Source organism: Limnobacter sp. SAORIC-690 (assembly GCF_002954425.1).
Classification (GTDB): Bacteria; Pseudomonadota; Gammaproteobacteria; order Burkholderiales; family Burkholderiaceae_B; genus Limnobacter; species Limnobacter profundi.
Map to the genome: position 1 here is coordinate 1277729 of NZ_MQVZ01000001.1, position 56822 is coordinate 1334550.

At 54.0% G+C, this 56822-nt stretch carries 56 protein-coding genes and 2 pseudogenes (1 of these 58 cut by a window edge); 19 read left to right on the forward strand and 39 right to left on the reverse strand.

Annotation, left to right across the window (positions count from 1 at the left end):
* Window positions 1–1139: hypothetical protein (locus BSZ31_RS16855; RefSeq protein WP_168426870.1), on the reverse strand; the 1139-nt coding region annotated here is incomplete at its 3' end.
* A gap of 108 nt (window positions 1140–1247) precedes the next feature.
* Between BSZ31_RS16855 and BSZ31_RS06020 the strand changes: the two genes are divergently transcribed.
* Entirely contained in the window at window positions 1248–1583 is a 336-nt protein-coding gene (locus BSZ31_RS06020; protein WP_255411419.1) for a sterol desaturase family protein, read from the forward strand.
* Here BSZ31_RS06020 and BSZ31_RS06025 read toward each other — a convergent pair.
* From BSZ31_RS06025 to BSZ31_RS06055, 7 genes are all read right to left on the reverse strand, one after another.
* Window positions 1552–2238 carry an MIP/aquaporin family protein gene (locus BSZ31_RS06025; RefSeq protein ID WP_105027991.1) on the reverse strand — a complete coding sequence of 229 codons (687 nt, stop codon included), beginning with the start codon at window positions 2236–2238 and terminating at the stop codon, window positions 1552–1554. The genes BSZ31_RS06020 and BSZ31_RS06025 overlap by 32 nt on opposite strands.
* A gap of 7 nt (window positions 2239–2245) precedes the next feature.
* Window positions 2246–2734 (reverse strand): arsenate reductase ArsC, encoded by a 489-nt coding sequence (locus BSZ31_RS06030; RefSeq protein WP_105027992.1) that lies wholly within the window; start codon window positions 2732–2734, stop codon window positions 2246–2248.
* Window positions 2731–3231 carry an arsenate reductase ArsC gene (locus BSZ31_RS06035; RefSeq protein WP_105027993.1) on the reverse strand — a complete coding sequence of 167 codons (501 nt, stop codon included), beginning with the start codon at window positions 3229–3231 and terminating at the stop codon, window positions 2731–2733. Before BSZ31_RS06035 ends, BSZ31_RS06030 begins: the two co-directional genes overlap by 4 nt.
* Entirely contained in the window at window positions 3224–3559 is a 336-nt protein-coding gene (locus tag BSZ31_RS06040; RefSeq protein ID WP_105027994.1) for a helix-turn-helix transcriptional regulator, read from the reverse strand. The genes BSZ31_RS06035 and BSZ31_RS06040 overlap by 8 nt, the downstream gene beginning before the upstream one ends.
* Window positions 3560–3664: 105 nt before the next feature.
* A complete protein-coding gene (locus tag BSZ31_RS06045) occupies window positions 3665–4888 on the reverse strand; it encodes an alpha/beta fold hydrolase (protein WP_105027995.1) in 1224 nt (407 codons plus the stop codon).
* Between the two features lie 456 nt (window positions 4889–5344).
* Window positions 5345–5854 (reverse strand): PaaX family transcriptional regulator C-terminal domain-containing protein, encoded by a 510-nt coding sequence (locus BSZ31_RS06050; RefSeq protein WP_168426872.1) that lies wholly within the window; start codon window positions 5852–5854, stop codon window positions 5345–5347.
* Window positions 5788–6135, reverse strand: coding sequence for a hypothetical protein (locus BSZ31_RS06055; protein WP_105027997.1), 348 nt, complete (start codon window positions 6133–6135; stop codon window positions 5788–5790). The genes BSZ31_RS06050 and BSZ31_RS06055 overlap by 67 nt, the downstream gene beginning before the upstream one ends.
* Window positions 6136–6246: 111 nt before the next feature.
* On the opposite strand from BSZ31_RS06055, the gene BSZ31_RS06060 reads away from it, so the two are divergent.
* From BSZ31_RS06060 to BSZ31_RS06070, 3 genes are read left to right on the forward strand one after another with little or no spacing between them, the layout of a single operon-like run.
* On the forward strand, window positions 6247–7257 hold the full coding sequence (locus BSZ31_RS06060) for an MDR family oxidoreductase (RefSeq protein ID WP_105027998.1): 1011 nt from the start codon (window positions 6247–6249) through the stop codon (window positions 7255–7257).
* Complete coding sequence (locus BSZ31_RS06065; RefSeq protein ID WP_105027999.1) at window positions 7250–8149, forward strand: DMT family transporter; 900 nt, start codon at window positions 7250–7252, stop codon at window positions 8147–8149. Before BSZ31_RS06060 ends, BSZ31_RS06065 begins: the two co-directional genes overlap by 8 nt.
* Window positions 8150–8163: 14 nt before the next feature.
* Window positions 8164–8925 carry a glutathione S-transferase N-terminal domain-containing protein gene (locus tag BSZ31_RS06070; protein WP_105028000.1) on the forward strand — a complete coding sequence of 254 codons (762 nt, stop codon included), beginning with the start codon at window positions 8164–8166 and terminating at the stop codon, window positions 8923–8925.
* A gap of 3 nt (window positions 8926–8928) precedes the next feature.
* Here BSZ31_RS06070 and BSZ31_RS06075 read toward each other — a convergent pair whose 3' ends face one another.
* Complete coding sequence (locus tag BSZ31_RS06075; RefSeq protein WP_105028001.1) at window positions 8929–9996, reverse strand: FkbM family methyltransferase; 1068 nt, start codon at window positions 9994–9996, stop codon at window positions 8929–8931.
* 240 nt (window positions 9997–10236) lie between these two features.
* Here BSZ31_RS06075 and BSZ31_RS06080 point away from each other — a divergent pair, with 240 nt between their 5' ends.
* Window positions 10237–11727, forward strand: coding sequence for a heme peroxidase family protein (locus BSZ31_RS06080; protein WP_105028002.1), 1491 nt, complete (start codon window positions 10237–10239; stop codon window positions 11725–11727).
* Between the two features lie 65 nt (window positions 11728–11792).
* Here the strand turns inward: BSZ31_RS06080 and BSZ31_RS06085 are convergent, their stop codons facing one another.
* Window positions 11793–12485, reverse strand: a complete 693-nt coding sequence (locus BSZ31_RS06085) for a sterol desaturase family protein (RefSeq protein WP_168426873.1) — start codon at window positions 12483–12485, stop codon at window positions 11793–11795.
* Between the two features lie 150 nt (window positions 12486–12635).
* On the opposite strand from BSZ31_RS06085, the gene BSZ31_RS06090 reads away from it, so the two are divergent.
* On the forward strand, window positions 12636–13403 hold the full coding sequence (locus BSZ31_RS06090) for a class II aldolase/adducin family protein (RefSeq protein WP_105028004.1): 768 nt from the start codon (window positions 12636–12638) through the stop codon (window positions 13401–13403).
* A 3-nt stretch (window positions 13404–13406) separates the two neighbouring features.
* Here BSZ31_RS06090 and BSZ31_RS06095 read toward each other — a convergent pair whose 3' ends face one another.
* Together BSZ31_RS06095 and BSZ31_RS06100 are read right to left on the reverse strand one after the other, a co-directional pair.
* Complete coding sequence (locus BSZ31_RS06095; protein ID WP_105028005.1) at window positions 13407–13736, reverse strand: cytochrome c; 330 nt, start codon at window positions 13734–13736, stop codon at window positions 13407–13409.
* Window positions 13737–13757: 21 nt separating this feature from the next.
* Entirely contained in the window at window positions 13758–14999 is a 1242-nt protein-coding gene (locus BSZ31_RS06100) for an NADH:flavin oxidoreductase/NADH oxidase family protein (RefSeq protein ID WP_105028006.1), read from the reverse strand.
* A 61-nt stretch (window positions 15000–15060) separates the two neighbouring features.
* Here BSZ31_RS06100 and BSZ31_RS06105 point away from each other — a divergent pair, with 61 nt between their 5' ends.
* The gene (locus tag BSZ31_RS06105) at window positions 15061–15972 is read left to right on the forward strand and encodes a DMT family transporter (RefSeq protein WP_168426874.1); all 912 of its coding nucleotides are present in this window, start codon (window positions 15061–15063) and stop codon (window positions 15970–15972) included.
* A 44-nt stretch (window positions 15973–16016) separates the two neighbouring features.
* Window positions 16017–17162 (forward strand): AI-2E family transporter, encoded by a 1146-nt coding sequence (locus BSZ31_RS06110; protein WP_168426875.1) that lies wholly within the window; start codon window positions 16017–16019, stop codon window positions 17160–17162.
* A 69-nt stretch (window positions 17163–17231) separates the two neighbouring features.
* On the opposite strand, the pseudogene BSZ31_RS17785 reads toward BSZ31_RS06110, so the two are convergent.
* From BSZ31_RS17785 to BSZ31_RS06125, 3 genes and pseudogenes are all read right to left on the reverse strand, one after another.
* Window positions 17232–18151: pseudogene (locus tag BSZ31_RS17785) on the reverse strand (metal-dependent hydrolase).
* Window positions 18152–18277: 126 nt separating this feature from the next.
* On the reverse strand, window positions 18278–18679 hold the full coding sequence (locus BSZ31_RS06120) for a thioesterase family protein (RefSeq protein WP_105028008.1): 402 nt from the start codon (window positions 18677–18679) through the stop codon (window positions 18278–18280).
* 3 nt (window positions 18680–18682) lie between these two features.
* The gene (locus BSZ31_RS06125; RefSeq protein WP_105028009.1) at window positions 18683–19306 is read right to left on the reverse strand and encodes a thermonuclease family protein; all 624 of its coding nucleotides are present in this window, start codon (window positions 19304–19306) and stop codon (window positions 18683–18685) included.
* A 54-nt stretch (window positions 19307–19360) separates the two neighbouring features.
* On the opposite strand from BSZ31_RS06125, the gene BSZ31_RS06130 reads away from it, so the two are divergent.
* Complete coding sequence (locus BSZ31_RS06130) at window positions 19361–20164, forward strand: crotonase/enoyl-CoA hydratase family protein (RefSeq protein WP_105028010.1); 804 nt, start codon at window positions 19361–19363, stop codon at window positions 20162–20164.
* Between the two features lie 86 nt (window positions 20165–20250).
* A complete protein-coding gene (locus BSZ31_RS06135; protein WP_105029774.1) occupies window positions 20251–21663 on the forward strand; it encodes a wax ester/triacylglycerol synthase family O-acyltransferase in 1413 nt (470 codons plus the stop codon).
* A 3-nt stretch (window positions 21664–21666) separates the two neighbouring features.
* Here BSZ31_RS06135 and bcsR read toward each other — a convergent pair whose 3' ends face one another.
* The 11 genes from bcsR to BSZ31_RS17540 form a co-directional block, all read right to left on the reverse strand.
* Window positions 21667–21876 carry a BcsR/BcsP family cellulose biosynthesis protein gene (gene bcsR, locus BSZ31_RS06140; protein ID WP_105028011.1) on the reverse strand — a complete coding sequence of 70 codons (210 nt, stop codon included), beginning with the start codon at window positions 21874–21876 and terminating at the stop codon, window positions 21667–21669.
* 18 nt (window positions 21877–21894) lie between these two features.
* Window positions 21895–23598 (reverse strand): cellulose biosynthesis protein BcsG, encoded by a 1704-nt coding sequence (bcsG, locus tag BSZ31_RS06145; protein ID WP_105028012.1) that lies wholly within the window; start codon window positions 23596–23598, stop codon window positions 21895–21897.
* A 4-nt stretch (window positions 23599–23602) separates the two neighbouring features.
* A complete protein-coding gene (gene bcsA / locus BSZ31_RS06150; RefSeq protein WP_105028013.1) occupies window positions 23603–26089 on the reverse strand; it encodes a UDP-forming cellulose synthase catalytic subunit in 2487 nt (828 codons plus the stop codon).
* The gene (bcsQ, locus tag BSZ31_RS06155; RefSeq protein ID WP_105028014.1) at window positions 26086–26826 is read right to left on the reverse strand and encodes a cellulose biosynthesis protein BcsQ; all 741 of its coding nucleotides are present in this window, start codon (window positions 26824–26826) and stop codon (window positions 26086–26088) included. The genes bcsA and bcsQ overlap by 4 nt, the downstream gene beginning before the upstream one ends.
* Window positions 26823–27032 (reverse strand): hypothetical protein, encoded by a 210-nt coding sequence (locus BSZ31_RS06160; RefSeq protein ID WP_105028015.1) that lies wholly within the window; start codon window positions 27030–27032, stop codon window positions 26823–26825. The genes bcsQ and BSZ31_RS06160 overlap by 4 nt, the downstream gene beginning before the upstream one ends.
* On the reverse strand, window positions 27029–28435 hold the full coding sequence (locus BSZ31_RS06165; protein WP_105028016.1) for a hypothetical protein: 1407 nt from the start codon (window positions 28433–28435) through the stop codon (window positions 27029–27031). The genes BSZ31_RS06160 and BSZ31_RS06165 overlap by 4 nt, the downstream gene beginning before the upstream one ends.
* The gene (locus tag BSZ31_RS17295; RefSeq protein ID WP_369907286.1) at window positions 28436–29866 is read right to left on the reverse strand and encodes a cellulose synthase subunit BcsC-related outer membrane protein; all 1431 of its coding nucleotides are present in this window, start codon (window positions 29864–29866) and stop codon (window positions 28436–28438) included. It lies immediately after the preceding gene.
* Between the two features lie 217 nt (window positions 29867–30083).
* Window positions 30084–30860, reverse strand: coding sequence for a hypothetical protein (locus BSZ31_RS17300; protein WP_146106622.1), 777 nt, complete (start codon window positions 30858–30860; stop codon window positions 30084–30086).
* The gene (gene bcsZ / locus BSZ31_RS06175) at window positions 30853–32004 is read right to left on the reverse strand and encodes a cellulose synthase complex periplasmic endoglucanase BcsZ (protein ID WP_168426877.1); all 1152 of its coding nucleotides are present in this window, start codon (window positions 32002–32004) and stop codon (window positions 30853–30855) included. Before bcsZ ends, BSZ31_RS17300 begins: the two co-directional genes overlap by 8 nt.
* Window positions 32005–32101: 97 nt before the next feature.
* On the reverse strand, window positions 32102–33388 hold the full coding sequence (locus BSZ31_RS17535; RefSeq protein WP_105028019.1) for a cellulose biosynthesis cyclic di-GMP-binding regulatory protein BcsB: 1287 nt from the start codon (window positions 33386–33388) through the stop codon (window positions 32102–32104).
* On the reverse strand, window positions 33388–34236 hold the full coding sequence (locus tag BSZ31_RS17540) for a cellulose biosynthesis cyclic di-GMP-binding regulatory protein BcsB (protein ID WP_105028020.1): 849 nt from the start codon (window positions 34234–34236) through the stop codon (window positions 33388–33390). Before BSZ31_RS17540 ends, BSZ31_RS17535 begins: the two co-directional genes overlap by 1 nt.
* 248 nt (window positions 34237–34484) lie before the next feature.
* Between BSZ31_RS17540 and BSZ31_RS06190 the strand changes: the two genes are divergently transcribed.
* Genes BSZ31_RS06190 through BSZ31_RS06200 form a run of 3 tightly spaced genes read left to right on the forward strand, consistent with a single transcriptional unit; the run spans window position 34485 to window position 37906 of the window.
* Window positions 34485–34823, forward strand: coding sequence for an STAS domain-containing protein (locus BSZ31_RS06190; RefSeq protein ID WP_105028021.1), 339 nt, complete (start codon window positions 34485–34487; stop codon window positions 34821–34823).
* Between the two features lie 6 nt (window positions 34824–34829).
* Entirely contained in the window at window positions 34830–37136 is a 2307-nt protein-coding gene (locus tag BSZ31_RS06195) for a response regulator (protein ID WP_105028022.1), read from the forward strand.
* Entirely contained in the window at window positions 37133–37906 is a 774-nt protein-coding gene (locus tag BSZ31_RS06200) for an ATP-binding protein (protein ID WP_168426879.1), read from the forward strand. Before BSZ31_RS06195 ends, BSZ31_RS06200 begins: the two co-directional genes overlap by 4 nt.
* Window positions 37907–37916: 10 nt before the next feature.
* Here BSZ31_RS06200 and BSZ31_RS06205 read toward each other — a convergent pair whose 3' ends face one another.
* Entirely contained in the window at window positions 37917–38789 is an 873-nt protein-coding gene (locus BSZ31_RS06205) for a MerR family transcriptional regulator (protein ID WP_105028024.1), read from the reverse strand.
* Window positions 38790–38850: 61 nt separating this feature from the next.
* Here BSZ31_RS06205 and BSZ31_RS06210 point away from each other — a divergent pair, with 61 nt between their 5' ends.
* Together BSZ31_RS06210 and BSZ31_RS06215 are read left to right on the forward strand one after the other, a co-directional pair.
* Window positions 38851–39939, forward strand: a complete 1089-nt coding sequence (locus BSZ31_RS06210; protein WP_105028025.1) for a phospholipase A — start codon at window positions 38851–38853, stop codon at window positions 39937–39939.
* A 2-nt stretch (window positions 39940–39941) separates the two neighbouring features.
* Window positions 39942–40814: a hypothetical protein gene (locus BSZ31_RS06215; RefSeq protein ID WP_105028026.1), complete on the forward strand. Its 873-nt coding sequence runs from the start codon at window positions 39942–39944 to the stop codon at window positions 40812–40814.
* Window positions 40815–40832: 18 nt separating this feature from the next.
* On the opposite strand, the gene BSZ31_RS06220 is transcribed toward BSZ31_RS06215, so the two are convergent.
* The 7 genes from BSZ31_RS06220 to BSZ31_RS06250 all read right to left on the reverse strand — a co-directional run bounded on the left by BSZ31_RS06220 (window position 40833) and on the right by BSZ31_RS06250 (window position 49290).
* Complete coding sequence (locus BSZ31_RS06220; protein WP_105029775.1) at window positions 40833–42755, reverse strand: ATP-binding cassette domain-containing protein; 1923 nt, start codon at window positions 42753–42755, stop codon at window positions 40833–40835.
* Between the two features lie 17 nt (window positions 42756–42772).
* Entirely contained in the window at window positions 42773–43618 is an 846-nt protein-coding gene (locus BSZ31_RS06225; RefSeq protein ID WP_105028027.1) for an NUDIX domain-containing protein, read from the reverse strand.
* 9 nt (window positions 43619–43627) lie between these two features.
* A complete protein-coding gene (gene rodA / locus BSZ31_RS06230; RefSeq protein ID WP_105028028.1) occupies window positions 43628–44752 on the reverse strand; it encodes a rod shape-determining protein RodA in 1125 nt (374 codons plus the stop codon).
* The gene (mrdA, locus tag BSZ31_RS06235; protein WP_105028029.1) at window positions 44749–46683 is read right to left on the reverse strand and encodes a penicillin-binding protein 2; all 1935 of its coding nucleotides are present in this window, start codon (window positions 46681–46683) and stop codon (window positions 44749–44751) included. Before mrdA ends, rodA begins: the two co-directional genes overlap by 4 nt.
* Window positions 46680–47204, reverse strand: coding sequence for a rod shape-determining protein MreD (gene mreD, locus BSZ31_RS06240; protein WP_105028030.1), 525 nt, complete (start codon window positions 47202–47204; stop codon window positions 46680–46682). The genes mrdA and mreD overlap by 4 nt, the downstream gene beginning before the upstream one ends.
* On the reverse strand, window positions 47194–48183 hold the full coding sequence (gene mreC / locus BSZ31_RS06245; protein WP_105028031.1) for a rod shape-determining protein MreC: 990 nt from the start codon (window positions 48181–48183) through the stop codon (window positions 47194–47196). Before mreC ends, mreD begins: the two co-directional genes overlap by 11 nt.
* A 63-nt stretch (window positions 48184–48246) precedes the next feature.
* Window positions 48247–49290 (reverse strand): rod shape-determining protein, encoded by a 1044-nt coding sequence (locus BSZ31_RS06250; protein WP_008248080.1) that lies wholly within the window; start codon window positions 49288–49290, stop codon window positions 48247–48249.
* Between the two features lie 233 nt (window positions 49291–49523).
* Between BSZ31_RS06250 and gatC the strand changes: the two genes are divergently transcribed.
* From gatC to gatB, 3 genes are all read left to right on the forward strand, one after another.
* A complete protein-coding gene (gene gatC / locus BSZ31_RS06255) occupies window positions 49524–49823 on the forward strand; it encodes an Asp-tRNA(Asn)/Glu-tRNA(Gln) amidotransferase subunit GatC (protein WP_105028032.1) in 300 nt (99 codons plus the stop codon).
* 64 nt (window positions 49824–49887) lie between these two features.
* Window positions 49888–51372, forward strand: a complete 1485-nt coding sequence (gene gatA / locus BSZ31_RS06260) for an Asp-tRNA(Asn)/Glu-tRNA(Gln) amidotransferase subunit GatA (protein ID WP_105028033.1) — start codon at window positions 49888–49890, stop codon at window positions 51370–51372.
* A 14-nt stretch (window positions 51373–51386) separates the two neighbouring features.
* Entirely contained in the window at window positions 51387–52826 is a 1440-nt protein-coding gene (gene gatB / locus BSZ31_RS06265; RefSeq protein ID WP_105028034.1) for an Asp-tRNA(Asn)/Glu-tRNA(Gln) amidotransferase subunit GatB, read from the forward strand.
* Between the two features lie 71 nt (window positions 52827–52897).
* Here the strand turns inward: gatB and BSZ31_RS06270 are convergent, their stop codons facing one another.
* Window positions 52898–53680: an exodeoxyribonuclease III gene (locus BSZ31_RS06270; protein ID WP_105029776.1), complete on the reverse strand. Its 783-nt coding sequence runs from the start codon at window positions 53678–53680 to the stop codon at window positions 52898–52900.
* A gap of 24 nt (window positions 53681–53704) precedes the next feature.
* Here BSZ31_RS06270 and pyrE point away from each other — a divergent pair, with 24 nt between their 5' ends.
* Window positions 53705–54409: an orotate phosphoribosyltransferase gene (pyrE, locus tag BSZ31_RS06275; RefSeq protein WP_105028035.1), complete on the forward strand. Its 705-nt coding sequence runs from the start codon at window positions 53705–53707 to the stop codon at window positions 54407–54409.
* Window positions 54410–54476: 67 nt separating this feature from the next.
* Here the strand turns inward: pyrE and BSZ31_RS06280 are convergent, their stop codons facing one another.
* The 4 genes and pseudogenes from BSZ31_RS06280 to BSZ31_RS06295 form a co-directional block, all read right to left on the reverse strand.
* Complete coding sequence (locus BSZ31_RS06280) at window positions 54477–54761, reverse strand: YbeD family protein (RefSeq protein ID WP_105028036.1); 285 nt, start codon at window positions 54759–54761, stop codon at window positions 54477–54479.
* A gap of 3 nt (window positions 54762–54764) precedes the next feature.
* On the reverse strand, window positions 54765–55958 hold the full coding sequence (locus BSZ31_RS06285) for a D-alanyl-D-alanine carboxypeptidase family protein (protein ID WP_206018555.1): 1194 nt from the start codon (window positions 55956–55958) through the stop codon (window positions 54765–54767).
* A 47-nt stretch (window positions 55959–56005) separates the two neighbouring features.
* Window positions 56006–56644, reverse strand: a complete 639-nt coding sequence (locus BSZ31_RS06290; RefSeq protein WP_105028038.1) for an alpha/beta hydrolase — start codon at window positions 56642–56644, stop codon at window positions 56006–56008.
* Window positions 56641–56822 (reverse strand): annotated as a pseudogene (locus BSZ31_RS06295) (ferredoxin) (it continues 129 nt past the right edge of the window). The gene BSZ31_RS06290 and the pseudogene BSZ31_RS06295 overlap by 4 nt, the downstream one beginning before the upstream one ends.

Here is a 56822-nt window from a genome sequence, read left to right on the forward strand (position 1 = left end):
ACCCCCGTATCTGTAATGAAGGGGTCCGAATCGTCAATTTTTAGAAGTCCTTTTGCAGATAAGCCCTCCTTCAAAAGTCTAAAAGTCTCGGTGACGTGTTCGCGATTTATATATGGTAGCCCTGAGCTAGGTTGGATAAATAAGAAGCCGTGTGTTCTGTCAGAGCCGTATTTATCAACAATTTTTTTCCTCTGAGTCAAATATTGCTTGAAAAAGAAATTAGTTAAAGGATTAATCATGAAATGGAAAACTGATTCTCGAGGGTCGGCAAATCTTTGTTTTAGACTTGCGGTGCCACGTTTTCTTTTGCCACCGTTGACTTGATACCAGTACTCCTCATTTCCGCGGACAAGCAACATCCCGTCATCCTTGTGATCTTGAATTCTCAAATTAGCCACAGCGCCACGGCGTAATCCCTCGCTACATAGCAATACGACTAATTGATGCTTTATAAGGTTAGCGGAGGGTTTACCGCCTCTTGTTAGAAAGGCTTCTTCAGGCTTTAGTGCGATCAGTTCGATTATTTGGTACCAACGACTTTGAGGGTACGAGCTGATTTGTGATTCATGGGGCTTCCCAGTTGGTACGGCGTCTTTAAGGATCTTTAAGATCTCATCCAGCTCGTTACGAAGAGAGCCGGATCTGTCGAAGTTAACCATCTCTTTACCAAAGAATCGGTAATGATGTTTTAGGTATGAAGACACTACTTGCACACGCTGAGAGTATGTACTCAAAGCAACATAAGATTCGTCTACCGATGGTCTACCATTTTTCGTAATTAAACGAATTTTTCTGAGCTGTGCTTCTCTTGCATAAGCGTTCATCAGTCTGCCTGGGATTTGCCTGCAAGACTTCATGAAGTTGTATGTAAAACCAAGCCAATACTTCAATCTTAGGGCTTGGTGAGAATCTAGATATATTCCTTTTTCAAGAATATTTTTTTCAATCGTTATTCCTTCTAGTGAAAGAAAAAGTTCAAACGATTTAAGTGCATCGTGATATTTAATTTGAGAGTCCACTTTGGGAGGAGAAGTGGAGCTACCTAAGAAATTCAGAAAGTGTGATTGTGGGAAAAGTACTATCCCATCATGCGTCTGCACAATGGTTCGTAAGTTTCCAATCAGAATTTGTGTCTCCAATGTTTTTACCTCTTTTTTCTATGGCCAGTATAACTCATTGAAAAAAGGATTTGACCTTTTTTCATCTATCAAAAAATCACTCTACAAGCTGTAAGACCCGTAAATGCTGTGTTCTGGAGGTTAAGTTACTTAAATACCCCGTTTCCTAGTGTAATCAACTGCCCGCAGCACCATCGCTTGCACCATGCCAAGAATGAGGAGTACCACGACTGCAATTACGGCGGAATTTTGATTGTGTGGGATCGCTGGTTCGGTACCTACCGTGAATTCGTACCGGGCGTGAAGCCAGTTTACGGCACACTGACCCCGGTGTTAACCACCAACCCGCTTAAGCAGGCGGTGGCCGGTTGGGGGCATTTGATTGGGAAAATGAAGGCAGCACCCGATTTCAAGAACCGGGTGCTTTGCTTGATCAAGCCGCCGGGTTGGGTGCCTGAGAAGTAACAGTCGAATTGTTTGAGCCGAAGGCCTTGTACAGAACCAGGGCCAGCAGGCCGCCGACTACCTCGAACACCACGTAAGCGGGCACATCGGCAGGTGCAATACCGGCAAAGCTGTTGGAAAACTGACGGCCAAAAGCGGCGGCGGGGTTGGCAAAAGAGGTACTGGAGGTGAACCAGTAAGCCGCGCCAATGTAACAGGCCACCATGCCAGAAACCCGTTCTGCCTTGGCCATCAGAATGACCAGCAACAGCCCTGCGGTGGCTACAATTTCACCAGTCCAGATTCCCCAGCCAGTGCGGGCCTTTTCAGAGAACTGAAGGAGCTGCATATCGAACATTTGGTGAACCAGAATGGCACCGAAAAAGGCGCCAGCCAGTTGCACGACGATGTAGGGCAACAGTTCAGAACCCGGTTGGCGTTTCAGTAAAACCATGGTGAGTGTGACGACGGGGTTGAAGTGCGCACCACTGATGGGGCCAAATACTTCAATCAAAATGTAAAGGCCGAAGACGGTGGCCAAGGTGTTGGCGATCAATGCCACGCCGTTGTTGCCCTCAGACAGGTTCTCGGCCATGACGCCCGAGCCAATCACGATGGCCAGCAGCAGAAGGGTGCCCAAAAATTCGGCACCCAAACGTTTAGGTAAAGAGTACATAATTTGATTAGCTCCGTGCGATCGCCGCGAGTGCTGCATTCAATTCAGCCGTGTTCATGCGGTCAAGAGGCAGCTGAATCAGTTGCATCATCTTGAAGGCAATGGCTTGGCGTGTCAGCTCGAATGCGCGAGGCTTGTTTTCCTCAAGCTCATTGGATGGGTCGGGGTAGCCCCAGTGTGTTTTCACCGGGCTACCGGGCCAATAAGGGCATTGCTCAGAAGCTGCGCTGTCACACACAGTGATCACAATGTCAATTTTTGGTGCACCAGGCTCGGTGAACACATCCCAGCTTTTGCTGGTGTATTGGCTGGTGTCGATGCCGACATTGGCCAAGGCCTGCAGGGCGTATGGGTTCACGCGACCACTGGGGGCGCTGCCAGCGCTGAAGGCCTTGATGTCCTTGCCGTACCGCTGGGCGAGGTGATTCAGCATGCCCTCGGACAGCACACTGCGTGCAGAATTGTGGGTGCAAAGAATGAGTACATTGGTGCTCATGAAGATACTTTTCCTATTTGTTCGACTTCGTGTTGAATAGCCAGTTTTTCAAGTTTTGCAATGGGCAGGGCCAGCATCAGTTCGATGCGCTTGCGCAGCAGCAGGCCTACATTGCGGAATTCATGCAGGATGTGTTCATGATCGCCCTGAGCTTTGGCTGGGTCGGGCGCACCCCAATGCGCCAAGATTGGCTGACCCGGCCACACGGGACACACTTCGCCAGCCGCTTGATCACACACTGTGAAGACGAAATCCATTTGGGGGGCGCCAGGTGCAGCAAACTCATCCCAGCTTTTGCTGCGCAAATTGCTGGTGTCCATATCCCAGCGTTGCAGCACTTCAAGGGTGTAGGGGTTGACCCGGCCAGCCGGAAAACTTCCAGCAGAATAGGCCTTGAACTGACCACGGCCCAGCTGGTTCAGAATGGCTTCTGCAAAAATGGAGCGGGCTGAATTGCCCGTACAAATGAACAGCACGTTGAATGTTTTGTCACTCATGGTGAGCCTCGTTGTGGTGTGGTGCAGTAACAGGTGTGCAGCTTTGACCTTGGCAACAGTTCTCGGTGAGGTAGGCGATGACGCCATTCATATGGGCAAACTGAGCGCTGTAGATCAGATTGCGTCCGTCACGAATGGGTTGAACCAAACCGGCGTTGCTCAGTTCTTTCAGGTGAAATGACAGGGTGGCTGCCGGTATGTCCAGCCGCTCGCAAAGTTGCCCCGGTGTAAGGCCCGAAGGGCCGGTGACCACCAAGGCTCGGAATACCCGCAAACGCGAGCTGTGTGAGAGGGCGGCCAATGCTTTGATGATGTCGTTTTCTTTCATAGTTCGATAATAATGGAAATATCGAATTGTTTTATGAAAGTTGTGTGACAAATGCACAAAAGAAAAGGTGATTTAAAGCGCCTGGTCCATGCCAGCTGGGTTGGTTCAGGCCGCTTTCCGGACAGTTGAGCCTTTGAAGGTCGTGTTTCGCGGTCGACGGGTTTTGGGAAGAGGCGCTTCCACTTGTGAGTGACCACGTAGCCAATCTGCTGCTTTGGCCCACACATGTTCGCGAGCCTGACTGCCTAAAATAACGCCCATATGCCCGCCGGGTGCAAGCAAGAATGATTTGTCTTTTGATGAGACGAGCTTCAGGCTTTTCTTGGCCATGCTGCCTGGCACCAAATGGTCGGTTTCGCCTGCAAACACCAGCATATTGGCGGTGATGTTCCCCAGGTCCGAGAATTTGTCACCAATCTTGACCTTGCCCTGCGCTAGTTTGTTGTCCACCGCAAAACGGACCATGAAGTCGCGCAACACGCCGCCTGGGTACAACATCATGTTGTTCAGGTAGTCGGCCGTGGTGGTGTGTTGTTCAACGAAATCGCGGTCGTTCAGGCGGGTCAGCAGGTCCCAGTAGGTGGTGATGCTGGCCACTGGCGCAGTGAGTTTGAACCCCAGGCTGACCATCCAGCCGGGTGGGCTGAACAGGGCTGGGTTAATGCGATCCAGCCTGAATTCGCTGTACTTGCGAATAAAACGGGCAGTGACATTCAGGGTGTTGGAGGCCACAGCCATGATGTTTTTGCCGTCGCGCAGATCGATCGGGCTGGCCACCGTGACCAGGTTGCGAATGTGCTTGTCGTGCCCGTAGCCGGCGTACAGCAGGCACAGCAAACCGCCCATGCACCAGCCGAACATGGACAGTTCTTTGGAGCCACTGTGCTCGCGCACTGCTTGCAAAGCCTGACCCATCATGATGTTGCTGTAGTCGAACAGGCCCAGGTGGCCGTCTTTGCGCTCCGGTTTGCCCCAATCGACCAGGTACACGCGAAACCCCGCCTCTACCATGGCTTTCACCAGGCTGCGGTCGGGCATCAGGTCGAATGTTTCCGTGGTTACGCCCAGCGGGGGTACCAAGACCAATGGCACCGCGTGCTGGCGATTCGTAGGTGCCTCGATTTCGCCTTCGGCAAGGCTGGCTGAGGGGGTACTTGCTGTGGGGGCGTAGTAGCGTACGCGCATGGGCAAGTGTTCGGCAATCACTTCATATTCAGTTTTTCCTGACTGGATCAGGATCTCTTTGCGAAAAAACCAGTCCGCCGCATTGGTCGCGGTGTTGACGGCCAACTCGTTGATTTTCAGGGCGGTTTTGAATAGTTTTTTCACGGTTGCTGCGGTGCAAGGTTGGGATGGTCGAAGTTTATACGCACAGTGGGGCGTTTCGGATGAGGGTTTACTCTAAATACAGATTTCTGATCCCAACTTGAAGGTATGCCGCTGCTGTTTGTAGCCTACTCGGCATGTGTTACTTGTGCCGCACTGAACTGGTGATTTAAGAGCTGAACTTGAAGGGTCACCTCTGCCCGAAAACTTGGCATTTCGGCTTGTCGGCTTGATCCTGCACTAAGCCAAGCCCTCCAAAAGTAACGGTCGGGTCTTGGCTTTCGCGCCAGGGCGCGATCGTTAGTCTCGGCGCGCCAAGCCGGCAAGTTTTCTGACTGGTCATCGTGCGACCCATTGCAAGTTCAGCTCTCCGCACTCCCGTGCAGCGCTTCGCCATCACCACGCAACGAGAGATCGGAACCCAAGCCGATTGGGCCAAGCAAACCAGCAAGAGAGCAATCAGCCTTCCATGCTCGCCCAAAGCCCGCTCCAGATCCGCATGCCAGCCTGGTCCACTTCATCCACTGCACTTAAAAAACGCTCACGGGCCTGAACATTGACCCATTCTGCGGGTAAAAACGGGTCGTACACCACGTGCTTGATTGCGGTGCCGCCCAGCAAAAATGATTCACGGGCGGCCACTTCTGGCTCAAGGCTACCCGAGCGTTCGAGCCAGGTCCGCATTTTCTTTTCCAGCTGCGCGTAGTTGCCCTCCAGTTCGCGTGGGTTCCACAGGGTGGTAATTCGACGCTGAAGGTCGGTGTCGAAATCACGGGCTTCAAACACCGGCGCGTCTTTCTCCAGGCCCAGTTTGTACAGGCGATCGCGCACGCTTTGCAATGTGTCTTCAATGTTGTTGGGGCGTATGAACAGGTGTTCGTTCAACGGTTGAAAACCCAGCATCAGCAAGGCACGTGCACGCGCGCGTTGTTGTTTGGCCTCGCTGCGCGACAGTTTTTCGGCTTGCACCACAATGTAGCTGCCATCCAGGGGCGAACCCGGGTACTGCGGGTGCGCCAGGCAGCCACATCGTCGGCCAGGGTGTGCGCATCGTCTGTGAGCTGGTAAAGGGCACGGCCCGCCGATTCAATCAGGCCCTCGGCAGAAAGCCGCACCAGGGCTACGCGGGTGTTGTTCACACTGATGTCGAAAATACCGCAGGCGGCAATGGCCTGTTTGGCGGAAAGGGGCCGACCCTTGGAGGCAAGCAACAGGTCGAGAATGAGGCTTTTGGCGGTGGGTTTGCGCACGGCGTACTTGTTCTTCTAAGGCAAACCTGAAGTGTATGCAAGGCAGGCCCGGCACGCAAATTTGGTGGCTTGTTTGTGCGATGATTGCCTCACCCAGAATAAGGAGACGAAATGATCAGGGCATGGATTTCCCGGACGGCTGAGCAAGCGCAGGCCGAGATGGAAACTCTCGATGAGTCTGAGTTTGCCGGGCAGGATGTTGTGCTGAAGCTGCATTACAGTTGCCTGAACTACAAAGATGCGTTGGCGCTTACCCACACCGCGCCGATTGCGCGCAAGTACCCCATGGTGCATGGCATTGATGCGGTGGGCGAGGTGATTGAATCGAATTCAGACCAGTGGCCGGTGGGCACAGTGTGCCAGGTGAATGATTGGGGCTTGGGTGAAACGCATTGGGGCGGGCTGGCCGAGCGTGCTAGTGTGCCGGCACAGTGGATTTCACCGATTCCGGAAGGGCGAAGCGCCAGGTGGGCGGCTGCACTGGGTACGGCTGGCTACACTGCCGCCTTGTGTGTCATGGCTTTGCAAGATCACCCGGTGAAACCGGAAGACGGCCCTGTGCTGGTGACCGGGGTAAGCGGCGGCGTGGGTACTGTGGCGTGTTTGCTGTTGCAGCATTTGGGTTACGAGGTGGTGGGTTTGACCGGTTCAATCGATGCCATGGGTGAGCCTGTGTCCGAATCTGCGGCCAAACACTTTGAGCGATTGCAGTTGGGGTCCACCCACCTGATTCACCGTGAGTCGATGTCGCGCCCGGGCAAACCTTTGCAAAAAGAACAATTCGCGGCGGTCGTAGACAGTGTGGGCAGCCACACCTTGGTGAATGCGTGCGCTCAAACAAAGTACGGTGGTGTGGTTGCAGCGTGTGGCCTGGCACAGGGCATGGATTTTCAGGGCAGCGTGGCACCTTTCATTTTGAGGGGTATTACCTTGCGCGGCATTAACTGTGTGTACCGTACGCATGCTGAGCGGGACCGCGCCTGGGGCATGTTGGCCCAAGCCTTGAATGAATATGATCTGGATTTCATGATCAAGGAAGTACGCCTTGCACAGGCTTTGGAAAGTGCGCGCCTGGTGTTGGCCAATCAATTGCAGGGGCGTGTGGTGGTGAACTGTGCCTGAAAACCGGGCTTTGCCTTACCTGGCCCTGGTGTTGAATGCATTGGTGTGGGGTGTGTCGTGGTGGCCGCTGCGCGAACTGCAGGGTGAGGGTTTGCACCCGCTGTGGTCCTCTGCATTCACTTACTTGCTGGGTGCATTGGCCATGTTGTGCTTCATGCCCAAGGTGTGGGGCGAGTTTGTTCGTCACAAAGCGTTGTGGCTACTGGCATTGGCGGCTGGAACCACCATGGTGGGCTTTAATTGGGGGGTGTCCATTGGCGAAGTGATTCGCGTGGTGCTGTTGTTCTACCTGATGCCAATTTGGGCAGTATTGATTGCACGTGTTGCCCTGAATGAACGAATTACCTTGAAGGCCTTGCTGCGTGTGGGTTTGGCATTCGCCGGTGCGGTGCTGGTGTTAAGTCCCAATGGTAGCCTGGGTTTTCCGCTGCCTTCAAACTTGGCGGAATGGCTGGGCTTGATGGGCGGCGCGGCGTTTGCGCTGAACAACATCATGTTGCGGCATCAAGCCGAACGCACCGCGCAGGCGCGTTTGTTCGCCATGTTCGTGGGCGGTATTGTTGCGCCAAGCGCGGTGGCTGCTTTATTGGCCCTGTTGTTGGGCGAGGGCAATGCCTTTGTGCAGTGGCCCGTGTTGCCCGGGTTTTACGGTGGTTTGGTGCTGTTGGCTTTTGCGGTTACCTTGCTGGTGGCCAACTACGGATTGCAGTACGGGGCATCGCGTTTGCCGGCCAATGTAACCTCGGTGGTGATGTTGTCAGAAGTGGTGTTTGCAACTTTGTCAGCCATTGTGCTGACCCAAGAAGTATTGACACTGCAAGTGGGAATTGGTGGTGCCATGATTGTGCTGGCGGCTGCTTTAAGCGCGCTTGAAAACAAGGACGCGCATTGATCGGGAGGAAAAACATGAATCATTTATTCAAGGTGGCCATGGCCACGGCGGCGTCTACATTGCGTGGCTGGCAAGGCATGGTAGTGACTGAACCAGCAGCCCTTCAGCCTGAAAAACCTTTGAAACTGTACGAGTTCGAAAGCTGCCCCTACTGCCGCTTGGTGCGTGAAACGCTGACCGAGTTGGCGCTGGACGCTGACATTTACCCCTGCCCCAAGGGTGGAACCCGGTTTCGCGCGGATGTGCTGGAGTTGGGTGGCAAGGCCCAGTTTCCATTTTTGGTGGATGACAACACTGGCGTGAAGTTGTATGAGTCAGCCGACATAATCGAGTACCTGTACACCACCTATGCCAAGCGGGCAGTGCCGTTGCGCGTGAAGGCTGCGTTGCCGCAGGCGGTGTCCAGCCTGGCCAATTCAGCTTTGGGCTTGGGTGCGGGTACCAAGGTTCGTGCTTCGAAAAAGCCTGAGCAAATGTTGACGTTGTACAGTTTTGAAGCATCGCCATTTTGCAGGCCAGTGCGCGAAGTGTTGTGTGAGCTGGAGATTCCTTACCACTTGGTGAATTTGGGCAAGGAGCAGTTTGCGGACATGGGGGTGAATGGCGTGCATGCTGCCGTTGGCGAATACAACCCGGTGAAGGGTGGTAAACGCGAGCAGTTCATGGCCAAAACCAACAAGATGATGGTGCCGTATCTTGAAGACCCGAACACGGGCAAAGCCATGTTCGAATCCAAAGCGATTGTGGAGTACCTGCTGGAAACCTATGGCGGGTGAGGTTTATTTCGGGATGAAGAACATCACGGTCTCTGTCCAGCCTTCGGTGTAGTGGCGCAAATACACGTTGTAGTCGTTGCGTACACCGAGAATGAATTCAGGCACTTGCCAGAAATGGGCAGGGTCGTGGTACACCGCCACGGCCAGCTTGGGGTGGTCTTCCTGGATGTGCCACTTCATACCCTCCAGTGCTTTGGGTTCTGCACCTTCCAGGTCGAGTTTGATGAAGCTCACCGATTCTGTGACCCGATTGTCGAGTGCATCCACTTCGATTTTTACACGGCCTGTTTCCGAAATTTTGCTGGCCGAGCCTGCATCTGCATCAAATGACAGAGTTTGCTTTGCATCAAACAAGCCCACTGGATGGTAGTGAATGTCGCGGTGCTGGGCCAGTTTGCTTTTGGCCTTCCCAAGAGTGGTTTCAGTGGGCTCGAAAAAGTGCACACCACCATACTGCGGGCATCGCTTGATGAATTCTTCAGTGGTGTAGCCGTCAAAGCCGCCACCATCCACAAAAACCTCGCCCGGTGAAAATTTTACAAAGGGTTCGAAATATTGCTGGTCGGCTGTGTAGTCGAAAAACCGCATGGCACGCAGGTTGGCGTTCAGGCGAAACTCCATAACCCGGTTAAAGACTTCCCGCGATTCCTGATCGGTGAACAGGTCGCGCACCCATTCAAATTTTTCGGGGTGGGCTGCGTATTCTTTTTGGGTGTCTGCCAGGGCTTGCACTTGCGGCAGCAGAAAATGACTGGCGTCAGCCACTGCAAAGTAATCCATCGACACCACACCATTGAGGCGCAGCAGTTTGTTCATGGCGGTTTTGGGGCGCGCCTGTGTCACGGTTGAAATCACCATGCTGCCAGCGGGCACCTGGCTTAATTTCAAGACAGGTTTGCCGCGATACTCGGTGGCGGTGGTGTATTCGTCAATAAAGCCGTCGAGGTTTGTACGGCTGGCCACTGCATCAGCAAACTCGTTAATGCCCAGCACATAGCGTTTCTGGGTGGTGTTGCCAAAAAATTCCGCATGAAAGGCGGCGGCGTGGGCTTTTTGACTGAGTTGTTTCATGGCGAGGCACGTAAAAGGTGACGATGAAACCAGTCTAAAGACATCGTTGACGGCGGTAGCTTCGGAAAAGCGAGGGAAAACAGGTGCTTATTGCCGTGGCGGATTACTTTCTCCCCCCTCGTATGTGGGGTGATCCGTTGTGCACAGGCAGGGTGCAACAGGCCAAAAGGACGGGGAACTGCTAATTTTTTTCGGCTGTTCTGTTGATTCAATGACCTTAAAAAAACAGGAGAAGACCCCATGTCCCATCACGGTAATGTGTATCGCTCAGGCGATGCGCCCCCCAAATCTACATTTTACGAACAAGGCAAATTTGGTCGCTTGTTTCCCAACCTGCCTGCTTTTTCAACTGACTCGCCCGCTTTGCGTTCAGCATTGCTGAAGATTGGCGAGCGTGATGGTTTGATGGATGCCAAAGATGATCTAACACAGGCTCCGCAAAACCTGATTTTGCAGCAGCCACTGCTGGTGAATAACCCGGATAACCCGGACTTGACAGCTGGCATGACATTTCTGGGCCAGTTTCTGGACCACGACATGACGCTGGACATTACGTCCAGCCTTGAGCAGCAGGTGGATCCGGAAATGATCGAGAACTTCCGGATTCCCACCTTCGGGCTTGATAGCGTGTATGGTTTGGGGCCCGCTGGTTCACCGCACTTGTTTGATCAAACCGTAGACCATGGCTTGACTACTTTGCTGGTGGAAAAAATTCCCGGCGCGGAAAATGTGTCGCGCGATGGATCCGTGAAATTTGATTTGCCTAGAAACAGCCAAGGCACTCCACTGATTGGCGACCCACGCAATGATGAAAACCTGGTGTTGTCGCAATTGCAACTGGCGTTTCTGAAGTTTCACAACGCGATTGTGACGCATCTGAAAACCCAAGTGGGTTTGACCAATCCCACCGAAGTTTTTCTGGAGGCGCAACGCCTGACACGCTGGCACTACCAATGGATTATCCTGAACGAGTTTTTGCCGAAAACCATTGGCAAGAATTTGGTGAAAGAGATTTTGACCAAAGGCAGAAAGTTCTACAAATGGCGCAACGCACCTTACATTCCGGTGGAGTTTTCAGTTGCAGCGTACCGCTTTGGTCATTCGCAAGTACGCCCCAGCTACCGTGTGAATTTTGGCAAGGGTTCCAACCCCGATTTGTTCGCACTGTTCTTCAATGACAACCTGGCTGTGAACCCAGTCAGCATTGATATGCGGGGTGGCACGCGCGAAGCCAACCGGTTTATTGACTGGCAAACCTTTTTTGATTTTGGTGACAACAAGGCACGCCAGAACAAGCGTATCGACACCCGCATTTCGTCGGTGATGTTCGACTTGCCGGGTTTGCCACCCGGTGGGCCGCAGTCGCTGGCGCAGTTGAATTTGTTGCGCCACCTCACTTTCAAAGTGCCTTCAGGCCAACGGGTTGCCGCGGCCATGGGTATTGAGGCACTGCCGGAAGAAGACCTTGCCGAGTTGAAGCCTTATAACCTGCACAACCGCACACCGCTTTGGTACTACTGCTTGAAGGAAGCAGACGTGACTGCGGATGGCAAACGTTTGGGCCCTGTGGGTGGCCGCATTGTGGGCGAGGTGATGATTGGTTTGTTGCAAGGTGACAAAACCTCATACCTGTCGCAAGACCCGGACTGGACACCCACGCTTGGGAAGAAGCAAGGCCAATTCACGATGGTGGATTTGCTCACTGTGGCAGGCGTTGTAACAGAAATTTAGGAGTAGGGTTGGGGACCGGTTCTCGACACGGATAGTTTGTCTTGAAACCGGACACTTTGGACAGGCTACCGCCTGTCCCAAGTCCCCATCAACCAATCCATGATGGGGTAGGTGATGTTGAAGTTTTTGTGCGCCATGATCCGCTGGTCGTGGTGCGTGGTGTGCAGGCGCGCAAAGCGTGTGAATCCGGGAATGCGATGCACCCAGTGATCTTCTTTCAAGTGGTACGACAGGTGCAGCAGTTCATAGTTGAGGTAATAGGCCATGCCGGTGGCTACCAGCAACAGGGCCACATTGGGGCTGAACAGCCAGGCCAGTAAAAAGCCCATGGGCACGAAAAACGCCACCACAAAAAACCCGACAATTGCGATTGGAAACAGCACGGCTTTGAAATCCTGGTTGCTGTCAATTTCCATGTGGGTGTCGGTGAAAAACTTGTGGTGTTGCAGCGAGTGCCGTTTGTACACAAAGCCAAGGCCCTTGACCGGGCGGTGCATGGCGTATTTGTGGCCCGCCCATTCCGCAAAATTGGCATACAAAAAGGTGGCGGGTATGGTCAACCATTCCAGTGCGCTGGGGGACTCTAGCCAGTAAATACACAGCGCGATCACGCCCAAGCCCAAGGTCATTGTCATGGCCAAATGCAGGTAGCCTTGGTAACCCGCTGAAATGAATTCTGCCCTGTAGTTGGCCCGAACTGAGCGGACTGCCTCGTCCTGGGACTCCTTGGGCACAAGCTGTTTGACTTTGGCATGCATGGTATTACTGTCTCCCACATTTTGAATTTTATTTTGTAATGTTAGATTGCCCCTGATTGCCTTGAATTTCAAGTGCTTTTGCAAGCGCATGCGCGTGCGCTGGTACACTTTGGGAAAAGACAATTCCAAAAGCAGCAAAGGAGACTCACCATGAACGCACCGCTTTCAAGTACCCCACCCGCCCATATTGGCCAACAGGAATGGCAGGCCCGCGTTGATTTGGCTGCAGCTTACCGTTTGGTGGCCATGCACAAATGGGACGATTTGGTGTTCACGCATATTTCGGCACGGGTGCCCGGCGAAGACGGCCACTTCTTGATCAACCCCTATGGTTTCATGTTCGAAGAAATCACCGCCAGCAGCCTGGTGAAGGTGAACATGAATTGCGAGAAAGTGGACAACAGCCCCTACGACGTGAACCCGGCCGGTTTCACTATTCACAGCGCTGTGCATGCCATTCGGCATGATGCGCACTGCGTGATGCACACCCACACCGTGGCGGGCGTTGCGGTGTCTATTCAGGAACAGGGTTTGTTACCAATTTCACAGCAGTCCTTGTTTCCCTTGGCTGGGCTGGCGTATCACGACTACGAAGGTTTGGCCTTGCGCGAAGATGAGAAGGTCCGCTTACAGGCCGACCTGGGCGAGGCCAACAACCTGATTTTGCGCAACCATGGTTTGTTGACCTGTGGTGCCACGGTGGCAGATGCGTTTTTGAACATGTTCATTTTGCAGCGCGCCTGTGAGGTTCAAATTGCGGCGCAATCGGGTGGCGCGCAATTGATTCCGATTGCCCAGCCGATTGTGGACGGTATCAAGGCAGCGGCCGCGCAGGTAACCCGCGGTTTGGGTGGCAATATCGCCTGGCCTGCGCTGCTGCGCAAGCTGGACCGCGAACAGCCGGATTACAAAAACTGACGATTAGGGATTGTTTCCACCAGTCACGGTGGAAACATACTTCGCCAGAATTTTCATTTGATCCACGGTCAAATGATCAACAAAAGGGGGCATGCCCCCTTTGCCGTTTTTAAGTGCATTCAACACGCGTTCTTCGCTGGGTTTGAGCACATCGAGCACCGGACCAATTTTGCCCTTGGTGCCAGCATCGGCCAGGGTGTGGCAAATGGCGCAGGCCGGGTCGGCGTCGGTTTGGAACAGTTTGCGACCTTGTTCAAGAATGGCGGCGTCGTCCATGGCGAAAGCATTGAACGCGCTAAGGCTTAACACCACCATGCAGCTGAATTTCACCATTGTTGAACTCCCTGTGTTTGATTACGCCCGTAATTTGCGGGCTTTGAACAAGCCCCAACTGCTATCCAGAATATAGAAAAACAGGGCTTTCAGGGCGCTCTCGTTCGGGACAGGGTTTTTGCCTTTGCCCATGCGATGAATTTGGCGGGTGTACCACTGAATTTCCAGCAAACCAGTGCGGTCCACGGCTTTGACACCGGTAATCAAGGGCTTCACCGGGTGCAGGGCTTCCTTGTTGTCCAGCAGGCGTTTGGGCAAATCGGGTTCAATGGCAATCGAGCGAGCAAGGCCAATCAAATCCACGGCACCGCTGTTCAAGGCCTCTTTCATGCCGCCCACGGTGCGAAAACCCCCAGTGAGCATCAGTGGCACTTTGCACACGGCACGAACTTTCTCGGTGAAGTCGATGAAGTAGGCCTCGCGCTTCACGGTACTTTCCTTCTTGGGTTTTGCACTTGCGCCCGTCATGGCGGGGGCTTCGTAGGTGCCGCCCGACACTTCAATCATGTCGATGCCACGGGCAGTCAATTCCTGGATCACCGCCAGTGATTCTTCCTCTGAAAAGCCACCCTTTTGGAAGTCGGCTGAATTCAGCTTGATGCCCACCGGGAATTTGGGCCCGACTTGTTTGCGTACTTCGTCGTACACCGCCAGAACAAAGCGACGGCGGTTTTCGGCGTTGCCACCCCACTGGTCGGTGCGCTGATTGCTCAGTGGGCTCAAAAACTGGCTGATCAAGTAGCCATGCGCGCCGTGAATTTGCACTCCATCAAACCCCGCGTCTTTGCACACTTTTGCAGTGCGGCCCCAGCGGGCAATCAGATCAAGGATTTCAGTCTCGGTCAGTTCGCGTGGCGTGGCAAACATCATTTGCAGACTTTTGTGGAAAGGCACCGCCGAAGGCGATACGGTTTCCTTGTTCATGCCCTTGGGGCACTGTTTGCCAGGGTGGTTGATTTGCACCCAGATTTTGCTGCCATTTGCTTGGCCTGCCTTGGCCCACTGCTGCAGAAGGGGCATGTCGCGGTCGTCTTCAATTACGACGTTGCCCGGCTCTGCACGTGCCCGGCGGTCAATCATCACATTCCCGGTTATATTCAAACCAATGCCACCGGCTGTCCAGCGCTGGTAGACCCGCACAATTTGTGGTGTAACCCGGTTGTCGCGGGTGCCCAAGGCTTCGCTCATGGCGGCTTTCACCAAGCGGTTGGGAACAGTGGCGCCACAGGGCAAGGTCAATGGGTCGCGAAGTTCAATGCGCATCGTGGGGGTCTCCGGTGGTTCTAAATTGAAAATTATTGTTGTCACATGGTAGCTTGGGTGCATGAAAAAAATTGAAGTCAACACACTAATTTTTACGGCTTTCGCCATGTGTGCGTTTGCGGCCAATTCCTTTTTTTGCCGTGCGGCCTTGGGCGCCGGGCAAATAGACCCTGCCAGCTTTACAGCAATTCGCCTGATTAGCGGGGCCGTCACGCTGTGGCTGTGTTTACGCATTCAAAACAAGGGCGGACAGCAGGGCAGCTGGGCGGGCGCTTGGGCACTGTTTGGTTATGCCGTGCTGTTTTCCATGGCCTATTTGTACATGAGCACAGGCACCGGTGCGCTGATTTTGTTTGCCAGTGTTCAACTCAGCATGATTGCCTATGCCGCCACACAAGGTGATCGATTGAGAGGTTTGCGTGCTTTGGGTGCAGTGGTAGCGGCTGCGGGCCTGGTGTTGTTGTTGTGGCCGCACTTGCAAACACCAGCCTCAGTGCTGGCTGCGGTCAGTATGGCTTTGGCGGGTGCCTGTTGGGGTGTGTATTCCGTGGTGGGCAAGGGTTCCAAATCGCCTTTGGCTGACACCGCAGGTAATTTTTCCAGGGCAGCCATCCTGATGGTGTTGGTGTGGATGGCCGTGTACTTTTCCGCCAAGGCAGGTGTGCACATTCCGGGTGTGACGATGGAGCGCGGCTTGGCCCTGTACACCGTGTATCTGCCAACACCCACCGTGGCCGGCGTGTTGTTCGCCTTGGCTTCGGGCTGCCTGGCCAGTGGCATTGGTTATGCCGTGTGGTACAAGGTATTGCCGGCGTTGCCCACCACCTCGGCGGCCAGTGTGCAACTGAGCGTGCCGGTGATTGCGGCGCTGGCGGGCGTGGTTTTCCTGAACGAGGCTGTGACTGTTACCTTATTGGTGGCCATGGTCATGACCCTGGGCGGTGTGTATCTGGTTTTGCGCGCCAAGCGTTAAGGCTTTCAATCAAACTGGCTGTACATTGAATCAAGGATGAAGTCGTGAAACCCGAAGACGAGAATAACAAGCCTGCCGGGCCGAGCCCGCAGAACGCGTCAAGCCTGTCCAATCTGGCCAAGCAGTTTTACCTGCAACATTGGGGCTTGCTGCTCAGTGCTGCCTTGGTGTTGGCGGTGGTGATCAATTTGTGGCCTGTATTGGCGCCCTTCGTGGCTGCATTTGTTCTGGCTTATTTGTTGGCAGCACCCAGCCGTTGGGTGCATGGCAAGTTGCGCGGGCGCATTCCCCTGCCGGTGTGTGCTGTACTCACTTTTTTTGCGCTGTTGCTGATTTTCTCCAGTGTGGGCCTGCTGTTTATTCCGGTGGTGTTGACCCAGCTTGAACTGATTCAAAACAATTTGCCGCAACTGATTGTGAATGTGAAGCGCACGGTGCTGCCATGGCTCAATGAGGTGTTTGGCCTCGCTGTGGTGGTGGACAGCACTGAGATGCGAGACCGGATCGCGGCCTATATCAGCGAAAACCGAGGCACGCTGGCTGAGATCAGTACAAAAATTTTGCGCTCGGGTTCGCAGTCGGTGTTGGGCATTACCGGCTTTGTCTCGCTGACTGTCATTGCCACATTGTTCATTCTTCCCGGCTGGACTCAAATTACCAAGCAGTTTCAGCAGGTCTTTCCGCCGCATCTGTGGAGGCGTGCACAACCCTTGTTCAGCGAAATCGACTCCGTCATGACCGAATACATCAAAGGCATGATGATCGTCATGCTGTTTCTCAGCACTTTTTATTCAATCGGCTTGAGTGTGGTGGGGCTTCAAAGTGGCTGGGCGTTGGGCATGTTGGCGGGCGTGCTGTGTGTGGTGCCTTACCTTGGTTTTGCTGTAGCTTTGCTGGTGGGCTTGTTGACAGCAGCGCTTGAGTTGCAGGGTTTCTTGCCGATTTTCCTGGTGCTGCTTGTTTTTGTGGTGGGGCAGTTTCTGGAAGGTTTTGTGCTGACCCCCTTGGTGGTGGGCGACAAGATTGGCTTGTCGGCACTCGCGGTAATTTTTGCACTGGCGTTTTTCGGCGCCATATTTGGCCTGGTGGGGGTATTCCTTGCGTTGCCGCTGGCAGCAATTTTCAAAGTGGCCTACATGCACGCGTTTGCTCACTACGAGAAAAGCGACTATTACACGCAGGGCACTTGAATAAAAAAACCGGTGGGCTGCTCACTTCTCCCACCGGCTGATCAGCCCAAAGTTTCTGTCACGAAATTTTTAAGCTGCGTTTGCTTTCAACTGGCTGTTCATGCGTGCGCGGATGGCATTTGCAATCTCAGTGTTGGGCTTGCGGCCAGAACCTTCAACAGACGCCACAAAATTGTCGATCTCTGTCAGGAAGCGGCTGTTGTCGTGCATCCAGGGGTGGAAGTCGGCTTTGAAATAGTCCAAAAACTCGCCATTGGCGACCGGGTTGCGCAACACGCCTACCTTCTTACCCCACAGCATTTTGGTCACGGTCCAGAAGCCCTTCAGGTGCCCACCTTGAATGGTTTTGTCGGCAAACACCAGGCGCATGTGGAAGTAAGCCACCAGTGGCCAGAAAATGGCCGTGGCCAGCACCATGGCCAAGCGCCGTGTGAAGCGATTGTGCATGTTGTCGGGCAAGACATGGTTCCACACGTCATAGGCCACAGCTTTGTGTTCGGTTTCTTCGTAGGCGTGCCAAGTCCACATCTGCTTGTAGCGGGGTCGGATTTCTCGCCAAGCACTTCTGGGTTGCGCAGCAGTTGGTCAGCCATCAGCGCAGTGTAGTGTTCCAGCGCAATGGTGCCTGCCAGTGTGAGGCGTTTGCCCAGTGTCTTTTTGATGAAAGCCAAAAAGCCCCACAGGAAGTTGTCCAGCTGGGATGCAGGCAGGCCAGCCCGGTCCAGCATCTCGTTGTATTCAACGTGCTCGCGGCTGTGCATGGCTTCCTGACCGATAAAGGCCACCACTGCTTTTTTCAACTCAGGGTCGGTGATGTCGTCGCGGTAGTTGCGCACGGCGTCCATGAACATGCGCTCGCCAGCCGGAAAGAACAACGACAGGGCGTTCATGAAATGGGTCACATGGGGACCTTGTTCATGCCAATTGGATACCTTTTCTTCAGGCAGATTCAATTTGACATCGCGGCGTACAGGCATGATGTTCTTCATGGTTTGACTCCTACACTTGTTTTATTGTTGTTGCCACGTTTAACCGTGACATTGAGCAATGTAACAATAAAGTTTCGTGTCCACAATAGCAAAACCTGAGTACCCCTTCTAGAAAATACTGCGGGTTTACCCTTGGTTCAGCGTACGAAGGAAACGGTCTGGAATGGGCGTAGAGCGACCCGTTTCCGGGCTGACCCACACCATTTTCGCGCTGCCGGTTGCCACCAGAACTTCGGGAGCATCGGTGCGACGCATCTCGTATTTTTGCACCAAGCTACTGCGGCCCACTTCACCCGCCAGCACCTTGATTTCAACCACACCGGGTGCTTTCAGTTCTTTCAGGAAGCTGCATTCGGTGTGAACGATCACCACGTAAGCTGGGTTGTTGTCGATTTCAGCGGGGAAAAGGTCTATCCATTCCACGCGGGCCTGCTCAAAACAACGGAAGTACACGGTGTTGTTCACATGGCCAATCTGGTCCATGTCGCCCCAGCGCAGGGGCACGGTGGTGGAGTAAATTTCGTTCATGGTTTATCGCTGGTTGCGTTGTTCGGTGCGCCATTGCCAAGGGGCTTGTGGCGCTGTTTGTTGCCACAAGCCTCTGCGTGCCTTGCGGGCCTGGTCCTCCGCAGCTTCGTAAAGCACACGGTCTTCACTGCTTTGGCTGCGCGCAAATTCCCGGTACCACCAGGCATGCCCGTTTTCGATGGCTTTCAGGTTGATGTCGGTTTCACCATCGCACAAACGCTGCTGGCAACCTTCCAGGGGCAACACTACTTTGGCCACTTGTCGTTTGTAGCGGTCGGTGTTGTTTACGATGATTTTTACGTTTTTGTTCAGCACCTTTTCGGTCAACCAGCGCCTGGACTGCTCTCCGCCCGCCTGATTTAATTCAGGTGCGTCCACTGCATGCATGCGAATTTTGTGGGTGGCACCGTCAAGGTTGCGCACCGTAATGGTGTCGCCGTCAGCAACACGGGTCACCGTGGCCAGGTAAAAACTGCCCGAGGTGGCCGAGCCGGGCTGGTTTTGACTTTCTGAGGCAACGGGGCCACCAATGCCAATGTCTGGGCCGTAGGGGCTGACGTAATAACCCAGCAGGGCCAAAACCAGAGCCAACACTTTAAAGATCATATTGGGTTTAAGAATGTTCAAGGTTAAGATGGCTAGCGAGCCAAACCACGATTTTAAAAAACAGCCGAGAGTACCATGGACAGAGTAAACCTGCAGTTCAACAGCGACAACACCGTAGCCACCGTGGCTTTAAACCGCCCGGAAAAACACAATGGCGTGGACTGGCCCATGCTGAAGGAAGTGCGCAAGGTGCAGCAACAATTGGCCAGGCACAAAACCCTGCGTGCGGTGGTTTTGAAAGGCGAGGGCCCGTCTTTTTGTGCAGGGCTCGATGTAAAGTCGGTGATGAGCAACCCGAAAACTGCTGTGGTGATGTACGCCAACCTGTGGTTGCCCATGCGCAATATTTTCCAGACCTGGAGCATGGGCTGGCGCGATCTGGGCGTGCCGGTGATTGCACAGATTCACGGCAACTGTTTTGGGGCAGGCATTCAATACGCCATGGGCGCAGACATTCGTGTGTGCACACCCGATTCGCAATTGTCCATTCTGGAGGCCAAATGGGGTCTGGTACCCGACATGGGCGGTGCTGCGCTAGTACGTGAATTGTTGCCGGTTGATGTGGCCAAGGAGTTGACCATGACGGGCCGCGTGCTTAGTGGCCTGCAAGCCAAGGAACTGGGCTTGGTGACCCATGTGGTAGAGAATCCGGAAGAAAAAGTGCAGGCCTTGGTGGAGGAAATGTTGACTCGCTCCCCCGATTCTGTGGCGGCAAGCAAGTTCATGTTGCAACGGATTTTTGGTATTGACGAAGCGGCGCATTTGACCCAGGAACGACGCTGGCAGCGCCGCGTGCTTGGTTTTAAAAACCAGCGTATTTCGGTTGTGAAAAACAGCAAACAGCCCACCATGCCGTTTGCCAAACGACAAATTCGTTGAAATCTCGGGGCGTGCCGCATCCAGCGGCGCACTTCATGCAGTAACAACAGATTCAGGAATAAAAAACACAACACGGAGACATGCCCATGAAGGCCCTGACCCCCAACGACCAATTGTTCTTGTGGCTGGAGCGCCGCAATCAGCCCATGCATGTGGGCGGGCTGGTGTTGCTGAAACCACCCAAGGGCCAAAGCACAATCGATTACGTGCACAAGGTGGTGGCCGACATGCGCACCTACACCCAGCCGGTGGCACCGTTCAGTTTGCGTTTGAAGTCGCGATTGGGTATGTGGTTTTGGGTGGAGGACGATGAGTTTGACCTGGAGGCACACTTCATTCATTTGTCGCTGCCCAAGCCAGGCCGCATTCGCGAATTACTGGAGTTGACTTCCAAGCTGCATGCCGCGCCACTGGACCGCGCAAAGCCCCTGTGGGAAGCGTATGTCATCGATGGTCTGGAAGACGGTCGCGTGGCTTTGTACACCAAGGTGCATCATGCGTTGGTGGATGGTGTGGCCTGCATGAAAATGTTGCAGCGTTCCATGGCCGATAACCCGGAGATCATGGACATTCCGCCCTTGTGGGCCAACCCGAATTTGCGTGGGTCGGTTCAACGTTCTGAAGCCTCGGAAGGTTTGGTGACCATGCTGGGCCAAGTGCTGGATACCGCCAAAACCCAACTGTTCAGTCTGCCCAAGGTGGTGAAAGAAGTGGGGCGATCCTTGTGGCAAACCAGTGTGGCTGATCCTGACTTCGTGTCGGTCATTCAAGCGCCACGCAGTGTGTTGAACCGGCGTATCACGGCCTCACGCAGGGTAGCCGCCCAGTCGTGGTCCATGGAGCGCATCAAGGCTTGCGCAACCGGCCTGAACATGACTTTGAACGATGTGGTACTGGCCATGTGTGGCTCGGCCTTGCGTTCTTATCTGAGCGAATTGAATGCATTGCCTGCCCGCCCGCTGGTGGCGATGGTGCCTGTGTCGCTTCGAAAAGACGACACTGCCACGGGTAATCACGTGGCGCTGTTGTTGGCCAATTTGGCCACTGACACCGAAGACCCCGTGGAACGGATTGAGACCATTGCGCGTTCAGTGAACCATTCCAAAGAACGGTTTGCCAGCATGAATCAAACTGAAATCATGAACTACGTGACCACCATGATGGGCATTAGCGGGTTCAACATGCTGACCGGTTTGGCACCCAAGTTACAGGCTTTCAACATTGTGATTTCCAATGTACCCGGCCCCAAACACACCCTGTATTTCAACGGTGCAGAAGTGGACGGGGTGTACCCGGTGTCGCTGTTGCTCGACGGTCAGGCTTTGAACATCACCTTGAACAGCTATGCCGGCAAGCTTGAATTCGGCTTGGTGGCGTGTCGCAGAACCATGCCCTCGATGCAGAGACTGTTGCAGTTTCTCGAAGACGGCCTGGTCGAGCTGGAGGAGGCAGCAGCCAAGGAAGCCAAAGCCAACTTGAAAAAGCGCAACGCGGCTTGAGGTTCAGTCCTCGCTAAAACGGGAAGCCATTGCAATGCCAAACAAGAAGGGCCAGCGCTGGAATGAGTCGTATACCGCCTGGTCCTGTTGGATGTCTTGGTACATGTTGTGGTCAAAACCTTCCAGTTGGGCGCTGAGTGCGTAAATATCATGTGCCATGTCTGCGGGTGGCATGAACAACGCGGGCGGTGAATTGGGGTCAAATTGTGCCATGGTTGATCAAGCCCCCCCTCAGTTCGATGCTGCAATGGTTTGAACCGGACCCAGTATTTTCCATGCGGCACCTGGGGCTTTGATCCAATACGATCCCTGACTTTCCATCACAGTGATGTTGCCTTGTTGGGATACAAATCGGGTGTCGGGCAGGTCGCTGAGCAGCACTGGCCATGCTGGTTTTTGCTGTTGCTCGGCTGGTAGTGCCAGCCAACGTGCCAACAATTCACTGAGCGCGGTGTAGCTCACTGATTGCTTCACTGTCACTGGCCCGGTGCTTGCAGGTGTATAACCAGGTGCTATCCAGTAACCAAATACAGGCACTTTGGTGATGGCGGGGGTTGGCAATTCACGCAGGCCCACCAGTTGTCCAAATTCACCAGTTAATCCAGCGCCGTGTTCGGGTACTACCACCACCAACGCTTTGCGTTCGCTGCGTCGAATTTCCCCAAGTACGGATTGAATGTCATTCAACATCCGCTCAAGGCGCAAGGGGTAACTGTTCAAGCTGTTCAGGTTGCTGTTGGGTAAACGGTTGCCGTCATGCAAGGTGATGCTGTTGTAGTAATAAGCCACTGCGGGCCCGCTTTGCTGAACGCGTTTGTTCCACCATGCACGCAGGTAATCACCATCGCGACCCACGCGTGAGCCATCAAAGGCCTGCACCCCGGCGGGCACTTCATCATGGGCCACCAGTTCAGTGGCTCTGCCACCCAGGTTTGTTTTTACAAGTTTTGAGAAGTCTTGAAAACGACCATCGTGATTCAGCCCCATTTCCACTTCAAAGCCCACGTTTCTCAGTTGCTCGAACAGCATGCAACTGTTGTTCGCCGGGCTGTAAAGTGCATCGTGCGGTGTTTGCCCACATTTTCCGCGCAACAAGCGAATGGCGGCTGGCCCCGAGTAACTGGTCGCTGAGTTGAAGTTCTCGAATACGAAATCGGCTTGCCGAATGGCCGGGTGTTGGCTCTGTTTTGCGTACTGCAGGTCAGCCCAGGACAGCGAACAGATTTGCAGCACAATCACATCGAAATCCGGACTGGCCTGGGGTGCAAAGGGTGCCAGTGCAATGGTGCGTTGCCTTTCAAAAAAGCCGGCGAGAACGGCGCCCGGCCCCGCACCTTCATAGGCGTTGTCTCGAAGTTTGGTTTGACTTTCCTGGTCGCGCGCTACCCGCAGTTTTTGAAAATCGACTTGGCCGAGCGCCAGTAGTTCAGCGGGCGACAAGTTTTCACGCGCCTGTATTTGGGGTTCAAGCACGGTAGCAGTGTTGTTGGTTTGGGTCTGCTCTTGAATAAACGGCAGTGCCTGAATACCCAGGATGCAGACAAGCCCGAAGCCGACCCAACTACTGATGCGTATGTAACGATCCAGCACCCGCACTACCATGAAGCCCAGAAGTGCGCCCCACAGCATCCAGGGTTGAATGGTACGCTTGAGCAGTTCCCACAAATAGTCTGGGGAAAAACCGAACAGTGCCTTGATTTGATCAACCAGCGCCAGCGACACCACCAGTCCTAACTCATGCAAGAGCAAAGCGATCGCCGGCCCGGTGAACACCAGGTAGCGCAGTACCTTCATCAGTTGCTTGTTCTGATAGGCCGCCGGGTTGGTGGCAATCAACAGGGCAAACAGACCCAAATTCCACAAGGGGCTAATGGTCAGTTGCCCGGCGAAGTGCAAGCCAAATTTGATCAGGAAGTACAGGTTCCACAACAGCATGGCCCTAGTTCTCCCACTTCTCGGTTTGGTTCTTGTTGCCCATCAGGCGATTGCCCAAATCAACAGCACCGTCTTTAAGCCAGGCAAACAGGCGAACGTAACCGATCATGCCTTTGGCAAATACGTCTTTCAGACCACCCAGTGCACGGTCACGCGTTTGGTCTTCTTGCCAGTTGAGCCATGCGTCGGCCCGGCCAAAGGTGCATTGAATCAACTGTGTTTCCTGCTCTGGGGTGAGGTTGGTGAACAAGGCCTCGACATGCCCTGTTTCAGTGAAGTGAATTTTGGCCGGGAACAGGAATTCCCGGTCGCCCCGGTGCAAGCCAACCTGCACCTGGCTGAATTCGCTGATGCCAGTGGTATCGGCCACAGCCAATGTCAGCCCCGCTGCTGAATATTCTTCGGTGTAGCAACTGACTGTGTAGCCGCCGGGCAGTTTCAAAAAGGCAGGCATTACCATGCGCACACGGTGGTGCACATGTTTTTGAACCGACTCGGTTGCAACACCCACGGCCGCACCCAGAATGGCCAGGTTGAAACCGCACCACAACAAGTTCATCAACACGGTGCCTGTTTCATGGGTATTGAACACAAACAGTCGAAGCAAGCCCACGGAGAAGCCAAGCACATTGATCAAGAGCAAGATCAGGTAGGGCTTTGCAATGTTGGCATCGAAATAGCTTTTCTCGATCAAGCCGCCTTTCGAGGTGACGTTGAACTTGCCCAGTTTCGGATTAATAAAGGCCAGCGTAGTCGGCAGAATGATGTACCAGGACAACACGGTTTCATACACTTCAGACCAGAACGATCGACGGTATTTGCCCTGAATCACCGAGTTGGTGTAGCTGGAAATCATCAACTGTGGCAAGGCATAACTGAGAATGGTTACTGCCGCAGCATTGATCAGGTGTTGTTCAAAAAACAGGTATGCCATGGGCATGACCAGGAAGATCATGCGGGGGATGCCATAGAAAAAATGCAGCATGGCGTTGGAATAACAAACGCGCTGAAAAAGGTTTAACCCCTTTTTAAACATCGGGTTGTCAGTGCGGAAAATTTGCGCCATGCCGCGTGCCCAGCGAATGCGCTGACCAATGTGGCCCGCCAGGGTTTCAGTGGCCAGGCCCGCTGCCTGAATATTGTTCAAGTACACACTGTTGTAGCCCAGGCTGTGCAGTTTAAGGGCGGTGTGCGCGTCTTCAGTCACGGTTTCTACCGCAATGCCACCCACTTCCAGCAATGCTTTGCGTTCAATCACCGCGCAGCTGCCGCAGAAAAATGAGGCGTTCCAGTAGTCGTTTCCGTCTTGGATCAGGCCGTAGAACAAAGAGCCCTCGTTGGGCATTTGCCGAAATGAGTTGAAGTTGCGTTCGAACGGGTCAGCCGAGAAAAAGTGGTGGGGTGTTTGCACCAACACGCATTTGGGGTCGCGGCTGAACCAACCCATGCTGGTTTGTAAAAACGAGCGTGTGGGTATGTGGTCGCAATCAAAAATGGCGATGTACTGGCCATGCGTGTGTTTCAAGGCATAGTTGATGTTGCCCGCTTTGGCATGGGAGTTGTCCGGGCGTGAAATGTATTCAACACCAGCTTGTTTTGCAAATTCTTCAAAGGCGGGGCGGTGCCCGTCGTCCAGAATGTAAACCGTGATCTTTTCAAGTGGCCAGTCCAAGCCCTTGGCGGCATAAACCGTGGGGCGAACTACCGACAAAGGTTCGTTGTAACTGGGAATGAACACGTCCACGGTGGGCCAATCATTCAGGTTCAACTCCAGCGGCATGGGTTTGCGTTTCAAAGGCCATGCAGTCTGGATAAAACCGAAAATCAGAATAATCCAGGTGTAGGCCTCGGCTGCAACCAGGGTATAACCCAAAAAAATTTCAGTGCCAGTTTCAAGATCAAGCGAACTGGTGAAGCGCCAAAACACATAACGTGCCAGTAGCAACATGGTCAGTGCCATCAGGCACAAGTTGGCAAAACGTTCAGGCAAGCGCTTGAACAACATGGCAAACAGATAACACACCACAATGAAAACCCACTGCCCGGCCAAAGGCAGGGAGGCTTGCGCAGTGAACAGAAACAAGGTCAGGGCAGAAAGGCCCAACGCCCAGCGTAACCATTTGAAGCGCACCACAAAGTGGCTGGCGTTTTCAATACGCTGTTCAAGCCGGGCGGCGCGCACGGCATAGTCGGTGAACCTGCTAAACAGGGCACGCACTGCCCGGTAGGGGCGTTGAATCATTAGTTTGAACAGATACGCTACGGGGCTTAGCAAGTCGTGCAAAGCCACGACAACAATTTGAAACACGAAGCCTGGCAGACTTCGGCCTTGTTGGCCGTTCGATGTTTCAAGCGCACTGTTCAAACTGTTGGGACGTAACCAAAGTGCCTGAAAAAGGCGCAGCAAACGAACCCGGGTTTTCAGGTTCGGAAATTCGCGCAGGTCCAGCAGGCGCTCCAGTCGGTTGATCCAGCTTGATGAGGTACTCATCCGATCTCCGCGTCGATCCAGTTGCACAGCTTTTGCTGGTCTTCCACCAGCTGTGAGCGTGGTGCGTAGTCGGCCAGCGCCAGGCCGGCGGCCAGGCTTTCTGCCAAGGCCTGGTCTTCATGCAAATAAAATGGCAACAGGCGGTGGCTTAGTTTCATTTTGCACAAGGTCCACAAATCCAGGTGCAGTACTTTGGCCGAGTCGAAGCGATTCATGAGAAAGTACGACGCGCCCCGGCTTTCCAGCAAATGTGGCAACAGTGTATCGATGCCCAATATGGAGGCAGAGTCTGGAATCAGGGTAATCAGGTTCAGGTCAGACAGGGCCATCACTTTCTGGCACCAAGGGGCGGGCCAGCGCGGCAAGTCGATGATCACCACAGCATCGTCAGCAAATTCGTCTTGTTGAAACAGATCTGTCAGGCGTTGGGGCTGCTCCATCAACACGCGGTCTATAGCCAATTGCTGTGCCACGGACACTTCACCGAAAGGCAACAACTTGAAACTGGCATTGGTGGTGTTTAACGCCTGCCCAATCGGTTCGCCCTGCAAGATGACATGCGCAAGGCCGCGAGCGCTGCGACTGGAGTAGCCCAATTGAAATTCAATGTTGTTGGCCGGGTCAGCCTGCACCAGCGTGACATTGCGGCCCAACATGTTGAGCTGGGTGGCAGCGGCAATTGCAAGGCTGGTTCGTCCTGCCCCCCCAGTGGGAGACACCAAAGCAATAATGATCATGCGTCCTCTTTGTCATCGGGGCTGGCAATCCACTTGCCATGCCGCACCAACTGATCACAGTCGTCGGGCAGCTGGTTGTTGCTCCAGTTTGCCCAGTCACTTAGCCAGATTCGGGTTGTCGGGTTTTTCATCATTTTTCCCACCAACAAAATGGTGAGCAAGACACCCAGCAACAAACCACTCACGATCAGCGCAAACACTATCATTTTGCATCCTCGCTCAGCAGTGCATTCAGGCGTTGTGTCCATGGGCGATTCTGGTTCAGGGCTTCCGGGGCTTCATCCCACAGCTCCGCCAATTTCACTGGCTTGTTTTCGTCGGCGCCCATCAGGTCTTGTACCGACAAAGGTTCCAGTTCTTCGTGCAAATCGGCAAGCAACTCACTTTGGGTTTCTTCACCCAAAAACTGAATATCGCCACTGAACAGCACGGGCAGGTTTTCCCGGAAACACGATTCAAGCCAGCCGCGGTAGCTGGCCTCATCGGGCTCACTGGTCCAAACTTTCAGCAGGTAAATTGCTTCCCTGGTGGCCGTGAACACACAGGTGGCCTGCGACCAATTGGCAAGGCGCAATGCGGTTTGTGCGGTCATGTGACGCATCAGGGAAAGGCGTGTCAGCGTGCAGTGCATTGACCATCGTTTGGCCAGTTGCATCATCATCAAACCCTGCGCTGCGAATGTGGGGTTGGCCACTACAGTCAACAGGCCAGGCATGAACACTTCGTGCAAGTCTCGGGCAAACGTGTTCTGGTGATTGTCCGTGGCGGTCAGGTTCATTTCTGGTTTGTTCACCTGCCCGGTGCTCAGGCCTAGCCAGGTTTCAATGCTTTCGTCTTGTAACCACACAGTGTCCGCACCCATACGCAGCAGCACTGATGCATCTTGTGCTGTCATTTCGCCGTGCGCCTGTATGTGAATTCCGTGTTGTTGGTCCGTGCCAAAACGAAGGTTGTGGCAGGTTTGCGCCAGTTGTTTCAGGCTACCCAATACCCCACTGTCCAGCACATGGTGCATGGGCAGTTTTGACAGCGCCGTTGTGTCGTTCCACAAGTTGGTTTGCAAGCCCCACTGGCTTGGCCACCAAGGGCGAAACTCGAATTCGCCAAGATCGCTGACATCGGCCAGTCCGTCGGCAAATGTACTCCATTCGGGCAGGTCACCTTGCACCGTGGTGACTACATGGGCCTGTGCATGGTGAGCCCATTGGTGCAGCAGGCGCATTTGCGCCAGCGGGTTTTGCCGGTTCAAGGGTTCGTCGCTGTCGTCAAACCAAAGTTCTGCATGTTCAATCACGACCAAGGCCGGCTTGAGTACACACAGTGTGTTCAGGGAACGGCAAAGTTGGCGAATGCCGTTTTTGGCATGCCCTTTGGCCCACAAGTTTCGAACTGAGACCACATCCAGACCTTTTGGGGCGCCAGCGCGTTTGAGCAAATAAGGTTCAAGCAGGTTGCGCACCTCGTTTTTAGGGCTTGCTGTGAGCCACAGGCAGGACTTGAATGGTGTTTCTTCTTGCGAGTCCAGCCAGTGTTGCACCAGGCCCTGCGAAAAATGATTCGCATGGGGCGCGCGTACAACGTAGGCTCCGGGCTTGGGCAAGTCAATCATTCAAAACCTCGAGTAAGGTGCAACACCTTCTGGTGGCACGCTTAATTCGAAAAAATCACCAAACGAATATTTCAAATAAAGTTGCAATCGGTCAGGGTTGTAACCTTCAGATCGGTCGATCTCAAAATAACCGCCCACCACAAAGTTTTTTAACACCTGGCGTTCAAGTGCAAGGCGCAAACCGGTGCTGGTGCCGCCACCCGGGCCACCAATTTGCAAGGTAGGGTTGCCTTGTGCTGCAGCGGCAGCGGCAAGTTCCGGGTTCAGCGGATAAAGCGCAGTGTCGTCTTCTCGTGATTCACTGGCACCCACGCGGGCCTGGGCCTGCCAGGACCAGCCATTCATATTGCCAGTCCAGGTAATGGGAAATGTGAGCGAACCAAATGCCTGGGGGCTGTAGTAACCGCCTTGTCCAAAGGTGTAAAAGCGCAGGTTTTTTTCGAACGACCACAAAAATAACGACGCACCAATTTCTACCTCATGCCCCGGGCGCTGAAACACGGTTTTACCCACAATGCCTTGCAGGTTGTACTCGGTGTTGTCGGGTATGTTTTTGCCGGTAATCAGGTTGGCCCGAGCAATGCCAACAAAGTCAAGAGTGGGGTTGAATGCCTGGTAATACACCGCGCTGACACCGTTGCGCCGTGCGCCCCCCCAGCGCTCACCAGTTAAGGGATCGATGGCCCCCGTGGTCGACAGCACGCTGCCGTTGACCATGCGCCGCGCCACTTCAAGCCGCAATGAACCTTCACCCAGGCTGGTGCGCCATTGCACACCACCCACCCAGTCATTGACCGGGTAGTCGCCCACCGTGGTGCCCAAATCAACCCGGTATTGTTCGGTTTGTACACCCACACCCACCACATGGCCTTTGTAGTTTTGATCCAGTCGGTCGCTGGCGATGGCTGGGTCGGTGGGCAGGGTGGTGCCCAGCTTTGCAAAGTTACTGGCGGTGGCGGGGTTCACTCGGCCCGAATTCGCATTCAATGTGTCTGCGCGCAAAAACAGGGTACGTTCAAAATCGAGTGGCAAATCCAGTTGCAGAGGGATTTCGTCACTGTCGATACGAGACACACCTTCATCACCATCGATAATTGCGTTTTCATAGGACATCCGCAAGCGCACCTGTCGTTTGCGCTGAAGATTTTGTTCCAGTGCCTGCACCTCCGGTTCGGCTCGCCACTTGGGTGTTGTGCCAATTGAATTGGCCAGCGCATTGAAATCGCCATTCCTCTCTTGCGCACGCAAGCCATCGAGGTACTGGCCATATTGCACCCGCTTTGCCAGTGCAGTCATGCCTTCTGTCCAGTTTTCACGGGGTACGGCATCAATTAATTCAATGGCGTCATTGCCACGGTCCTGGCGAGCGGCCAGCAGCGCAGCTGCAAATCGCATTTCCTGTCCTTTGTCCTGCGCCAGGCCTTCATCCATGACTCGCCGGGCAGCCTGTTTGCTGCCTGCATCGCCTTGGTCATCCAGAAGGGTGGCCAGGTCGTAGCGAAACCAGGGGTAGCTCGGGTTCAGGTCTACTGCGTTTTGTAGCAGCCTGGCTGCCTCAGTTTTGTTGCCCTGATCAATCTGCTTTTGTGCATTGTCAGCCAGTTGTTGTCCCTGTTCGAAGTCAGAAAGTACCGGGGCTGTGGGTACTTCAGGCTCTGCAGGCGGGGGGGGCGCAACTTCGGGTGTTGTTGGCTGGGCTAGAGCTGCCGGTGCGGGTTTTGTACGGTTGGTATTGGCTGGGCGGCGGGGGGGGTTGCGCGGCACCGGGTGTTGGCGTTTGTGCAAGTGTGCTGGCACCAGCACCGCCCAGTTCAGCAAGCAGGGTTCTGTAACGGCGGTCGTCCGGGTATTGCCTGGCCAGCTCGGCCACTTGCTCGCGGGCGTAGCTGCGGCCTTCCGGGGTGCGGTTCATCAAGCGATATATTTGTACTGCAGCTTCACCCAAGGGTGGCTGTGGAAGCAATTGCCGAAGACGCTGTGGCAGGTTGGCAGGAACTTGTTCGCTGTCTGCGATATAACGCAACTCTGCGAATTGCTGCCGCTTGTCGGATGCCAAGGCAATGGCTTGTTGTAACTCGATGGAAAACGGATTGTTTCCGTGTACCAGTTGCAGTTTGCCCAGCCACACATTGGCTGCCTGCACATCGCCACGCGCAAGATCAATCAAGCCTTGCCAGCGCAAGGCCGACGCGTTGGTGGGTTCTATCAACAATATTTTGTTGAAAGACTGCACCGCCAAATCGAAGCGAAAACGTTCGTACCAGTACACCCCTTTTTCACTCAGCGCACGAATATTGGTTTGCTGCGTATTCACATTGGCATGCACTGGCGTTGGCAATATCATGGGCATTGCCACAAAGCTGGCTTGTATTGCCCATGCAAGCGTGCGGGCCCGCAGGCCATAAGTTGATTTGCACTTAGCCACAGCTTTTAACCTCTTTGCCTCGGGGCAATAATTCGCCCAAGGAATTGAATCGATAAAACTTGTCCATGTACCCTTGAGCAAACAGGCTCAAGGCGCCGTTGTAATAACCGTATTTCAGCCACGCTTCCTTGTTCGAAGTTTTCAGGCTTTGGGTGTGAAATTTTTTAGCAAGCCCGGGCATGCCGACGGCTTGAAGAAAAGGTGCCATGCTGGCTTGAAAACCGGAAGGCCCACGCTCTGTGGAAAATTTTCCAGTCATTGGTTCAAACCACTCAGGCATGTTCTGGCGTTTCAACAGCAAGGCCGCCAAGGGCGACAGTTGTTTCAGCAAGGGCGCTGTGGTGGGGTCGTTTTCGCTGCTCATGGCGATCCACAGATAGGTGCGTATGGCGTCATAATCGCCACGTTGCTCATCGTCGGGCAAGCTCATTTCGCCGTTGTTGTACAGCACCCAGTCGGGATACTGGCCTGTGCGGCCAGTGTCCAGCAGCAGTTTCTGGCTGGCCAGGTAAACTTGGGCCCAGCGCGAGTCGTCTGCCCAGGCATTGGCAAAGCGGGCCATCATGAAAGGCGGCAGATAGCTGGGGTTCAGTTTCACCGCGCCATTGTCCAGCACAAAGCCGGTGTGGCCTGGCAATATGCTTAAGCCCAAGCCGCTGACTTCCATACTTTCTTTGTTCAGAATCAAATCACCCAACGTGCGCGCTTTGTCGGCGTAGGTTTGGTTACACCACACGCGGCTGGCTTCAAGCAGGGCGTAGGCAATCCACAGGTCGGCATCTGATGCACTGTTGGCATCAATCACGCCCCAGCTTTCCCCTTTCTTGCCCCAAATCCATGCGGGCAATTGTTTGCCCATGTCGCCGGCACTCAGGTTGTTCTCAGTCCAATTCAATATGGCGTCAAACGCCTTTTGGTCTTGTGCCACCAAGGCAAAGAACAGAGCGTAGGACTGCCCCTCTGACACGGTGCGCAGGTCTTCCTGACTTCGGTCAATCACGCGCCCGTCCTCGCTGACAAACGCGCTTTTGAAACCGTCCCATGCGGGCCAGGCCTGCGCGGGCGTGGCGTTGCATGCTGCGGTAGCAGCAAGCAGTACTGCGCCCTGCCCCAGGCGTTGCAACAAATTACGCCACAAGGCCATTGTCAATTGCCTTTTGTGCGGCGCGATGCCCGGCCAGACAACCAGCCAAATGCAAGAATCGCCAAGATCACCCCAGCCAGGGCACCACCCACCGCAATCAATGCGGGGTATTCTGAAAACGCAATACGCAAACGCAACCACCAAGCAGAGCGCCGCTGATGTATGTTTCTCCCAGGCTGTAGCTTTGAATGTCATCGCCACGAATCAGGCTCACGCTGCCTTTGATTTTGGCAACGTCGCCATAATCCGACAGGGCAGCCACTGCGCGCTCAAAACTGTCTTGGTCGGTGCCCGTTACCACCAGCCCGGCTTTTTTGGGTGCAAGGTGCGACTCAAATCCCACAATCGCACCCAGCGAGCCTGCGGTTTGAATCAAGGCACGCGCGCTGTCGCTGGGTTGTAATTCCGTATCGTTTTGCCACAAACCCTTCAGCCACTGAATGGCTGGTGGCAGGCCCATGCTGCGTTCGGTGGCGTTCAATACCATGGGCAAATTCATGTTGGCATTATTCAGCCAATCCAGGCGATCGCTGGTGCCCATGGCCAACCAGTTCTTGGTTCCAATGCCTTCGGGTTTGTCAGAAACAATCAGGGTGGTGCGAGTGGCAGGCAGACCTGTCCACTGTCCAAACAGGCCCATCACATTCAGGTAGGAACGAATTTCAAGCGGCGTGGGATTGGCGGGCAGCACAATGGCTGTGTCCGAAAGGTCTGCCATGATGCTGAAGGGATAACCACCGTTGGCAAAGGCGGTCAAATTCGGCATGCGGGTGTAGTGGGGCAGGTTGGAGAAATCCAGGGTTGATTCCGGATCGATGGATCCCCTGGCTACTTGCGATACCCGCGTGCAAGAACCACCACCTTCGGCCATAAAGCCAAATGCAAAGGCCAGTTCGTTGTTGCCACCCACGCGGAAAGCGGGAATTTGTAGCGCCTCTTCACTGGTCAGTTCAGCTTGGCCCAACAAATCAATATTGATTTTGTTTTGTACTTGTTCCGAGCGTGGGGCAAGACGGAAGGATTGAATCAGCGAGTTATTGATTTCAATGTTCAGCAGAGAATCGTTCCAGCGGGAAGGGGCTGTGTAGCGGTATTTCAAATCCATGGGGATATTGCGGCCTGCCCAGCTGAACAAGTCGGGTGGAAGGCGCAAATTGATGCTGGCGCGTGGCTTGTCAGAACTCACCTCCAGTTGCCCAGGAAAATCAATCAGCTCGCCAAAGCGCACAGGCCGGTTGGTGGGCACATAGCGCGGCGCGTCGTAAGGCTTGCGCGGGGCGCCCAAGTCCACTTTTTTCACAAGGGCTTTTTGTCCGCTCAGCACCTGGCCTTCAATCACCAAGCCATACACAGCCTGTAAAAGCTCCTCATCGGTTCGCCCCATCACATACAAATGTTTGACCCAAGGGTTTTCCTTGCGCTCACGATCATCAGGGAAGGCCCTTCAATATCGGCCTCGCTCATGCCTTCAGGCATTTTTTTGCCTTTGGTCAAAATAATGGTGTGGCGCGTTGGTGATGCAGTTTCAAGCAATTCAAATTCAGCCTGGCGGTAAAAGGCTTGCGCACCCATCCAGGAGGCCAGAATACCCGCGGCTTTCATGCTGGCTTCGGTTTGCTCCACGGGCAGTACAAGTGGTAGCCGGAGTTTGCGGTTGTCTCGAGGATCGAAAAAAGGCGCTGGCAGCAGCGCCAGGTCGTTGACCAGATTCAGCGGTGTTGAGCCAATGGTCAATGCGCTTTCCGGGCGAATGTCAAACCGCAGGGTGGGGTTGCCCGGGTCCACGCACTCGCTGTCGTAGGTGCCGTCGTATTCCACGCGAATGGTTGCAAAATCGGAAAACAGCAACGGGTCCAATTCAATTTCAACAGTGTGCGGTACACCGGCGCGCGCTACACTCAGCTGGGACAAACCGGAGAGCTGGTTGTTCACATACACACGCACAAAGGATTGATCGTGGCGCATACCTTGTGGGTAAAGCACCCTCAGGCTAAGGCTTGCACGGGTTACCAATTCGTCCAGGCGAATTCCTGAATTCAAGTCCACAAAGCGGTTGATCCCACTCAACCGAACCCCGTTGGGCTGTCCCATTTGGGTAAATGTCAGTGTGCGGGTTCGCTCAACGGCAGGTGCAGTTTCCTGGCTGGTTGATACCGTAGTGGGTTCTCCTCTTTCTTGTGAGTACCCCGTCAGGCAAAATAGAACAAACGCTAAAAATAGTAGGTGTCGCATAAGTGGGTTCGCTGGTCGACTGGAATATAAGAACAGATTTTTAATAAATGCCTGCTTAAGTCACTGCATTCGAGAATATTTGATCAACATTTGTCAATATTTTGAAAAGTATGCAGCATAGTTCGATACGTTATCCTATTGTTTTTGTATATGCTGAATTTCTAGAGCTTGTTTTAACTAATTATTGCGCGAAGTGTCTAAAAGAGCACACTTTAAGAAAAGAGAATTAACAGTTTAGGGCGAATAAAATGGTTTCGACAGAAGAGGTGGGAGATATTTTCGTGTTGCGCGTGGACGCAGTGCGGTTGGACAGCGCGGTGGGAACAATCATCCGCAATGCGGTGGTTTCCAAACTGGACTCCACGCGAAAATTCGCCTTGGACATTGGGGCCGTTAAATTGGTGGATTCCGGTGGTTTGGGGTCTTTGGTTGCCCTGCTGAAAAACATCACCAATCACCAAGGCAGGCTGGCCTTGGTGGGCATGAACAAATCCGTGCGAATGATGTTTGAGCTTTCGCGCATGGACCGACAATTTTCCCTGCTGGAAGACATGCCCAAGGCAGTTGCCTTTCTACAGCAGGCCTGATTCCCAGTGACGGACGACGCCAACAAATTGTTGCCCCGAATTCTGGTTGTTGATGACTCGGTGGTGGAGCGAAATCTGTTCGTTCACATGGTGGCCAAGTGGGGTTATCCGGTTGAGTTTGCAGCCAGCGGTCAGGAAGCGATACAACTTGTTGAGCGGCATCGCTTCCAGTTGGTGCTGGCCGATTGGCAAATGCCCGGCATGCAGGGCACTGAGCTTTGCGTTGCCTTGCGCCAGCTAGACCTGGGGCAGTACACCTACATTATTTTGATGTCAGCCCAAAATGATGAGGAGTTTCTCATCAAGGCGCTAGACGCAGGCGCTGACGACGTACTCACCAAACCCGTCGATGGCAATGAACTGGAAGCGCGGTTGCAGTCGGCAGTCCGCCGTATTGAACTTCAAGCCCGGCTGGCCCGAAAAACCAATGAACTCGCGCATGCCCACGATGTGATTGCGCATGACCTCCGTGCCGTATCCGGCCTTCAGCGCAGTTTTCTGCCCGAGGCGCAAAGTCCGTTTCAGGGCCTGAACTACCAATGGTTGTCGGTGCCTTCCAAGTATGTGTCCGGCGATCACTTGCAGGTGTTCGAGCTGCAACGCGACGTGTATGGCTTTTACCTGCTTGATGTGTCCGGTCATGGCATACCTGCTGCTGTCAAGTCCATGCAGCTGGTTCAAATGTTTGCAGACCGCTCTGCCACCAGCATTGTGTTTGAAGGACGTTTGGGGTCGGACGGCCAGCGTTTGGTCTCGCGCCCTCGCGACGTTGTGGCGCGCCTGAACCGGCTGTTTCAGCAAACTGAATCTGACCTTTCTTATTTCACCATGATTTACGGCGTGTTCAACACTGCCAATCGACAGGTGTCCCTGTGCCAGGCTGGCCACCCTTCGCCTTTGTTGTTGTCAGCTGGAAAACCAGCCAATGTGCTGGGCAGAGGTGGGTACCCAGTGGGTTTGTTCGATTTCGATGACTTTGAGGACATTGAGCTGACACTGGGCAATGAAGACGCCCTCATTTTGTATTCCGACGGTGTTACTGAAGTTTTGTCGGCCAGCTCCGAAGCGTTTGGAGAAAAACGCCTGCTCGATTTTGTCAATCAGCAAAGCAGTCAGGGGCGTTGGTCTGATTTGCCCGAGCGCATTCAAATGCGGGTTCAGCATTGGGGCGGCTCGGTCATTGAGCAAAAGGGTTTTGAGGACGACGTGTCTATTCTGATGCTTGCCCCGCGCCCTGGTGTATTGGACCAGCGTGATGTGGTGGACGCGGACCGGCAGGTGCCCGAACTGGTGTTTCGCTTGCAGGAAATTCAGGCCAATGTACCCAGCTCTTTGCCTGCGAAAGCGGGCAAGTCGATTGTTATTGTTGATGATTCCCGCAGCTTTTTAAGAATTTTCGAGGCCATGTTGCACAGTTGGGGTTACACCGTGCATTCCGCCAAGAATGGCCATGAAGCGCTGGCCCTGATTGAAAAACATCAACCCGACTTTGTGCTCACCGATTGGGACATGCCGGGCATGAGCGGTATTGAGTTGTGTGAGCAAGTGCGTGCGCAAAAACAAAATGCTTACACTTACATCATCATGATCACAGGTTACGCAAGTCGGGACGACCTTTTGAACAGCTTGCGCGTCGGTGCCGATGACTTTATGACCAAGCCGGTCAACCCCAGTGAGTTGAAAGTACGCCTGAAAACCGCCGAGCGAATCGCAGATTTGCACACGGGCTTAGAGCGCAGACACACTGAGCTTAGCCAGCTGTATGAAGCCTTGCAACGTGACATGCGTGAAGTGTCACGAATTCAACGGGCCCTGTTGCCCAAAAGCAAGCAGTACCCCTGGCCATTTGCAATTCAAACCATTTACCAGCCACAGGGTTATGTGTGTGGCAAACAAATGGGTTTGCTTGAAACCCAGGCCAATGAGCATGGTTTTTTCATGCTGAACATGGCTGGCCAGGACACGGCAACAGCGTTGCAAACCATGGCGTTGGCAAGGTGGTTTTCAATGGCCCGTGCCACGCGCGTGTTGTTTCCCGTGGAGGAAACCAGTTCAAAAATTCGGCGTTACCTGGCCAGCCCCGAGCAGGTACTGGCCCAACTTTCAAGCATTTCGCCATCCCTGAAAGACGAGCCACCACAATTTGACTTGCTCTATGGCTTGATCAATCTTGACCAAGGTACCTTGTTGGTCGCCGGTATTGGCGATTGGGCCATGGTCATGGCGCAACCTGGCTTCGCACCCGCATTTTTGGGCACGAACGGCGAGCCGGGGCAGGCCCTTGGTGTTGGGCAGGTCATTTATCAAGCGTGATCGCCCCGGGCAGCCGACTTTATTTTTACCCGCGGGAATGCGCAAACACTTTGGGCGTGCCCGATATTCAGGTTTGGCAACAGTCCGTGTTGCTCGACGACACACAAGGGGATGTGCTGAGCCGGGAGTTTTCCCGTCTGCTGGATTCGGGTCGCAATGAAGTAGATATCGTGGGTGACCTGTCATTGCTTGGGATTCAGTGGCGTGAAAGTTTTGAAGTGCAGCGCCTTGCCTTGCCTTCTGCGCGGGTATCTGAATTGGCCGATGAATTTGTGCAAACTGGCTTGACCCTGCAAGACGAGTTTTCATCGCACGAGCATGCCTTCAAATTGGGCGAGTTCCTGAATTACACTGCATTCACTGCTGTTGCAGATACCGTGAACATCGGTGTATTGAGCCGTGCAGTGCGGGCATTTGTAGAAGAGTTGGCCTACACCGAGGAGGTTTGTTACAACACCGATCTCGTGGTGTCTGAGGCATTGACCAACGTCATGTTGCACGGCTTCAAAGACAAACGCCCCGAGCCTGCGCAGCTTACTGTGCTGGCCTTTCACCACGGAGTTGGGGTGTTGATCGAAGACTGGGGCAGCAGTATTCCAGCCCATGTGCTCAGCAAAATGCACCACGAGCATTCATTTCAAGACGATTTGAGTTTGGGCGACTTGCCTGAAGGAGGCATGGGTCTGGCATTCATGCGCATGGTGTCGCGGCGTTTCGTGTACCAGGCCAAGCAGAATCAGCGCGGCAATCGCTTGTTGTTGCTGCTGTAAACCCGCCGGTTCAGTTTTTGTTGTCGCCCGTGGCCGGTGCCTCTGGTGGTACCCAGCCAGTGGGTTGAAATGCAGGATTGTTCGGTATTTCCTCTGCCATTTTGTCGATCAAGCCCACAATTCGTTCATCCACAAATTTGCTGGCCGATTTTTGCAGGGCCCGTGACACTTCCGATTCAATCGCCGTCATGGCCAAGGGGCGAATTTTCCAGATCAATTGCGCCAGCCTGGGCAATTCTTCCTTGGGTGGCAGGTTGTCGCCGTATTGGTCCAGTTCTTTCACAAACAGCGAAACGGCTTGGTCGCAAAAGCTTTCAAGATGGCCACGCAGCGACGCAATCAAATCCAGCAAGTCGAGTAAGGGCAAACCGGCACTGGCCATTTCCGCACCAGCATGCAAAATTTTCGGGCTGGGTGCACGGTAACGCAAACCATCGGGTTCCAGCAGGCCAAGCTCAATTGTTTTGGCCAGGGCACCACGGCTTAAGCTGGTGCCAAACAGGGTGGCCAAATGCACCGGGTTGTAATTCTTCGGTATTTCATCTGTCCACGGGCTGGTAATTGCATGCGTTAAACCCAACAGCTGGCGAAGGTCGTAACCCTTGTCAATGGCGTCCAGCATTTCCTGAATATTGCTCAGGGTGTAACCGCGCCCCAACATTTGCCCAATCAGCTTGAGTCGCGACAAATGGTCTTCACTGTAAAAACCCACGCGCCCACGTTTTTCAGGCGGGGCCAACAGCCCCCGATCCTGATAGGCACGTACATTGCGCACTGTGGTGTTGGCGGTGCGCGCAAGTTCATCAATGGTGAACTCGCGACCCTGCCCACTGGTGGAAGTGTCTTTGTTTGCCGACGATTTTTTGAAGCGGAATGAAACCATTTAAGAATTGTAACCAAATGTGAGAGTATCTAGCCAACCAAGCTTGACGCAGTACGCGATTATGAACAAAACCCTACTTGTTGCGCTGGGCCTTTTCGGCTTGGGCAGTTGGGCCAACGCCCAAGACATTCAAAACAAAACCCTGGACGAAGAGGCACTTCGTGCCTGCCTGTTTCTCGAAGACGACCAACTTCGCCTGCTCTGCTTTGATGATGCCACAGGCAGAAGCCTGGTGGTCAAAGATGGTTCCGCTCCTGAAGCAGCCGCGGCCATCGATGGGGGGTTGTTGTTGTACAAACGCAGCGAAGACACCACCCTGAGCTGGCTGGATCGCCGCTGGGAGCTGGCCCCGTCAGCCAAACGAGGCACTTTTTCCATACGCCCGTACCAGCCTGTTTACCTGTTGCCGGTGTATCACAACAAATCACCGAACATTCGTCCCACCAGCCCGAACCCCGCCAACACAGTGCAGCCGGGTGATGCGCCCGAGAATCTCGATCGCAATGAATTGAAGTTTCAGCTCAGCCTGAAAACCAAGGTGATGGAGAACATGTTTGGTGACAATGGTGATTTGTGGTTTGGCTACACGCAGTCCAGCCGTTGGCAGGTTATGAACCAGGACATTTCCCGCCCTTTTCGGGAAACAAATTATGAACCAGAGCTGATTTTCACTTGGCGCTCCAGCTGGAGCGAGTTCAGGGAGGCCACTGGTTGGGAACCTCGCCTACTGGGCTTGAGCCTGAATCACCAGTCCAACGGGCGGGCCTTGCCACTGTCGAGATCCTGGAATCGCTTGATCGGCATGGTCGGGTTTGAGCGTGAAAACACCATGGTTCAATTCAGGCCCTGGTTGCGCATTGCCGAAGATGCCGCCGAAGATGACAACCCCGACATCAGCGATTTCATGGGCCGTGGCGACATGTTGCTGGTTCACAAACACAATGGCCATGAATATTCCCTGCTAACCCGCCATAACTTTCGCGGCGGCGATGAGTCTCGGGGCGCTGTTCAATTTGACTGGGCATTCCCGCTCACCAGCAACTTGCGTGGTCATTTGCAATACTTCACCGGTTATGGCGAAAGCCTGATTGATTACAATTACAAATCCGATTATCTGGGTATTGGTTTGTCTTTGGTGGGGTGGTATTGAACGTGTGGTTGAAGTGTGCTTTTGTCGCCTGCCTTTTGTTCACCGGGGTGGCGCAAGCCAATGAGCCCGTTGTTTTTGTTCTGGCCGCCACTGAGAAGGTGGTGGTCACCAATCCGAAGGGTCAACGATACAGTGCCCTTCCCACCCAACGCCTGTTGCATGGTCATACCATTGCAGTGCCCAAAGGGCAGCGATTCTCTGTGTTGATCTTGAACACCGGCAATCGAAGGGTCTACAACGGACCCGCCCGGCTCAAAGTAATCGCTGACACTGTTCGCGTGTTGAGCGGGCCAGCTGTGAAAGTCTTTCCTCTGGAGCAAGCCCATCTGGATTTGGTTGATCAATGGATTAATCTGTATACCCGCCCGCGCGGTGTGTTGCCAGTTAAAGGCGACAAAGCTGATAAAACCGAAGCGGCCGAAAGTGACGCACTTCGCGTTTTGCAACCCATCGACGGATCGCTGCTGTTGACCCGTAATCCGGAATTTATATTTCAGGGCGATTTGCCGAGAGAAGGCAACTTGATGTTGTTTGATTCAAGAGGCAAGCGATTTTGGGTTGAACCCCTTGAGAGCGAGTATGTCAGTTTGCCGCCTGCCGCAAAATTTGAGTGGGGCCAAAGTTTTACCTGGGAAGTACGGCGCCTGACCGGTGGCCGCGTGGTCAGTGGCAGTTTTCACATTGCCAGTGAAGAAACCGCGCGCAGTTTGCTGGAGGCGCGGGTGCCGGATACTGCAGGCACTTTGCCCGAGGCAAAACTGTTTTATGGCATGCGCCTTCAACTGGCCAAGGCCTACAAGGAAGCCGATGAGGTGTGGGCGTCTTTGGGCATGGTATTGACCGCGCAGGGGCAACCTAGCCGAATTCGTCCTTAGTCGCTGCCGGGTAAATCCCTAGCCGTCCAGTTCTTCCCAGCGGGCATACGCTTTCAGCAGTTCATTTTCCAGGTCAACCATGCGGGCTTGCGCGGCAGTCACTGTGCTGGCCTCTTGCTGGTAAAAGTTAGGGTCACCAATTTTTGCCACCAGTGCTTCCTGTTCTGTTTCCAGTTTCTCGATCAGCGCGGGCAGCATTTCGAGTTCACGTTGCTCTTTGTAACCCAGTTTTTTAGTCTTCTTCACAGGTGTTGGTGCAGTAGCTGCAACTGTTGGTTGCGCAACGGCGGGTGGAGCAGGTGGTGCAGCATTGGGCGTGTTGGCCTTGCCCACATTGGCCCAGGGGTCGGTGGTGCGTTGGCGCAACCAATCGTCATAACCACCCACGTAATCGCCCACTACGCCATTGCCTTCAAACACCAGGCAACGGGTCACGATCTGGTTTAAAAATTCCCGGTCGTGACTTACCAAAATCAGTGTTCCCTGGTAAGCCATCAACTTTTCTTCCAGCAATTCCAGAGTCTCAATGTCCAGGTCGTTGGTGGGTTCGTCCAGCACCATGACGTTCGAGGGTGTTGAAAACAACTGGGCCAGAATCAGCCTTGCTCGTTCACCACCCGACAAACTACGCACCGGTTGGCGTGCCCGGTCGGGTGTGAACAGAAAGTCTTGCAGATAGCCGATCACATGCTTGGCCTGTCCATCGATGGTAATGAATTCCTTGCCGGCACCAATGATTTCAACCGCAGTGTCTTCTTCATTGAACTGGCTGCGCAACTGGTCGAAGTAGGCAATTTCAAGTTTGGTGCCCAACTTGATGTGGCCTGAATCGGGTGGCAATTGTCCCAGCAACACTTTCAGTGCAGTGGTTTTGCCAATGCCGTTGGGGCCCAGAAAACCTATTTTTTCACCGCGCAAAATGGTGTTAGTGAAGTTGCGCAAAATTGGCAAGTCACCCAACTGTTTGTTAATGTCGGTCAGCTCAGCGACTACTTTGCCGCTGCGCTCAGCCTCTTGCACTTGGACCTTTGCGCTGCCCACTACATTGCGTCGATCTGAAAACTGTTTGCGCATTTCCATCAATGCGCGCACCCGGCCTTCGTTACGGGTGCGTCGTGCCTCAATCCCACGACGAATCCACACTTCTTCCTCGGCCAGTTTTTTATCAAACAGTGCATTGGCTTTTTCCTGGGCATGCAAAAATTCGGCCTTGCCTTTCAAAAAACCTTCGTAGCCGCCCGACCAGCTTTTCAGCATGCCGCGATCAAGGTCACAAACACGAGTGGCCAGTTTGCGCATGAAGGACCGATCGTGACTTACAAAAATAACAGCCCCTTTGAATTGACGAATCTGTTCCTCCAGCAATTCAATGCTGGGAATGTCGAGGTGGTTGGTGGGCTCATCCAGCAACAGCACATCCGGGTTGCTGACCATGGCCTTGGCCAACATGACCTTGCGCTTCATGCCGCCTGATAATTTGGCAAAGGGCAAGTCCGCAGGCAACTTCATGCGGGAAAGCATTTGATCTACTTCGCTTTCCAGATGCCATCCATGGTGCTCGCCCAATTCATGTTGTGCCTCTTCAAGCACTTTGGCCTGTGCGGGTGTCAACGAATCATGATCCAGCGGACCCAGTGTGCGGCTGATGCTGATGTGTTTGCCCAAGGTACCGAAGCCTTGTGCCACCACATCAAAAATGGTGTCGTCATGTTCCTGTGGCACGGCCTGTTCAAGGCAAGTCATGCGCAGGCCGTCCTGTTTAATCACCAGGCCGTCTTCGGGTGTGGTTTCCCCGGTCAAAATGCGAAACAAGGTACTTTTGCCCGTGCCGTTTCGGCCCACCAAGGCCACGCGTTCACGCTCTTCAATTGAAAAATCAACCTGATCCAGCAGCACGGTGGTACCAATGCGGTACGTAGCGCCCTTCAAACCCAACAACATATGTATTCCTTTCGTATTTATTTGGCGGTGGCCAGTGCCAATGCGCAGCACAAGGCGGCATCGGGGGTGAATTGCCAGTCATTGATTGCTTCAATGCAGGCCTCGCTTGTCATTAACTGGAATGCGCCTACTTCGCCATCGCGATTCCGGGGTCGGCGCCCCTGCTTCAACTGGCCCCGAAACAGCATGACTGTTTCGTGATGCCAGCCACCATACAGCAAGGGGCGGCTTAACACCAGTTCATGGGGGGGCAACGGTTCAATCCATGCAAAATCGTCTGAATTCAACCCTGCTTCCTCGTTTAGTTCACGCCATAGGGTGCTGTCTAGGCTCTCTGCGCTGGCAATACCGCCCGCAGCCAGGTTGTCGAGCATGCCGGGATTCTCGTGCTTGCTCATGGCGCGCACGCCGGTCCACACGCAACCTTTGTGATTCTCAACATGCACATGCACGGCGCGGCTGCGAAATCCAAGCGTTTTGAACAAGGCCCGCTCAGCGGTGGCCAATACTTCACCCAGTGAATTCATCACCAGTTGCTCTTCATGCCGCCAGCCAGGCACCAAGCCCATGGCTTTCAGCATGTTGCCAGCGCTAGCCAGTTTGGCGCTCAGTGCTTGTGGCCCGGAGGTGTGGGTACACTCAATACCCAGGCTGGTGACTGTGCAGGTCAAGCCCGCCGCGTTGAATACCTTCTCAAAGGTTTGCTGGTGTTGGGTGTCCCAATGGCCCAAGTGCTCGCCATTGAGCAACCACGGGGTAAATTGCTGCGCCAGCGCGCAGGTATCGTCCCTCCAGCGGCTGACAAATGGTTGAAATTGCACTGGCAGGGTGTTTTGCAACCAGGCTTTGCTCGCGTCAATCATGCACGGCCTTCAGGTTTGAATCAGCTTTTTGGTGTTTTGAATACTCATCAAAATACCGGCACCCATACCCAGTGTCACCATGGCGGTGCCACCGTAACTCATCAAAGGCAGAGGCACGCCCACCACAGGCAAAATACCGCTGACCATACCAATGTTCACAAAGGCATAGGTGAAAAAAATCAAGGCCATGGCACCGGCCATCAGGCGTGAAAACAAAGTGGGTGCATTGCCGGCAATCACCAGGCCCCGAATAATCAGGCAGGTGTAGAGCGTCAACAGAACCAGGCAGCCCAGCAAGCCAAACTCCTCGGCGAGTACTGCAAAAATAAAGTCTGTCGTGCGTTCGGGAATAAATTCAAGGTGTGTTTGGGTACCCTGCAAAAAACCTTTGCCGGTAAATCCACCCGAGCCCACGGCCACTGTCGATTGAATAATGTGAAAACCTTTGCCAAGCGGGTCTTGCGTGGGGTCTAGCAATGTGAGCACCCGCTGGCGCTGGTAATCGTGCATCAGCGTCCAGAACAGGGGCAGGCTGGCCAAAAACAAGCCAGTGAGCCAAGCGATTACTTTCCACGACAAACCTGCAAAGAAAATCACAAAGAAGCCCGAGCCCAATACCAGCAGTGCTGTACCCAGGTCGGGTTGTTTCAGAATCAAAATACCGGGAATGGCCAAGATAACCGAAGCCACCGCGAATTCACGCCAGCCTGACACATTCTCCCGTTGCTGGAAAAACCAGGCCAACATCAGAGGCATGGCAATTTTCATAATCTCCGACGGTTGAATCCGGATAAAACCCAGGTTAAGCCAACGTTGCGCACCTTTTGAAATGTCGCCAAACAGTTCAACAGCAATCAGCAAAACCACGCCCACCACGTACAGCGGCACTGCGATTCGCATCAAAAATTGGGGTTTCAGGTTGGCGGTTACCCACATCACCAAAAATGCAATCAGCAAGTTGCGTGAGTGGTCGATAAATCGCCCCTCGAAATCAAATGCCGCGCTGTACTGGGTGATCAAGGCAAACACAACCAACGACAGCAAAATCGTGCTGAGTACCGGGTCAAACACGGTCAGGAATGGCTTGATTCGCGGCCAAATGGGTTCACGTTGAATGGCGCGGTTTCGGTTCACGGCAGAGACTCTCCGCTGATTGTTCGATCGGCAGCCTGTTCAGCAGCCTGAGGTGGCGGCAATACAATAGAGGGGTCGTTCTCCGCTTCAATTTGCCAGTAAGTGTCGAGCACTTTTTTAATGGCGGGTGCGGCAGACTGGCTGCCAAACCCCCCGTTCTCAACAATTGCAGCCAAGGCAATTCGAGGTTGTTCCATGGGTGAAAACGCTATAAACCAGCCGTGGTCTCGAAGGCGCTCGGCCGAGGCAGCACGGTCTTTGTAGGTTTCGCCCTGCTTTAGTCCAAACACCTGTGCAGTTCCTGTTTTACCCGCCACTTCATAGCTTACGTCCCTGAAAACGCCGCGGGCCGTGCCTTCAAGCACCGCGCCTCGCATGCCCAGTTTGACTGAATCAACATGCCGTTGTTGCAAGTTTAGCTGTTTAAAAGCTTCCAGTGGTTTTTCAGTCACCTGGCCGCTGACCGGGTTCTGGAAGGCCCGAACCAGCCGGGGTGTTGCGTTCATGCCGCCGCTGGCCAGCACCGCTGTGGCGTGGGCCAATTGCAGCGGGGTGTAGTTGTTGTAGCCTTGCCCAATCGCCACTGAAATGGTCTCGCCCGAATACCAACGCTGCGCTTCGGCCTTCTTGAAAGCGCCTGCTTTCCATTCCCGAGAGGGCAGCACACCCGTGCGTTCGCCGTCCAGGTCGATGCCTGTGCGCGATCCAAAGCCAAAACGGCCCATGAACTCCGAAATAATGTCGATGCCCATCTCGCTGCCCAGCATGTAGTAGTAGGTGTTGCACGATTCGGCAATCGACTTGTACATGTCCACCATGCCGTGTCCGCCAATTTTGTCGTCCATGAACCGGCGTGAACCAAAATCAAAATAGCCAGGGTCACGCAGCGTGCTCGATGCGGTGCGAAAGCCTCGCTCCAGCGCGGCCAGTGCCATAAAGGGTTTGAAGGTAGAGCCTGGCGGATAGGTGCCCGCCAAAGGGCGGTTCAGCAATGGCCGGTCAATACTTTCGTTCAGCAATTTCCAGTTTTCGGAATCAATGCCTTCCACGAACAGGTTGGGGTCAAAACTGGGTGCGCTCACCATGGCGAGAATGTCACCGTTGCGCGGGTCAATTGCCACCAGGGCGCCACGTTTGCCCTCCAGGGCTTTCTCGGCCGCTTCTTGCAGGCGAATATCGATGGACAACATCAGGTTTTCACCCGGCACCGCAGGTGAGCGTGACAGCACGCGCACGGCCCGCCCGCCCGCCGAGGTTTCTACCTCTTCAAAGCCCGTTCGCCCATGCAGCTCGGTTTCATAGCGCTTCTCAAGGCCGTCTTTGCCAATGTAGGCAGTACCCCGGTAGTTGTTGGTTTGGTCCAGTTCTTCGATCCGTTCCTGATCCCTTGCAGAAATACGACCGATGTAGCCCAGCAAATGTGCGGCATGAGGACCGTAAGGGTATTGACGGAAAAGGCGAGCGCGAATTTCCACGCCTGGAAAGCGGAAGCTTTGTACCGCAAAACGGGCCACTTCTTCATCAGTGAGGCGTGTGCGAATCGGAATGGACTCAAACCGTTTGGATTCAGCGCGCAGTTTTTTGAACCGTCTGCGGTCCAGTGCTGAAATTTCGACAATCTTGCCCAGCTCGTCGATCATCTCGTTCAGATTGTCGATTTTCGAAGGCGTGATTTCCAGCGTGTAGGCCGAATAATTGTTGGCCAGTACCACCCCGTTGCGGTCCAGAATCAGACCCCGGTTCGGCACCAGCGGCACAATCGTGATTCGGTTGTCTTCCGCTTTGGATTGGTACTTGTCATAGCTGATCACTTGCAACCACAGCAAGCGTGCCACCAACACCAGAAACAACAGCACCACAAAGAGCCCGGCCAGAAACAACCGAAACCGGAACTGTTTGATGGCTTGTTCTGGGTGGTTAAACTCGGTCATATCGGGCGGTCGTTGTCACGGTTTTCTGGCAGTTTTTGTGGGGCCAGCAGCAAGAACTGTGTCAGCGGCCACAAGGCGGCTGTCAGTACGCTCTCCGCAAATATCCAGGCGCCCGGGAAGGTGCCGCCGAACATCACCCGAATAATGACTGTGATGGCTTGGGCCGCCAGCAGCAAGGGAAAAATGTGGGCCGCTTGCATCATCGGGGAAAACCACATCACCCTGCGGTGAATGGTGATCGCGAAGTAAGACAGCAGGGTGTAGGCCAGTGCGTGTTCCCCGAACACGCTGGCCGAATGTACGTCGACTGCCGCGCCGAAGCACCAGGCCACGCCAATTCCGATTCGTCGCGGTTGCCGAATGTTCCAGAACACCAATACCAAAGCCAATAAATCGGGCGTAACCCAATTTCGGTCGACTGGAATGAATTTGAACAGCAAGGCAGCCATCAGCGAAAATGCAATGAACCAAGGGTTTACCGGGCGCAAAATTTCGGAGTTGCCGAATGGATTAATTCCCATTGCCAGCCTCCGTTGTGTTTGTCGGGGTGGGGGCGGTGGCTGCTACTGGGTTGTTGGTGGGCGGGCCGGCCGATTCTGTGTTCGGTGCATTATTCCCCGGCGTGGGTGCACTGGCGGCTGGCTGCGCATCGTTTGCAATTTTTTCGCGGAAGGTGTCGAGCACCAGCACAAACCGGTGTCGCTCTACGCCAGCAATGGGTTCACAGAAAATACTGGCAAAGGCATAGCGCGAATTTCGTTCGACCCGAATGACTCTCGCCACAGGAATTCCTCTGGGGTATACGCCGTCAAGCCCCGATGTCACCAGCAGGTCATTGTTTTCAATGTCAGCGTTGGCCGCCATGAAGCGAAGTTCAATCAGCCCGCCGTCCAGCCCGCCATAGGCAACGCTGCGAATGCCATTCCTCAGGTTTTCAACGGGAATAATCTGTTCTTTGTCGGTGATCAGGCTGACTTCGGCCCGACTCGGGAAGGCGCGGGTGACCTGGCCGAGCAAGCCCAATTCGTCGATCACCGGCATGCCTTCTTTGACACCCTGGATCAAACCTTTGCCGATGATTATTTTGCGCGAAAACGGGTCGCGTGCATCGCTGACAATTTCGCTGAGAATGGAGCGCTTTACCTTCAGTGTGTTGCCCACATTCATGAGTTTGCGCAACTTTTCGTTTTCCTGGCGCAAGGTTTCGAGTTCGTGCAGGCGTTGTTTGTCTTGAAGTTGCTCGAGAATCAAGGTTTTATTCTCGGATTGGAGTGTGTCCAGCGATGTGGCGTAGTCCACACCAGCCTGACTCCATTCGATGGGCAGGCTGGCAATTTTTTGCAAGGGGTAAAGCACCGTGCCCACTGCTTTGCGCACCACTTCCATGGCGGCAAAGCGTGAATCGAGAAACAACAAACCCACCGAAAGCGCGACAAAAAAGGCCAGCCGCACGCGTGCGGATGGACCTTGTTTGAACAACGGTGGTGGTGTGTACTCCATAGGCTTTTAGCCGGTTCAATGCTGGCTATGTAACAAGCCGGAGTTCGAACCGTTTTAAGTTACTTACTCACTGGTGAAAATGGTGCCCAATTTGTCCATGCGCTCCAGCGCAAGACCGCAGCCGCGAACCACGCAAGTTAGCGGGTCTTCGGCCACATGCACTGGCAAACCGGTTTCTTCCATCAGCAGCCGATCCAGGTCGCGCAGCAAAGCGCCGCCGCCGGTCAGCATCATGCCGCGTTCGGCAATGTCGGCACCCAGTTCAGGCGGGGTTTGTTCCAGCGCAGACTTCACTGCCGAAACAATCGCGTTCAAGGGCTCGGTCAACGCTTCCAGAATTTCATTGGATGAAATCGTGAAACGGCGTGGAATGCCTTCCGACAAATTGCGGCCGGTCACTTCCATGTCTTTCACTTCTGAGCCGGGGAATGCTGAACCGATCTGCTTCTTGATGGCTTCAGCCGTGGGCTCACCAATCATCATGCCGTAATTGCGGCGAATGTAGCTGATGATGGCTTCATCAAACTTGTCGCCGCCCACGCGCACGCTGCCGGCGTACACCATGCCGCCCAAGGAAATGATGCCCACTTCAGTGGTGCCGCCACCAATGTCGACGACCATGGAGCCCGATGCCTCAGACACCGGCAAGCCAGCGCCGATGGCTGCGGCCATGGGTTCTTCGATCAGGTAAACCTGAGAAGCACCCGCGCCCAACGCGCTTTCGCGAATGGCACGGCGTTCAACCTGAGTAGACCCGCAGGGCACGCAAATGATGATTCTGGGGCTGGGTGAAAACAGGCGGCTTTCGTGAACCATTTTGATGAATTGCTTGAGCATTTGCTCGGTCACGGTGAAATCGGCAATTACGCCGTCTTTCATGGGGCGAATGGCCTCAATGTTGCCAGGCACCTTGCCCAACATTTGCTTGGCTTCAAGGCCAACCGCTGTGATGGTTTTTTTGCCATTGGGGCCACCTTCCTGGCGGATGGCAACCACAGAAGGCTCGTCGAGAACGATGCCCTTGGTGCGGGCGTAAATTAGCGTGTTGGCCGTGCCCAAATCAATGGCCAAGTCGTTTGATAAGTAGCTGCGTAGAAACCCAAACATGGTGATGTTCTAACCTGTGTTGTGTAGTTGGAGAGCTGCCAAGCCCGCGAAGCTCAAAGTTGTCTAGAAGTTGTCCGGTTCGCCACTATTTATGGGACTTCACTTGTCAAGTGGCATAACTACCGATGATAACCTATAAAATAAGCAGACTTTGATCAACACAGACTTTCACCAAGCGGCTTTTGCATCATTTAGAAGCGATGCTCAGGCCTGCTGGTCGGCGGAGAAAATTTATGTCCCTTGATTCTGGACAAATTGCAAAAATTGCGGCCTTGTCGCGCTTGAAAGTGGCGCCCGAGCAGGCTCAGGTCCTTGAGCAACAATTGAACAACATCATGCAACTGGCCGATCGCTTGAGCAGTGAAAACACCGAAGGCGTTGAGCCGTTGGCGCATCCTCTGTCGCTGATTCAACCCATCGCGCTGCGCTTGCGCGAAGACGCCGTGACTGAGGCCGACAATCGCACCGCCAATATGGCCAACGCACCGGCCGCCGAGAAAGGCCTGTTTTTGGTGCCCAAGGTCATTGAATGATCGTTTATCAAGAATTCAGTCCTCCTAATTTAAGAAAATCCGATATTGGAATGTGGTTTTAAGCATGTCATCCAGAATTCAAAGTATTTCCCAGCTGCGCGCCTTGCTGGACGAGAAAAAAACCAGTGCCGTTGAGTTGGCGCAAGATGCTTTGCGCCAAGCTGGTGAGCAGTCCAGGTTGAACGCATTCGTGGACATTCGCGATGACCTCACCCTGCAACAAGCCAAGGCCGCTGACGCACGCATGGGCGCGGGTGAAACCGGTGCCTTGTTGGGTATTCCCACTGCGCACAAAGACATTTTCGTAACGAAAGGCTGGACAAGCACAGCGGGCTCCAAAATGCTGGCTGGCTACCAAAGCCCTTTCGACGCCGAAGTGGTATCGCGTTTGAACGCTGCGGGCGCAGTGAGCATTGGCAAATTGAATTGCGATGAATTTGCAATGGGTTCATCGAATGAAAAAAGTGCCTATGGCCCTTGCCTGAATCCTTGGGACACCTTGGCCGTGCCGGGTGGTTCGTCTGGCGGTTCAGCTGTGGCAGTTGCCGCGGGTGTAGTGCCGTTTTCAACCGGTACCGACACAGGTGGCTCCATCCGCCAGCCCGCTTCACTGTGTGGCATTACCGGTATCAAGCCCACTTACGGCAGTTGCAGCCGCTACGGCATGATCGCTTACGCCAGCAGCCTGGATCAAGCTGGTCCCATGGCACACAGCGCACGTGATTGTGCTTTGGTGCTCAACACCATGGTGGGCTTTGATGCGAAAGACAGCACCGGTGTTCAACGGCCAACTCCGGATGAAGATTTCACCGCCAGCTTTGGAAAGCCTCTTCGCACTGGTAATGCTGCAAAGCCACTGGCTGGTGTGCGCGTGGGTTTGCCCAGCGAATTTTTTGGTGAGGGTTTGGCTGCCGATGTGCGTGCACCGATCGACGCTGCATTAAAACAGCTGGAAGCCATGGGCGCCGCGCTGGTGAACATCAGCTTGCCGCGCACGGAATTGTCCATTCCCGCGTATTACGTGATTGCGCCTGCTGAAGCCAGCTCTAACCTGTCGCGTTTTGATGGTGTGCGTTACGGCCACCGCGCAGCCGAGTACAGCGATTTGAAGTCCATGTACGAGAATTCGCGCAGCGAGGGCTTCGGCCTTGAAGTACAGCGCCGAATTATGGTGGGTGCGTATGTGTTGTCGCATGGTTATTACGATGCGTATTATCTGCAAGCCCAGAAAATTCGCCGCCTCATTGCGCAAGATTTTCAAGCTGCTTTCCAGCAGTGCGATTTCATTGCCGGTCCGGTTAGCCCCACGGTTGCATGGAATTTGGGCGAGAAGTCGGCTGACCCGGTGCAAATGTACCTGGCCGACATTTACACGCTCAGCACAAGTTTGGCTGGCTTGCCCGGCATGAGCGTGCCCGTGGGGTTTGGCGACAAAAATCGCCCTGTCGGCATGCAATTGATTGGCAATTATTTCAAGGAAGGGGAATTGCTGGCGCTGGCTGACCATTATCAAGTTGCCACCGATTGGCACCTTCGTACACCGTCTTAAAAAGGGATCGCACCATGCAATGGGAAATTGTGGTGGGTCTTGAAACCCACACCCAGTTAACAACCGAGTCAAAAATTTTCTCCGGTGCCAGCACTGCTTTTGGTGCTGAGCCCAACGCGCAGGCCTGTGCTGTGGATTTGGCACTGCCTGGTGTGCTGCCCGTGATGAACAAGGCGGCAGTTCAACGCGCCATTCAATTTGGCCTGGCAGTGGGCGCCAAAGTGGCCGAGCAATCGGTGTTCGCCCGCAAAAACTATTTCTACCCGGATCTGCCCAAGGGTTATCAAATCAGTCAGTTTGAAATTCCGGTGGTGCAGGGCGGCACGGTCAGCTTTTTGCTGGGCGATCAAATGAAAACAGTACGCTTGGTTCGCGCGCATCTGGAAGAGGACGCGGGCAAAAGCCTGCATGAAGACTTCGCAGGCCAGTCGGGCATCGACTTGAACCGTGCAGGTACGCCCTTGCTTGAAATTGTGACTGAACCCGACATGCGTTCGGCCGAGGAGGCAGTGGCCTACGCCAAAACCCTGCACACACTGGTTACGTGGCTTGGTATTTGCGATGGCAATATGCAGGAAGGCAGTTTCCGCTGCGACGCCAACGTATCGGTTCGCCCCAAAGGCGAAACCAAGCTGGGCACACGCTGCGAAATCAAAAACCTGAACAGCTTCAAGTTTTTGCAAGCCGCCATTCTTTATGAAGCACAGCGCCAAATCGAGATCATCGAAGATGGCGGCACAATCAAACAGGAAACGCGACTTTACGACCCCGATCGCAACGAAACCCGCTCCATGCGCAGCAAGGAAGATTCGGAAGACTATCGTTACTTCCCCGATCCCGACCTGCCACCGCTGATGATTTCTGCGCAGTGGGTTGAGCAAGTGCGTGCCGAAATGCCCGAATTGCCTGGTCAAAAGCAGGCGCGTTACACCGCTGAGCTGGGTTTGAGTGAATACGATGCGGTGACGCTCACAGCCAGCCGCGCCATGACCGATTACTTCGAGGCGGCGCTGGCCGCGGCGGGCGCAGACAAAGCCAAGCCTTTGGCCAACTGGTTGTTGGGCGAGTTCTCTGCAAGCCTTAATCGTGACGACAAAACCCCAGCGGAATCGCCAATTGCTCCCGCCCTGATGGCGGCCTTGGTGAAACGTGTGGTAGATGGTACTTTGAACAACAAAACCGGTAAAGTGGTGTTTGCTGCTTTGTGGGACGGCAAGTACAGCGATGTTGATGCTTGTATCAAGGGCGAGGGTTTAGAGCAAATCTCCGACTCGGGTGCTGTTGAAAAAATGATCGACGACGTACTTGCAGCGCACCCTGGGCCAGTGGCCGAGTACAAAGCCGGTAAAGAGGCGTCATTTAACTTCTTGGTGGGGCAGATCATGCGTGCAGCGCGTGGAAAGGCAAATCCCGCGCAGGTGAACGAGATTTTGAAAGCGAAGCTGGGCTCTTAGTCGGTGCCTATTCGATGGGGGGCGAAGTTGTCGCCAACCCCGTCGAGTTGGCAGTGAATACCTGCCGAGCGTCAAAGCGGATAGTCGTAATCCGCAATCAAGGGCGCGTGGTCTGAAAACTTCTGGCCCTTGTACACATTTACTTCGCGAATCAGGTCACGCAATGCCGGGCTGACCATTTGGTAATCAATTCGCCACCCCACATTCTTGGCATAAGCCTGCCCGCGGTTGCTCCACCAGGTGTAGCAACCGTCCGTTTCTTCCGGGTACAGCACACGGTAGGCGTCCACCCAACCACGTTTTTCAATCACATTGCCAATCCAGGCACGTTCCTCGGGTGTGAAGCCGCTGTTCTTTAAATTGCCTTTCCAGTTTTTCAGGTCAATTTCTTTGTGGGCGATGTTCCAGTCGCCGCACAATACAACAGGCTTCTTTTTGCTTTCAAAATCATCAAAAATTTGCCCAAAATGATCTAAAAACCGGAATTTCGCTTCTTGTCGTTCTTCGGAGCTGCTGCCGGATGGAAAGTAGATCGACGACACAATCATATTCTCGAATTCAGCCGTCACCATGCGTCCTTCTGCGTCGAATTCCGCATTATTCAGCCCGTAAATTACATTAAGTGGTTCTACTTTGCAGTAAAGGCCAACACCGCTGTAGCCTTTTTTTTCTGCGGCCTGAAAGTAGCCTTTGTACATGCCGGGTTGTAAGTGCTCAGGGCCAAGGTCCGCCAGGTGGGCCTTGATCTCTTGCACGCACACCACATCGGCCTGGCTTTGGTTCATCCAGTCGAAAAACCCTTTTGTGTGGGCAGAACGAATTCCATTCAGATTTGCTGAGATAATGCGGGTCATTGTGTGCATTCAGTTTTTTAGGGATTGATCGTGGTCGATTCAAATCAAAATTTGCAGATTCTTTCCGACCAGTTTTTGCAGTTTGCGGTCGAAAAGCAAGTGTTGCGCTTTGGCGAATTCAAAACCAAGGCGGGCAGAATGTCGCCGTATTTTTTCAATGCAGGTTTGTTCAACACAGGTTCGTCGTTGCAAAAGCTCAGTGAATTTTACGCACAAACCTTGCTTGAGCAAACCGCAGAGCGTGGAATTCAATTTGACATGCTGTTTGGCCCTGCTTACAAGGGCATCCCTTTGGTGGCCGGAGCCACCATGGAAATGGCCCGCCGCGGGCGTGATGTACCTTACGCATTTAACCGTAAGGAAGCCAAAGATCACGGTGAGGGCGGTTCTTTGGTGGGTGCGCCACTGGAAGGTCGAGTTGTGATTGTTGACGATGTTATTTCAGCAGGAACATCGGTGCGTGAATCTGTTGAAATCATTCGCGCCAATGGAGCTGAACCTGCTGCGGTGTTGATCGCACTGGATCGCATGGAAAAAGGCATGCGAGACGGGCAGGACACCCAGCATTCAGCAGTTCAGGAAGTAGAGCAGTTGTACGGAATCCCGGTTCTGGCCATTGCCAACCTGCAAGACTTGTTGCGTTACTTGCTTACCCGCCAGGCTGCCAACGTTCGCCTCGCGGGCTGGTACGAGAAGGTGAAGGAATACCGTAGCCGTTACGGCGTATAAGGCCACCCAGAAAAAAGCCGCACCACTTCGTAAAGCTGGTGCGGCTTTTTTTATGAAACAAACCCGTTTACAACACAACCGATACCAATTCATGCCCTGAAAGGGCCCGGTAAATGTTGTCCAGCTCGTCCTGGTTGTTCACATACACGGTGCAGGTCAGGCTCAAGTAGTTGCCTTTGCTGCTGGGCCGCATGTCAACGGCGGCCACATCAAATCCAGGGCTCATGCTGAGCAATAAATCGCAAATGACCTGCGAGAACTCCGGCACGTTCTTTCCCATCACCTTGATGGGAAAGTGTGTCGGAAACTCAATCAGGCTTTTTTTGCCTTCACTGGGTGTTGGTGTGTTCATTGTTTACTCTTCAAACCACAGTTTGGCGGAGTCCACCATACGGCCGAACAGGCCAGCTTCTTCAACTGTAGACAAGGCCAGCAGCGGCACTGTGCCGATGGTTTCACCATTCAATGTCAGCTTCAGGCTACCCAGCTCGGTTCCTGCTGGAATTGGCGCAATCAGGGTGCCTTTTTTCTCGACTGTGGCTTTCAGTTGTTTGGCCATGCCGCGTGGCACGTTGATCAGCAAATCTTTGTTCACGCCAAGTTTCACTTCCTTGGCTTGTCCTTTGTACACTTCACTGGTGCTGATGGCTTGCTTGGCGGAGTACAGCTTCACGGTTTCAAACATCTGATAACCGTAGTTCATCAGCTTCAGGCTTTCCTGCGTGCGGGCCTGGTCGGAGGTGGTGCCCAGCACCACGGAAAGCAGGCGGCGATCAACGCCGTTGGGCAATGTGCGATTGGCTGAACTGACCAGGCAATAGCCGGCCGATTCGGTGTGCCCGGTTTTCATGCCGTCCACGGAGGGGTCAATCCACAGCAGGCGGTTGCGGTTGGGTTGGCGAATGCCGTTGTAGGTGTATTCCTTGGTGGAATACATTTTTTTGTAGTATTCCGGAAAGTCGGTGATGATGCGTTTGGCCAAAATGCCCAAATCGCGGGCGGTGGTGTAGTGCTGTGGGTCGGGCAGGCCAGTGGAGTTCTTGAAGTTCGTGTCCGTCAGGCCCAGCCGTTTGGCTTGCTGATTCATCAGCGTTGCAAAGTTGTTTTCGTCGCCAGCCAGCAGTTCTGCGATTGCGCGGCTTGCATCGTTGCCCGATTGCACAATCACACCGTACAGCAGCTCTTCAACAGTCACAGGCTTGTTCGGCTCGATAAACATGCGCGAACCTTCGGCTTTCCAGGCGTAGGGCGACACGGGTACTTGCTGATCCATCCGAATTTGCTTGCTGTCGAGTGCAGCAAAGGCCATGTAGGCTGTCATCAGTTTGGTCAGTGATGCGGGGTCGAGGCGTTCACGGCTGTTGAATTCCGCCAGGGTTTGACCGGTGGTCAAGTCGAGCAGCATGTAGCCTTTTGCACCGATTTCGGGTGGAGGTGGCATCACACTGGATTGGGCCGCGGCTTGCGTGGCAACTCCAATACCAAGCCCCAGAACCAACGAGAGTTGACCCACATGGCGTTTGAATCGGGAAATTCCTGAATTAAACAAGTAAAAAGCTCCTGTACTAGAAATGGGGAAGGAAAGTGGCTTGGCGTTCAGCTTGGGTAATAACGCACAACCAGCTCTTTGAGTTGAGGCAGTTTGCCGTGAAAAAAATGTTCCACTCCTGGCATGACCATCACCGGCAGGTTTTGTTCACCCGCCCAGCGTAAAACATCTGCAAGCGGCACTGTGTCATCGACTTCACCATGAATGACCAGTGTGTTGTCTGGCACCGCAGCTACTTTAAAGCGGCTTGTGGCAGTGCCCACCAGCACCAGTTTGCCAATATTCGTTCCGGCCTCGCGCAACCGTTGCGCGCCATGGCTGGTTACAAAGGCGCCGAACGAAAAGCCAGCCATTGCAATCGGCTCATTTTGTAGCTCGGCAGGCAGCAGAGTGGCGCGGGCCAATTCAGTCAACTGAACCAGATCGTCCGTTTCGCCTTGTCCGTTGTCGTGCTCGCCCGCGCTTTGACCTACGCCTCGAAAATTAAAACGAAGCGTTACATAGCCCATTTGAAGAAATGCACGGGCCAGTGTTTGTACTACTTTGTTGTCTTTGGTGCCGCCGAACAAGGGGTGGGGGTGCGCAATTACGGCCAGCCCGCGCAATGGGGCCGCAGGTTCATCAATCGATACCTCGATTGGGCCCGCCTGACCGTTCCACAACTCATGTCGGGTTTTTGGATTCATGGCAACCGCAGGCGTTCGACAATTTCGCCGCCCACCAGGTGAGAGTCAATAATTTCATCCACGTCTGATATATCCACATAGGTGTACCAAACGCCTTCCGGGTACACCACCATCACTGGGCCTTCATCGCATCGATCAAGCAGCCAGCCTTGTTCATCCGGATTTTTCCTTGCCCGTT

Coding starts and splice junctions, on each gene's coding strand:
- BSZ31_RS06105 (WP_168426874.1), top strand. CDS start 15,061: ATGAAAAAAATTGAAGTCAACACACTAATTTTTACGGCTTTCGCCATG.
- BSZ31_RS06225 (WP_105028027.1), bottom strand. CDS start 43,618: ATGATTGACGCGAGCAAAGCCTGGTTGCAAAACACCCTGCCAGTGCAA.
- BSZ31_RS17295 (WP_369907286.1), bottom strand. CDS start 29,866: ATGGATGAAGGCCTGGCGCAGGACAAAGGACAGGAAATGCGATTTGCA.
- BSZ31_RS06250 (WP_008248080.1), bottom strand. CDS start 49,290: ATGTTTGGGTTTCTACGCAGCTACTTATCAAACGACTTGGCCATTGAT.
- bcsR (WP_105028011.1), bottom strand. CDS start 21,876: ATGGCACAATTTGACCCCAATTCACCGCCCGCGTTGTTCATGCCACCC.
- BSZ31_RS06060 (WP_105027998.1), top strand. CDS start 6,247: ATGATCAGGGCATGGATTTCCCGGACGGCTGAGCAAGCGCAGGCCGAG.
- BSZ31_RS06130 (WP_105028010.1), top strand. CDS start 19,361: ATGGACAGAGTAAACCTGCAGTTCAACAGCGACAACACCGTAGCCACC.
- BSZ31_RS06135 (WP_105029774.1), top strand. CDS start 20,251: ATGAAGGCCCTGACCCCCAACGACCAATTGTTCTTGTGGCTGGAGCGC.
- BSZ31_RS06025 (WP_105027991.1), bottom strand. CDS start 2,238: ATGTACTCTTTACCTAAACGTTTGGGTGCCGAATTTTTGGGCACCCTT.
- mreD (WP_105028030.1), bottom strand. CDS start 47,204: ATGGGAATTAATCCATTCGGCAACTCCGAAATTTTGCGCCCGGTAAAC.
- BSZ31_RS06120 (WP_105028008.1), bottom strand. CDS start 18,679: ATGAACGAAATTTACTCCACCACCGTGCCCCTGCGCTGGGGCGACATG.
- BSZ31_RS06280 (WP_105028036.1), bottom strand. CDS start 54,761: ATGAACACACCAACACCCAGTGAAGGCAAAAAAAGCCTGATTGAGTTT.
- BSZ31_RS06160 (WP_105028015.1), bottom strand. CDS start 27,032: ATGATAGTGTTTGCGCTGATCGTGAGTGGTTTGTTGCTGGGTGTCTTG.
- gatC (WP_105028032.1), top strand. CDS start 49,524: ATGTCCCTTGATTCTGGACAAATTGCAAAAATTGCGGCCTTGTCGCGC.
- bcsZ (WP_168426877.1), bottom strand. CDS start 32,004: ATGGCCTTGTGGCGTAATTTGTTGCAACGCCTGGGGCAGGGCGCAGTA.
- BSZ31_RS06205 (WP_105028024.1), bottom strand. CDS start 38,789: ATGGTTTCATTCCGCTTCAAAAAATCGTCGGCAAACAAAGACACTTCC.
- gatB (WP_105028034.1), top strand. CDS start 51,387: ATGCAATGGGAAATTGTGGTGGGTCTTGAAACCCACACCCAGTTAACA.
- BSZ31_RS06085 (WP_168426873.1), bottom strand. CDS start 12,485: ATGCATGCCAAAGTCAAACAGCTTGTGCCCAAGGAGTCCCAGGACGAG.
- BSZ31_RS06095 (WP_105028005.1), bottom strand. CDS start 13,736: ATGGTGAAATTCAGCTGCATGGTGGTGTTAAGCCTTAGCGCGTTCAAT.
- gatA (WP_105028033.1), top strand. CDS start 49,888: ATGTCATCCAGAATTCAAAGTATTTCCCAGCTGCGCGCCTTGCTGGAC.
- BSZ31_RS06210 (WP_105028025.1), top strand. CDS start 38,851: ATGAACAAAACCCTACTTGTTGCGCTGGGCCTTTTCGGCTTGGGCAGT.
- BSZ31_RS06040 (WP_105027994.1), bottom strand. CDS start 3,559: ATGAAAGAAAACGACATCATCAAAGCATTGGCCGCCCTCTCACACAGC.
- BSZ31_RS06075 (WP_105028001.1), bottom strand. CDS start 9,996: ATGAAACAACTCAGTCAAAAAGCCCACGCCGCCGCCTTTCATGCGGAA.
- BSZ31_RS06090 (WP_105028004.1), top strand. CDS start 12,636: ATGAACGCACCGCTTTCAAGTACCCCACCCGCCCATATTGGCCAACAG.
- BSZ31_RS06190 (WP_105028021.1), top strand. CDS start 34,485: ATGGTTTCGACAGAAGAGGTGGGAGATATTTTCGTGTTGCGCGTGGAC.
- BSZ31_RS06100 (WP_105028006.1), bottom strand. CDS start 14,999: ATGCGCATTGAACTTCGCGACCCATTGACCTTGCCCTGTGGCGCCACT.
- BSZ31_RS17535 (WP_105028019.1), bottom strand. CDS start 33,388: ATGGGGCGAACCGATGAGGAGCTTTTACAGGCTGTGTATGGCTTGGTG.
- bcsG (WP_105028012.1), bottom strand. CDS start 23,598: ATGCTGTTGTGGAACCTGTACTTCCTGATCAAATTTGGCTTGCACTTC.
- bcsQ (WP_105028014.1), bottom strand. CDS start 26,826: ATGATCATTATTGCTTTGGTGTCTCCCACTGGGGGGGCAGGACGAACC.
- BSZ31_RS06270 (WP_105029776.1), bottom strand. CDS start 53,680: ATGACCCGCATTATCTCAGCAAATCTGAATGGAATTCGTTCTGCCCAC.
- mrdA (WP_105028029.1), bottom strand. CDS start 46,683: ATGACCGAGTTTAACCACCCAGAACAAGCCATCAAACAGTTCCGGTTT.
- BSZ31_RS06220 (WP_105029775.1), bottom strand. CDS start 42,755: ATGTTGTTGGGTTTGAAGGGCGCTACGTACCGCATTGGTACCACCGTG.
- bcsA (WP_105028013.1), bottom strand. CDS start 26,089: ATGAGTACCTCATCAAGCTGGATCAACCGACTGGAGCGCCTGCTGGAC.
- mreC (WP_105028031.1), bottom strand. CDS start 48,183: ATGGAGTACACACCACCACCGTTGTTCAAACAAGGTCCATCCGCACGC.
- BSZ31_RS06035 (WP_105027993.1), bottom strand. CDS start 3,231: ATGAGTGACAAAACATTCAACGTGCTGTTCATTTGTACGGGCAATTCA.
- BSZ31_RS06070 (WP_105028000.1), top strand. CDS start 8,164: ATGAATCATTTATTCAAGGTGGCCATGGCCACGGCGGCGTCTACATTG.
- BSZ31_RS06290 (WP_105028038.1), bottom strand. CDS start 56,644: ATGAATCCAAAAACCCGACATGAGTTGTGGAACGGTCAGGCGGGCCCA.
- BSZ31_RS06080 (WP_105028002.1), top strand. CDS start 10,237: ATGTCCCATCACGGTAATGTGTATCGCTCAGGCGATGCGCCCCCCAAA.
- BSZ31_RS17540 (WP_105028020.1), bottom strand. CDS start 34,236: ATGCGACACCTACTATTTTTAGCGTTTGTTCTATTTTGCCTGACGGGG.
- BSZ31_RS06165 (WP_105028016.1), bottom strand. CDS start 28,435: ATGATTGACTTGCCCAAGCCCGGAGCCTACGTTGTACGCGCGCCCCAT.
- BSZ31_RS06030 (WP_105027992.1), bottom strand. CDS start 2,734: ATGAGCACCAATGTACTCATTCTTTGCACCCACAATTCTGCACGCAGT.